Source organism: Nocardia sp. NPDC005998 (assembly GCF_040614395.1).
Taxonomy (GTDB): domain Bacteria; phylum Actinomycetota; class Actinomycetes; order Mycobacteriales; family Mycobacteriaceae; genus Nocardia.
On record NZ_JBEXUI010000031.1, the window covers coordinates 57,672 to 107,126 of the forward strand.

Annotated in this window: 11 protein-coding genes and 1 pseudogene (1 of these 12 cut by a window edge); 8 read left to right on the forward strand and 4 right to left on the reverse strand. The window is 67.2% G+C overall.

Annotation, left to right across the window (positions count from 1 at the left end):
- From ABZ293_RS31185 to ABZ293_RS31210, 6 genes and pseudogenes are all read left to right on the forward strand, one after another.
- A protein-coding gene (locus ABZ293_RS31185; RefSeq protein WP_355186487.1) for a type I polyketide synthase crosses the window boundary here: on the forward strand, positions 1 to 192 show its 3' end. 10,989 nt of this gene lie to the left of the window's left edge; only the last 192 of its 11,181 coding nucleotides appear in the window; its start codon lies beyond the left edge, outside the window; the stop codon is at positions 190 to 192.
- A gap of 136 nt (positions 193 to 328) precedes the next feature.
- Positions 329 to 9,322 (forward strand): annotated as a pseudogene (locus tag ABZ293_RS31190) (type I polyketide synthase); the annotation flags it as partial.
- 297 nt (positions 9,323 to 9,619) lie between these two features.
- Complete coding sequence (locus ABZ293_RS31195; protein WP_355186489.1) at positions 9,620 to 20,203, forward strand: type I polyketide synthase; 10,584 nt, start codon at positions 9,620 to 9,622, stop codon at positions 20,201 to 20,203.
- A complete protein-coding gene (locus ABZ293_RS31200; protein WP_355186491.1) occupies positions 20,203 to 30,105 on the forward strand; it encodes a type I polyketide synthase in 9,903 nt (3,300 codons plus the stop codon). The genes ABZ293_RS31195 and ABZ293_RS31200 overlap by 1 nt, the downstream gene beginning before the upstream one ends.
- Before the next feature lie 17 nt (positions 30,106 to 30,122).
- The gene (locus tag ABZ293_RS31205) at positions 30,123 to 39,932 is read left to right on the forward strand and encodes a type I polyketide synthase (RefSeq protein WP_355186493.1); all 9,810 of its coding nucleotides are present in this window, start codon (positions 30,123 to 30,125) and stop codon (positions 39,930 to 39,932) included.
- A 485-nt stretch (positions 39,933 to 40,417) separates the two neighbouring features.
- On the forward strand, positions 40,418 to 40,975 hold the full coding sequence (locus ABZ293_RS31210) for an SUKH-4 family immunity protein (protein WP_355186495.1): 558 nt from the start codon (positions 40,418 to 40,420) through the stop codon (positions 40,973 to 40,975).
- 854 nt (positions 40,976 to 41,829) lie between these two features.
- Here the strand turns inward: ABZ293_RS31210 and ABZ293_RS31215 are convergent.
- On the reverse strand, positions 41,830 to 42,411 hold the full coding sequence (locus ABZ293_RS31215; protein ID WP_355186497.1) for a CAP family protein: 582 nt from the start codon (positions 42,409 to 42,411) through the stop codon (positions 41,830 to 41,832).
- Between the two features lie 341 nt (positions 42,412 to 42,752).
- The gene (locus tag ABZ293_RS31220; protein ID WP_355186516.1) at positions 42,753 to 43,163 is read right to left on the reverse strand and encodes a hypothetical protein; all 411 of its coding nucleotides are present in this window, start codon (positions 43,161 to 43,163) and stop codon (positions 42,753 to 42,755) included.
- A 994-nt stretch (positions 43,164 to 44,157) separates the two neighbouring features.
- Between ABZ293_RS31220 and ABZ293_RS31225 the strand changes: the two genes are divergently transcribed.
- Positions 44,158 to 47,127 carry a BTAD domain-containing putative transcriptional regulator gene (locus tag ABZ293_RS31225; protein ID WP_355186499.1) on the forward strand — a complete coding sequence of 990 codons (2,970 nt, stop codon included), beginning with the start codon at positions 44,158 to 44,160 and terminating at the stop codon, positions 47,125 to 47,127.
- A gap of 30 nt (positions 47,128 to 47,157) precedes the next feature.
- On the opposite strand, the gene ABZ293_RS31230 is transcribed toward ABZ293_RS31225, so the two are convergent.
- Together ABZ293_RS31230 and ABZ293_RS31235 are read right to left on the reverse strand one after the other, a co-directional pair.
- On the reverse strand, positions 47,158 to 48,174 hold the full coding sequence (locus ABZ293_RS31230) for an ISAs1 family transposase (RefSeq protein ID WP_355186514.1): 1,017 nt from the start codon (positions 48,172 to 48,174) through the stop codon (positions 47,158 to 47,160).
- A gap of 12 nt (positions 48,175 to 48,186) precedes the next feature.
- On the reverse strand, positions 48,187 to 48,852 hold the full coding sequence (locus ABZ293_RS31235; RefSeq protein WP_355186500.1) for a hypothetical protein: 666 nt from the start codon (positions 48,850 to 48,852) through the stop codon (positions 48,187 to 48,189).
- 28 nt (positions 48,853 to 48,880) lie between these two features.
- Between ABZ293_RS31235 and ABZ293_RS31240 the strand changes: the two genes are divergently transcribed.
- Entirely contained in the window at positions 48,881 to 49,294 is a 414-nt protein-coding gene (locus tag ABZ293_RS31240; RefSeq protein WP_355186502.1) for a hypothetical protein, read from the forward strand.
- The last annotated feature ends 161 nt before the right edge of the window (positions 49,295 to 49,455 follow it).

The following is a 49,455-nucleotide window of genomic DNA, read 5'->3' on the forward strand; positions in this document are numbered from 1 at the left end:
GCGGCGATGGTGTCGATAGCGGCCGACCGAAGCCTGCTCGACGAGGTGCGGCGCAGACTCGCGAAACTGGCGAACCCGGTATCGGACGTCCACCCGGACGCGGACCACGACGGCGGCGGACTCTCGGAGCTGATGTCGATGGACGACCACGATGTCTTCGATGTCCTGCGTGACGAATTCGGCATCTCATGAGTGAGCGCAGCGAGCGAGCAATCGACACAGCGGACATCTCGGTCATGACGGAGCCGAGCCACAGCGAGGCGCAGTCATGAGCGGTAGGGAAATCAGCCCCGCGGACCGCGTAGATCTCCGAGAAGGCGATGGCCCCATGACGAATGAGGAAAAGCTCCAGTACCTGCTGCGCCGCGTGACCGCGGATCTGCGGGAGAGCCGTCGCCGGGTGGCCGATCTCGAGGCACGCACGCCCGAGCCGGTGGCGATCGTGGGTGTGGGTTGTCGTTTCCCCGGCGGTGTCGCCTCCGCGTCGGATCTGTGGGATCTGGTAGCCCAGGGCCGGGACGCGGTTTCCGAATTCCCCGGCGACCGCGGCTGGGACGTGGCGGGTCTGTTCGATCCGGATCCGGCAGCGGTGGGCAAGTCGTACGTGCGCGAAGGCGGCTTCGTCGATGCGGCTGCCGAATTCGACGCCGGATTCTTCGGGATCAGTCCGCGCGAGGCCGCGGCCATGGATCCACAGCAGCGGCTGTTGCTCGAAACATGCTGGGAAGCACTCGAAGACGCGCGAATCACGCCGACGTCACTGCGTGGCAGCGATACCGGTGTCTTCGTCGGCGTGGTCGGGTCCGGGTACGGGGTGGGCGTGCAGGTCGGTGACGGTGTCGAGGGGCACCTGATGACCGGGACGGCGTCCAGTGTGGTGTCGGGGCGTGTGTCGTATGTGCTCGGCCTGGAAGGACCGGCGGTGTCGGTGGATACGGCGTGCTCGTCGTCGTTGGTTGCGCTGCATCAGGCGGTGGCCGCACTACGTTCGGATGAGTGCTCGCTGGCCTTGGCCGGTGGTGTGACCGTCATGGCCACACCGGCCGCGTTCGTGGAGTTCTCCCGGCAGCGGGGCCTGGCACCGGATGGGCGATGCAAGCCGTTCGCGGAGTCCGCTGACGGCACGGGATGGTCCGAGGGCGCGGGAGTGCTGGTGCTGGAGCGTCTTTCGGAGGCTCGGCGCAACGGGCATCCGGTGTTGGCGGTAATTCGCGGCAGTGCGGTGAATCAGGATGGTGCGTCGAATGGGTTGACGGCGCCGAATGGTCCGTCGCAACAGCGGGTGATCCGCCGTGCGTTGGCGAACGCCGGAGTGTCGGCCGCCGAAGTCGATGTGGTGGAAGCGCACGGGACCGGAACGACCTTGGGTGACCCGATCGAGGCGCAAGCTCTCTTGGCCACCTATGGGCAGGGCCGGGAATCGGGTGACCCGTTGTGGTTGGGTTCGATCAAGTCGAATATCGGTCACACGCAAGCCGCGGCGGGTGTGGCCGGGGTGATCAAGATGGTGGAGGCACTGCGGCGGGGCGTGCTGCCGCCGACACTGCATGTGGATGCACCATCGTCGCGGGTCGATTGGGACAGCGGGCGGGTGGAACTCCTTGTCGAGCAACGGGAATGGCATGTCGGGGACCGTCCGCGCCGGGCTGCCGTTTCGTCGTTCGGAGTGAGCGGCACCAACGCGCACGTGATCTTGGAGCAGGCCCCTACGGCGGGCTCGGCGATCCCCGGCCCCGCCGATTCCGGAGGTTCCGGTGGCGGCGAGCTCTCGGTGGTGCCATGGGTGCTGTCGGCGCGGAGTCACGAGGCTTTGGCGGCGCAGGCGGCACGGTTGTCGGAGTGGACCTGGCAAAGCTCGGATTCGACGCCCGCGGATGTGGGGTGGTCGCTGGTGAGGACGCGGTCGCGGTTCGCGCACCGTGCGGTGGTGTTGGGAGCCGACCGCGCGCAATTGCTGTCGGGTCTGCGGGCATTGGCGGCGGGGACTCCGTCAGAACGAGTAGTGCACGGCGTGGTGGGCGCGCCGGGCAAGACTGCTCTGGTGTTTCCGGGCCAGGGGGCGCAGTGGCTCGGCATGGGGCAGGGTGTGTATGCGGCGTACCCGGTGTTCGCGACCGCCTTCGATGAGGTTGTCGCACGGTTGGACGTGGAGCTTGATCGTTCGGTGCGAGACGTCATCTGGGGTTCGGATGCGGGGGCGTTGGATGCCACGGTGTTTGCGCAGGCGGGGTTGTTCGCGGTCGGTGTCGCGCTATTTCGACTGCTCGAATCCTGGGACGTGCGACCGGATTTCGTGAGTGGTCATTCAGTGGGTGAGGTGGCGGCGGCGCATGTGGCTGATGTCCTGTCGTTGGACGATGCAGCGTCTTTGGTGGTGGCGCGGGGCCGGTTGATGCAGGCGTTGCCTACGGGTGGGGCGATGGCCGTGGTCGCGGCCACCGAGGCGGAGGTGCTGCCGTTGCTGACCGATCAGGTGGCGGTTGCGGCGGTGAACGGGCCTCGCTCGGTGGTGGTATCCGGCGTCCGGGATGCGGTGTCCGCCATAGTGGATCACTTCGCGCTGGCGGGGAGACGGGTGAGCTGGTTGCGGGTGTCGCACGCGTTCCATTCGCCGCTGATGGAGCCGATGCTGGCGAAGTTCGCCGACGTCGTCGGTGGTTTGTCATTCGGCGACCCGGCCATTCCGGTTGTTTCGAATGTGACTGGTGCGGTGGCGGGTTCGGAGCTGCTGTCACCGGAGTATTGGGTGCGGCACGTGCGGGAGACGGTGCGCTTCGCCGATGGAGTACGTGCGCTGCGGGAGGCGGGCGCGACCAGATACGTAATAGTTGGTCCCGATGGAGGCTTGACCAGCTTTATCGAGCAGTGTGCCGATCATGCGGATGTTGTGGTGGTGCCAGCCCTGCGCAAGGACCGTGTGGAGGCCTTCGCGCCACTGGCCGCGACGGCACGGCTGTTCGTGTCCGGTGACACTGTCGACTGGGACGCCGTATTCGCGGGAACGGCACCGCGCCAAGTGGCCCTGCCGACATATGCCTTCCAGCGGCAGCGGTACTGGCTGGTCCCGAAGGCCCGACCGGTGGACGCGGGGCCCTCGGCCGCCGACCAACTGCATACCGTGCGGTGGATCGAGATACCGGCGCCCACGGACCCGGCGTCGAGGTCGTTCATCGAGTGGACCGAAATCGAATCCGCGACCGAGGAACTCGGCTCGGGCGTGCTGCCGCCGCTGGTCGTGCTCGACTGCCGACGTGGCGAAGCGGCCGATGTCCTCGCCGCCACGCACGTCACGACGCACCGGGTACTGGCTGTGCTACAGGCATTTTCGAGCGAAGAGCGATTCGCGTCGAGCACGTTGCTGGTCCTGACGTGCGGCGCGGCGGATGCCGCTGATGAGAATGTCACGGATCTGGCCGGATCGGCGGTCTGGGGTTTGGTGCGGTCGGCGCAATCGGAGGATCCCGGTCGGATCGTGCTCGCCGACATAGATGAATCAACGGGCCGCGCTGATCTGACGGACATCGTCTCGGCGGTATCGGAATGCGGGGAGTCCCAGGTGGTCCGGCGCAAAGGTGCGCTGTATGCGGCCCGGCTGGTCCGAGCAGACGACCGCGATAGGGAGCCGGAGGCGGTCACGCTTGCCGGAGGGACGGTGTTGATCACCGGTGGCACAGGTGGTTTGGGCGCGGTGGTGGCTCGGCATTTGGTGGTCGAGTGTGGTGTCGAGTCGCTGATGCTGGTGAGTCGTCGGGGGATGGCTGCGGTGGGGACGGAGGAATTGGTCGGGGAGCTGACCGGGCTGGGGGCTCGGGTGGAGGTTGTGGCCTGTGATGTGTCGGATCGCGATGCGGTAGCAGGCTTGTTGACCGAGGTTCCTGCTGAGTCGCCGTTGGTGGGTGTGGTGCATGCGGCGGCTGTGCTCGATGACGGTGTGATCGGGTCGTTGACGCCGGAGCGGATGGACGTGGCGCTGGCCGCGAAGGCAGACGCGGCGTGGTATCTGCACGAGCTGACCCGGGATCTGGATCTGGCGATGTTCGTGATGTTCTCCTCGGTGGCCGGAGTGTTGGGCGCGCCGGGCCAAGGCAACTATGCGGCGGCGAATGCCTTCCTGGACGGCTTGGCCGCGCTCCGTCGGACACATGACTTGGTTGCCACATCCATTGCGTGGGGCCTTTGGTCGTCGAGGATCGGAATGACCGGGCGTCTGGGTGATTCCGATACCGCGCGGATGACTCGTGGCGGTGTGCTGGGATTGTCGATCGGGCAGGGACTGTCGTTGTTCGACGCCGCCCTGAACCAGCCCCGGGCCGCAGTGGTTGCTGCCCGATTCGATCCGGCGGCCCTGACCGCGCGGGCGGGAACAGTCGCGCCGCTACTGCGCGAGTTGGTACCCGAATCGGTACGGACGAACAACACTGAAACAGGCAGTCCTGAATCGGCATGGCGGGCACGGTTTGCCAGGTTGGCCGAGCCCGAACAATTGCGGGTGCTGCTCGAGCTGGTACGGAGCGAGGTCGCAGCGGTCCTGGGCCACACGGGGGCCGATGCGGTGGCAGCAGATCGCAACTTCCAGGAGTTGGGTTTCGATTCGCTCACCGCCGTGGATGCTCGCAACCGGCTCAAAACCGTGACCGGACTCGCACTTCCCACGACTCTCGTCTTCGACTACCCGACCGCCGCGGCCGTCGCAGCCTATCTGAACCGTCAGCTGACCGGACGGCCTGCGGAGGTGACGACGGCGCCGATGGTCGCGGTCTCCACCGAGCCGGTGGCCATCGTGGGGATCGGGTGTCGCTTCCCCGGCGGTGTGACCTCGCCTGATGAACTGTGGCACCTGGTGGCAGAGGGACGGGACGCGGTCTCCGGGTTCCCGGCCGATCGGGGTTGGGATGTGGCAGGACTGTTCGATCCGGATCCGGCGGCGGCCGGCAAGTCGTATGTCCGGGAGGGCGGCTTCCTGCCCGACGCCGGCGAATTCGATGCGGCGTTCTTCGGGATCAGCCCCCGCGAAGCCGTGGCCATGGATCCGCAACAGCGATTGCTTCTCGAAACATGCTGGGAAGCAATCGAACACGCGGGCATCGAACCGGGGTCCCTGCGCGGCAGTAACACCGGCGTATTCGTCGGGGTGTCGGTCCAGGGCTACGGCAATGTGTGGGCAGGCACGGGCAGCGAGACCGGTGCCGAGGGCTACTTGTTGACGGGCACCGCGTCGAGTGTGGTGTCGGGGCGGGTGTCGTATGCGCTCGGCCTGGAAGGGCCCGCGGTGTCGGTGGACACGGCATGCTCGTCGAGTCTGGTTGCCCTGCACCAGGCCATGGCGGCGCTGCGCTCGGGTGAATGCACGCTGGCATTGGCCGGTGGGGTCACCGTGATGGCCACGCCGGAGCCCTTTGTCGAATTCTCCCGCCAGCGTGGCTTGGCCCCGGACGGCCGGTGCAAGCCGTTCGCGGAGGCAGCGGACGGCACCGGATGGTCGGAGGGTGTCGGCGTGCTGGTGGTGGAGCGGCTTTCGGATGCGCGGCGTCTCGGGCATCCGGTGTTGGCGGTGGTTCGGGGCAGCGCGGTGAATCAGGATGGTGCGTCGAATGGTTTGACCGCGCCGAATGGTCCGTCGCAGCAGCGCGTCATCCGTCAGGCCCTCGCGAATGCTGGTGTCGGTGCCGCCGATGTGGATGTGGTCGAGGCACACGGGACAGGGACTCGGTTGGGTGATCCGATCGAGGCCCAGGCGCTGTCGGCGACCTATGGGCGGGACCGTCCGGACGATCGGCCACTGTGGCTGGGATCGATCAAGTCGAATATCGGTCATACGCAGGCCGCGGCCGGCATGGCCGGGATCATCAAGATGGTGCAGGCCATGCGGCACGGCATAGCGCCCGAGACCTTGCATGTGGACGCACCGACACCGCATGTGGACTGGCGCGCGGGCGGGCTCGCGCTGCTGACCGAGCAGCGGCCGTGGCCCGATACCGGGCGACCGCGCCGGGCCGCCGTGTCGTCGTTCGGGATCTCCGGCACCAACGCTCATGTCGTACTGGAACAAGCATCGGTCGATCCGGCGACTCATATTCCGGGCACCATCGAGAAGGACCACCCCGGCGATGAAGCGCACCCATTGCCTGTGGTGCCGTGGGTGGTGTCCGGGCGGAGCCGAGAGGCATTGGTAGCGCAGGCAAAACGGCTGTCTGCCTATCTGCTGGCGTGCCCTGAGCTGGGTTCGGTCGATGTGGGGTGGTCGCTGGCGACGACGCGGTCGCGGTTCGAGCATCGTGCGGTGGTGGTCGGTGTCGATCAGTCGGAATTGCTATCCGGGTTGGCGGAACTGGCCGAAGGCAGGTCGTCGACAGGGGTGGCGCTGGGCGCAGTGGATACCGTGGGGAAGACGGCGCTGGTGTTTCCGGGGCAGGGTGCGCAGTGGCTGGGTATGGGTCGGGGTTTGTATGCGGCGTATCCGGTGTTTGCTGCGGCGTTCGATGAGGTTGTTGGTCGGTTGGATGAACAGTTGGGGTGTTCGTTGACCGAGATTGTTTGGGGATCTGACGAAGAGCTGCTGAGTCGGACGGTGTTTGCGCAGGCGGGTTTGTTTGCGGTTGAGGTGGCGTTGTTCGGGTTGTTGGAGTCGTGGGGGGTTCGGCCGGATTTTGTGGTTGGTCATTCGGTTGGTGAGGTGGCGGCTGCGTATGTGGCTGGTGTGTTGTCGTTGGGGGATGCGGTGGTGTTGGTGGTGGCGCGTGGTCGGTTGATGGAGGGGTTGCCGTCGGGTGGGGTGATGTGTGCGGTGGCGGCGTCGGAGGCGCAGGTGCGTGCGCTGTTGATCGATGGGGTGGCTGTTGCGGCGGTGAACGGTCCGGGTTCGGTGGTGTTGTCCGGTGCTCGGGATGCGGTGTCCGCGGTCGTGGATGGGTTGCAGGGCATGGGGTGTCGGGTGAGTTGGTTGCGGGTGTCGCATGCGTTTCATTCGGCGTTGATGGAGCCGATGCTGGCGGAGTTCGCTGAGGTGGTGGCGGGTCTCGAGTTCCATGAGCCCACGATTGGGGTGGTGTCGAATGTGACTGGTGGGTTGGCTGGTTCGGAGTTGGTGTCGCCGCAGTACTGGGTCCGGCATGTTCGCGAAACGGTGCGCTTCGCCGACGGAATCCGGGCGCTCGAGGCAGCTGGGGCGAGCCGGTTCGTGGTGGCGGGTCCAGACGGTGGACTGACGAGCTTGATAGAGCAGTGCCTGGAGTCCGCGGAGTTCGTGGTCCCAGCCTTGCGCAAGGACCGCACTGAAGCATCGACGGTACTGATGGCGGCAGCATGCGTGGACGTCGTCGACGCGTCGGGTGCACGGTGGCCGGCGGTCTTCGAAGGCTGCACGCCACGGCGGGTGCCGTTGCCCACCTATGCCTTTCAACGGCGCCACTTCTGGCTGGAGCGGGCGGCGGGCTCCGGATCCGACCTGTCGGCCGCCGAGGACGCCATCGACAGCGAGTTCTGGCGTGCCGTCGACGACGCCGACACCGATGTGCTCGGCATCGACCCGGATCGCCGCTTCGGAGAGGTCCTGCCACTGCTGTCGTCCTGGCGCTCGCGGCGCCGAAGCCGGTCGGTGATCGGCTCCTGGCGTTACCGGATCGAATGGGCCCGACTCGCGGAGCGCCCGATCCAGCAGTCGGTCACGTGGCTTGTCGTCGTCTCGGCCGGTGCTGCGCTCGACGGAGATCCGGTTGGGGCGCTTCAGGAGTCGGGCGTCGACGTGCGAAGGATAGAGATCGATGCCGACCGGATGACGCGGCACGAGGTCACCGACCTGCTCCGTCGCGAACATGCGGCGAGCGAATTATCCGGTGTCGTATCGTTCGCCGCGTTGGATGATCGGCCCAGTACCCGGGCTACCGCCTTGACCCGAGGCGTACTGGGGAATCTTCTTCTCCTACAGGCTGCGAGCGATGTGGGTGTCGGTGTCCCGCTATGGTGTGTGACCAGCGGCGCGGTCGCGGTCGGTCCCGCCGAGCGGGTCGACAGCACACGCCAAGCGCCGATGTGGGGCATCGGCCAGGTGGCAGGTCTGGAGCTCCCGGACCGGTGGGGCGGCATGATCGACCTGCCCGCCCAATGGGATTCCGCGCTCCTGCGCCGACTGCCGGGCTTGCTGTCACGCGATGATGGCGAAGATCAGATCGCGCTGCGCCCGTCGGGCAGCTACGGTCGGCGGATGATGCGGGCGCCGCTGCCCGAATCAGGTCTGAACCGATCGTGGACGCCACGGGGAACGGTCCTGGTTACCGGCGGCACCGGCGGTATCGGCGCGCATCTCGCCCGGTGGCTGGTGCGGGGCGGTGCAGCGCATGTCGTGCTGCTGAGCCGACGCGGCCCGCGCGCTCCCGGTGCCGGTGAGCTGGCGGCGGAGCTGACGTCGCTCGGCGGCCGTGTCACGATCCTGGCCTGCGATGTGACCGATCGCGACGAGGTGGCCACGGCACTGACGGCAATCGATGACGGCGACATCCCCTTGACCGCCGTGATCCATGCGGCCGGAGTGGAATCGCAGTGTCGGATCACCGACACCGATCCGGCCGCGCTCGCCGCTGTCGCTGCCCCCAAGATCGCAGGCGCCCAGCACCTCGACGACCTGCTCGGCGAGCGTCCGCTCGATGCCTTCGTGCTGTTCTCCTCCGGCGCCGCGACGTGGGGCAACAGCGGCGGCGCCGGGTACGCCGCGGGCAACGCGTTCCTGAACGGTCTCGCCGAAAACCGGCGTGCCCGCGGACTGGTCGCCACGGCACTGGCCTGGGGCGGCTGGGCGGGCGGCGGGATGGCCGAGACCACCGGCGCGGCCGATTATCTCGAACGCAGGGGCGTGCGGTTGATGGACCCGGATACCGCTCTGCGGGCACTGAGTCAGGCGGTCGGCAACAACGAAACCGTGCTCACCATCGCCGACATGGATTGGACGTTGTTCACCGGGCCCTACACGATGCTGCGCCATCGGCCGCTCATCGCGGACCTCCCCGACGTGCGGGCGGTCTTGCGGAACGAACAGGACGACACCGCGGCCACGGCGGAGTCGGAAGCCGTGTTGCGGCAGCGGCTGACCGGCTTGCCCGCGGCCGAACAACAACGTCTGCTGCTCGACCTGGTGCGCGACCAGGTTGCGATGGTTCTGGGCCACACCGCATCCGATGTGGTCGCACCCGACCGCAATTTCAAGGACCTCGGATTCGATTCGCTGACCGCCGTCGATGCTCGCAACCGATTGAGGTTCGCGACCGGGCTGGCACTTCCGGCGACCCTGATCTTCGACCATCCCACCTCCCGGGCCGTTGCCGCACACCTCCATCGCCAACTAGGCGTCGGCGAGACCGATGCCGCGGAGAAGCGAGTGCTGCGTGCGGTGGACGAGCTGGAAGCCGTGCTGCTCGACACTCGCCCGGATAGCCCCGAACGCCGCGATGCCGCACAGCGTCTCGAACATCTCCTCCTGAAATGCCGTGACACGGTAGGGGTTCCAGGGATTGCGGATACCAAGGACGCCCTGCGGTCCGCATCGGCAGAGGAACTGGCGGACTTCATCCAGACGCAGCTCGGAAAATCCTGACGCGCGCACCGGCTTTCGACAGATAGGTCCAGATCGATGAACGACGACAAGATCCTCGAAAACCTGCGATGGGTCACTTCCGAGCTGTACGAGGCCAAGCAGCAGCTGCATGCGGCACTGTCGGAACCGGTGGCGATCGTCGGGATCGGATGCCGCTATCCGGGAGGTGTGTCCTCGGCGGCGGATCTGTGGGATGTGGTGGCGGCGGGCCGGGATGCGGTGTCGGGGTTTCCGGTCGATCGGGGCTGGAGTGTGGCGGCCTCGCTGGGGGTGCGCGAGGGTGGATTCATCGATGCAGCCGCCGATTTCGATGCCGGGTTCTTCGGAATCAACCCGCGTGAGGCCATGGCGATGGACCCGCAGCAGCGGTTGCTGCTGGAGACCTGCTGGGAGGCACTGGAAGACGCGGGAATCGACCCGGAGACGTTGCGCGGCAGCGATACCGGCGTGTTCGCCGGGGTGACCGACCAGGGTTACGGCCCGCGCCTGGACCAGGTCGCCGACGCCGACAACGTCGCGGGTTATCTCCTGACGGGGACTACCTCGAGCGTGGTGTCGGGCCGGGTGTCGTATGTGCTCGGCCTGGAAGGCCCCGCGGTGTCGGTGGATACGGCATGCTCGTCCTCCCTGGTCGCCCTGCACCAGGCGGTACAAGCCGTGCGTTTGAACGAGTGCACGTTGGCGCTCGTCGGCGGGGTGACGGTGATGGCCACACCTGCGGCATTCCTCGAGTTCTCCCGGCAGGGCGGCCTGTCGGCGGACGGGCGCTGCAGATCATTCGCGGATGCGGCCGACGGTACCGGATGGAGCGAGGGCGTCGGCGTGCTCGTAGTGGAGCGGCTGTCGCAGGCACGACGCCGCGGTCATCGGGTGTTGGCGGTGGTTCGGGGTAGTGCGGTGAATCAGGACGGTGCCTCGAATGGTTTGACCGCGCCGAATGGTCCGTCCCAGCAGCGGGTGATCCGCCGGGCTTTGGCGAACGCGGGCGTCGCCGCATCTGACGTGGACGTGATCGAAGCGCATGGCACCGGCACGACACTGGGTGATCCGATCGAGGCGCAAGCGCTGCTGGCGACCTATGGGCAGGATCGGCCCGCCGACCGGCCGCTGTGGCTGGGCTCGATCAAATCGAATATCGGTCACACGCAGGCGGCAGCCGGGGTGGCCGGGGTGATCAAGATGGTCGAAGCCATGCGGCGCGGCATACTCCCGAAGACGCTGCATGTCGACGGGCCGTCCTCCCATGTCGACTGGACCGCGGGCGCCGTGGAACTGCTGACCGAGGCAAGGGCGTGGCCGGAGACGGACCGGCCGCGCCGGGCCGGAGTGTCGTCGTTCGGGGTCAGCGGCACGAACGCGCACGTGATCGTGGAGCAGGCGCCCGCGGCCGATCCCGAACCCGCCGAGGTCGCCGCGCCCTGCGAGATGGCGGTGGTTCCGTGGGTTTTGGGCGGGCGGAGCCGAGAAGCGTTGCGCGCCCAGGCGAAACGGCTGCACGACTGGATCATTCGGCATCCGGAGTCGTCCCCGGTGGATGTGGGCTGGTCGCTCGCGACGATGCGATCGCGATTCGAGCACCGCGCGGTCGTCGTCGGCGCCGATCGTTCGGAGCTGTTGTCCGGGTTGGCAGCATTGGCGGACGGGACGCCGACCACAGGCGTTACGTCGGGGAGAGCGGACGGCGCGGGGCAGACCGCGCTGGTGTTCCCCGGACAGGGCGCGCAATTCGTGGGCATGGGCCGGGAGCTGTTCGCGGCATTTCCGGTCTTCGCGACGACATTCGACGAGGTCGCGGCTCGGCTGGAGGAGCGGCTGGGCGGTGCGCTGCGCAAGATCCTGTGGGGCTCGGATCAGGAGGCGGCAAACGCCACCGTATTCGCGCAGGCCGGTCTGTTCGCCGTCGCGGTGGCCTCGTACCGACTGCTCGAATCATGGGGTGTTCGACCGGATTTCGTGGCTGGTCATTCGATCGGCGAGGTGGCGGCGGCGCATGTGGCCGGTGTGCTGACGCTCGATGACGCAGCCACGCTGGTGGCCGCGCGCGGACGATTGATGCAGGCGCTGCCGCCGGGCGGGGCGATGTGTGCCGTGACGGCGTCCGAAGCCGACGTATCGGCGATGCTGACCGACGGTGTCGCTGTTGCGGCGGTGAACGGACCGGATGCGGTCGTGCTGTCCGGCGCGCGCGATGCGGTTGCCGAGATCGTGGACCGGTTGCGGCAGCGGGGAATACGCGTCAGCTGGCTACCCGTGTCGCACGCATTCCACTCGCCGCTGACCGAACCCATGCTCGCGGAGTTCGCCGATGTCGTTGCCGGGCTTACGTTCAGCACGCCGTCGATCCCGATCGTGTCGAATATCAGCGGGAAGCTCGCGGGTTCGGAACTGGCGACGCCGCGGTACTGGGTGGACCACGTCCGCGCGACGGTGCGCTTCGGCGAGGGAATGCTCGCTGTGCGGCGAGCAGGAGCCACCAAATTCCTGATCGCGGGACCTGACGGCGGTCTCACCGCATTGATCGGCCGGAGCCTCGAATCCGCCGACGGGGCCGAGGTGGCGGCGGTGCCGCTGCTGCGCAAAGACCGGCCGGAGGTATCGACCGCGCTGACCGCTGTCGCGCAACTGGACGTCGGGGGCGCGGATGTGGATTGGGCTGCGGTGTTCGCGCCGGCCGCGCCCCGGCGGGTCGAGCTGCCGACATATGCGTTTCAACGGCGTCGGTACTGGCTGAACGCGACCACGGCTGCGGGTGAGGTGTCCGCGGCGGGATTGTCGGCCGCCGATCACCCGTTGCTCGGTGCGGTGGTGACTTCCCCGGATTCGGGTGGCGTTGTGCTGACCGGCACACTGTCGCTGAATTCCCACCCGTGGCTCGGCGATCACGCCGCGGGTGGGGTGGTGTTGTTGCCCGGCACGGCATTCGTCGAGTTGGTGCTGCGTGCCGGTGCCGAGATGGGCTGCGCCACGGTGCGGGAGCTGACGTTGGTGACGCCGCTGGTGTTGCCGTCCGCGGGTGGGGTCCGCATCCAGGTGGTCGTGGCGGGCCCCGACGAAACCGGCGCGCGCGCCGTATCGGTGTACTCGTGCATCGAGGACGCGAATACCGACGAGGAGTGGACGGTACACGCGCAAGGTGTGCTGAGTCGGCAGACCGCGGGCCACGGTGCAGCGGATCGGCTGGGTGACTGGCCGCCTTCGGGTGCGGTACCGATCGACGTGAGCGGCGTCTACGACCGGCTGGCGGACGTGGGCTACGGGTACGGGCCGATCTTCCGCGGCCTGAGGTCTGTGTGGCAGCGGGACGCGGACCTGTTCGTACAGGTCGATCTGCCGGAAACCGGCACGGGTACAGAGGGTTTCGGCGTGCATCCGGCGCTCTTGGATGCGGTACTGCATGCGCTGGCGCTCGCCGAACCGGAGAGTGGGGACGGACCGTCCATGGCCATGCCGTTCTCCTGGCAGGACGTGACGCTGCACGCTACCGGAGTGTCGTCATTGCGCGCCCGAATCTCAACAGCACCGAACGGTAACGGCGCGCTGGCGATCGTCGCTGTCGACGAGAACGATCAGCCGGTGCTGACGGTCCGCTCGTTGACCACGCGGCCGGTGGCGGCCGAACAACTGTCCACTGCCGGATCGAATGATCGGTTGCATGCGGTCGAATGGAATCCGCTTGTCCCGCCCGTCGGCACACCGCCGGTTGTTGCGGATCTGATGTCGTTCTCCGACATCGGCTCGTTCCCGACCACGATCCGCCACGCACAGGACAGACCTGATGCCATACCCTCGGTTGTCGTCATCGACGTCCCGGGTAGCTGTGGGAGTGTCGGTGACGTCGTAGCGAGAATTCATACCGCCACCCGCGAGGCGTTGGCGGCGGTGCAGACGTGGCTGGGTGCGTCTCGATTCGGGACGAGCACATTGGTGCTGATCACCCATGGCGCGGTCGGGCCGGCCGGAGAAGATGTGACGGACCTGGCGGGTGCCGCGATGTGGGGGCTGGTGCGTGCGGCGCAGTCGGAGGATCCGGGTCGAATTGTGCTCGTGGACAGTGATAGTGCGCCCGGTGACGTTGGTGTGGTGCCCGCGGTGCTCGCCTCGGGCGAGCCACAGGTCGTCGTGCGCGGCGGTGTGTTGCATGCGGCCCGGCTGAGGCGTGTCCCCGCCACGGGCACCCGTGTGCGGCGAGGTGCCAGGCGAGCGCTGACCGATGGGACGGTATTGATCACCGGCGGTACCGGAGGCCTCGGCGCGGCGATGGCCCGGCATCTCGTGGTAGCGCATGGGGCTGGATCACTGATGCTGGTGAGCCGTCGTGGACCGGCGGCACCCGGCGCAGCCGAATTGCTGCGGGAGCTCACCGATCTAGGGGCTCGAGTTCACGTCGTGGCGTGCGACGTATCCGCGCGCGATGCGGTGGCGGAATTGATTGCCTCCGTGCCGCAGGAGTCTCCCCTGGTCGGGGTGGTGCACGCGGCGGGCGTGCTCGACGACGGTGTGGTCGCATCGCTGACGCCGGAGCGGCTGGATGCGGTGCTGGCGGCAAAAGCCGATGCGGCCTGGTACCTGCACGAGCTGACCGGGAACCTGGATTTGGCGATGTTCGTGCTGTATTCGTCGGTCGCGGGGACATTCGGTGGCGCCGGCCAGGGCAACTATGCGGCCGCGAACACGGTCCTCGACGGGCTGGCCGCACACCGGCGCGCGAACGGGTTGGTGGCGACGTCGATCGCATGGGGCATGTGGGCCTCGGACACCGGGATGCGCGGGCAGCTCGGCGCGGTCGACGCCACGCGATGGAACCGGACCGGGTTCCTGGAACTGTCGAACGAGCAGGGCTTGGCACTGTTCGATGCCGCCGTGGGGCAGGACCTCGCCGAGGTGGTCGCGGTTCGCTGGGACCCGATCGCGCTCGCGGCACAGGCCGGGACCGAAACCCTCGCGCCGCTGCTGCGGGAACTCGCGCCGCGCACGCGTCGCGGTGCCACGGGAGCAACCGGTGCTTCGGCGGCGGATTCGGCGGCGGTGCTGCGTGAGCGGCTGTCCGGCCTCGCCGCGCCCGACCGAGCGCGGCTGGTACTCGCCCTGGTACGTGACCAGATCGCCACAGTGCTGGGCTACGACGGGCCGGCCGCCATCGAGGAGGGGCGCAATTTCGGAGAGTTGGGATTCGATTCGCTGACCGCGGTCGAGGCTCGCAACCGGCTCAGCGCGGTGACCGGCCTGCGGCTGCCTGCGACCCTCGTCTTCGACTATCCGACGCCGGATGCCGTTGCCCGCCTGATCCTCCGGGATCTGCTCGGCGAAGAGCCGGATACGCCATCCGGAAACGCACCTGCCCAGACCGCGGCGGAGCCGGTGGTGATCGTCGGCATGGGATGTCGCTATCCGGGCGGCGTGAGCTCCTCGGCGCAGCTGTGGGATGTGGTCGCCGAAGGCCGGGACACCATCTCGGGATTTCCGGTCGATCGTGGTTGGGATGTGGCGTCGTTGTTCGACCCGGATCCCGCGGCGGTTGGGAAATCGTACGTTAGCAGGGGCGGATTCCTGTACGACGCGGCTGAATTCGACGCGGAGTTCTTCGGCATCAGCCCCCGGGAAGCCGCCGTGATGGATCCGCAGCAGCGGCTGCTGCTGGAAACCAGCTGGGAGGCACTCGAAGACGCGGGTATCGCGCCGGAATCGTTACGCGGCAGCGACACCGGCGTGTTCGTCGGCATGATGTACCACGACTATCCAGGCAGTGCGGTCGCAGGCGCGATCGTGTCCGGGCGGGTGTCGTACGCGCTCGGACTGGAAGGGCCTGCGGTATCGGTGGATACGGCGTGCTCGTCCAGCCTGGTCGCCCTGCATCAGGCAGTGCAGTCGGTGCGTTCGGGTGAGTGCGCACTGGCCTTGGTGGGCGGGGTGACGGTGATGGCGACGCCGGGCACCTTCATCGAGTTCTCCCGGCAGCGTGGGCTCGCCCCGGATGGGCGGTGCAAGTCGTTCGCGGATGCGGCGGACGGCACCGGATGGAGCGAGGGCGTGGGAGTGCTTGTGGTCGAGCGGCTTTCCGACGCGCGCCGCCTCGGCCACGAAGTGCTGGCGGTGGTGCGTGGATCGGCGGTGAATCAGGATGGTGCGTCGAACGGTTTGACCGCGCCGAACGGCCCCGCCCAGCAGCGCGTGATCCGCCGGGCCTTGGCGAACGCGGGACTGGTTGCCGCCGAGGTCGATGTGGTCGAGGCGCACGGCACCGGAACACGATTGGGCGATCCCATCGAAGCGCAGGCGCTGCTGGCCACCTACGGCCGGGATCGGCCGGCGGATCGTCCGCTGTGGCTGGGATCGATCAAATCGAATATCGGTCACACGCAGGCCGCCGCCGGTGTCGCGGGCGTGATCAAGATGGTGGAAGCGATGCGCCGCGGGGTGCTTCCCGCCACCCTGCACGTGAATTCGCCGTCCTCGCACGTGGATTGGACGTCCGGTGCGGTGGCATTGTTGACCGAATCCATGGCGTGGCCGGAGACGAAACGGCTGCGGCGGGCGGGCGTTTCGTCGTTCGGGGTCAGCGGCACCAATGCGCACGTGATTCTGGAGCAGGCCCCGGTCGCCGATCACGAAGCGATCAGCACCGCGACTGTCGACCGGACCGGCGCAAGCGATGGTGCGGTGCCGTGGATTGTCTCGGCGAAACACGAATCGGCGCTGCGCGCACAGGCACAGCGCTTGGTGGAATTCCTGGCCGAGCGACCCCGACTGGGCCCGGTCGATGTGGGGTGGTCGCTGGCGACGACGCGGTCGCGGTTCGAGCATCGTGCGGTGGTGGTCGGTGCGGATCGGACGGAGTTGTTGTCCGGGTTGGCGGAGTTGGCTGGGGGTAGGTCGTCGGCTGCTGTGGTGCGGAGCGTGGCTGGTGTGCCGGGTAAGACGGCGCTGGTGTTTCCGGGGCAGGGTGCGCAGTGGTTGGGTATGGGTCGGGGTTTGTATGCGGCGTATCCGGTGTTTGCCGGGGCGTTCGATGAGGTTGTTGGTCGGTTGGATGAACAGTTGGGGTGTTCGTTGACCGAGATTGTTTGGGGATCTGACGAAGAGCTGTTGAGTCGGACGGTATTTGCGCAGGCGGGTTTGTTTGCGGTTGAGGTGGCGTTGTTCCGGTTGTTGGAGTCGTGGGGGATTCGGCCGGATTTTGTGGTTGGTCATTCGGTTGGTGAGGTGGCGGCTGCGCATGTGGCTGGTGTGTTGTCGTTGCGGGATGCGGTGGTGTTGGTGGTGGCGCGTGGTCGGTTGATGGAGGGGTTGCCGTCGGGTGGGGTGATGTGTGCGGTGGCGGCGTCGGAGGCGGAGGTGCGTGCGCTGTTGGTCGATGGGGTGGCTGTTGCGGCGGTGAACGGTCCGGGTTCGGTGGTGTTGTCCGGTGTTCGGGATGCGGTGTCCGCGGTTGCGGGTCAGTTGCAGGACATGGGGCGTTGGGTGAGTTGGTTGCGGGTGTCGCATGCGTTTCATTCGGCGTTGATGGAGCCGATGTTGGCGGAGTTCGCTGAGGTGGTGGCGGGTCTCGAGTTCCATGAGCCCACGATTGGGGTGGTGTCGAATGTGACTGGTGGGTTGGCTGGTTCGGAGTTGGTGTCGCCGCAGTACTGGGTCCGGCATGTTCGCGAAACGGTGCGCTTCGCCGACGGAATCCGGGCCTTGCACCGCGCGGGTGTCGCCGGATTCCTTGTCGCGGGTCCGGACGGTGGACTGCCTGGACTGATCGAAGCATCCGTGGAATCGCCGGACGCGCGGGTGATCTCGGTGCTGGGAAAGGGACGTTCGGAGCCCTCGTCCGCGCTGGCGGCGGTCGCCCACCTGGATGGAGTGGATTGGGCCGCGGTGTTTTCCGGCCGCGCGGTGCAGCGAGTCGATCTGCCGACGTACGCGTTCCAGCGGCGCCGGTACTGGGCGGATCCAATGGCGGGTTCGGGGGATGCGCTGTCGTTGGGCTTGTCCCCCCTGAGTCATCCTGTGCTGGGTGCCGTCGTGGTCGCGCCGGAGTCGGGCGGTGTGATGCTGACCGGCCGTCTGTCGCAGCAATCCCAGCCGTGGCTGGCCGATCACGCCGTGGCCGGGGTGGTGCTGCTGCCCGGCACGGGTTTCGTGGAGTTGGCGCTGCGCGCCGCTGCCGAGGTGGGCTGTGCGGTGCTGGCGGAATTGACCTTGCAGGCACCGCTGCTGGTGCCGGTCGAGGGCGCCGTTCGGATCCAGGTCGTGGTGAGCGGTCCCGAGCAGACCGGTGATCGTAGTGTGTCGGTGTACTCCACCACCGAGAACGGGAACGGGGAGTGGGAGTTGCACGCACGCGGCACCGTTGGGCCGGCCGCGAAGGTGCCGGAGTTCGACTTCGAGACCTGGCCGCCGTCGGGGGCATTGCCGGTCGACGTGGCGGGCGCCTACGACCGTTTATCCGACCTCGGGTACGGCTACGGTCCCGCTTTCCGTGGTCTGACCGCGATGTGGCAGCGGGCGGAGGAGGTGTTCGCCGAGGTCGTCCTCCCCGGCGTGGCCGATGCGGCAGGGTTCGGCGTGCATCCGGCATTGTTCGATGCTGCGCTGCATGCCGGTGCGGTGCACGGAAGTTCGGGGTCGGATGGGGACGCGACAGCGGTGCCGTTCCTGTGGGAGGGTGTGTCGTTGTTCGCCTCGGGGGCGACAGGGTTGCGGGTGCGGATCTCGCCGGTCGGCACCGACAGCGTCGCGGTGGAAGCGGCGGATCACGCTGGAGCGCCGGTGTTGTCGGTGCGGTCGCTGTCCGTGCGACCGGTGTCGGAAGAGCAGTTGAGGGGACCGGGTCGGGGAGATCTGCTTCGGATCGCGTGGCGGGCGGCTGCGGCTGCGGGGTCGGTGCCGTGGGCGGAGTGGCATGAGGTCGAAACCGGCGGCCAGGTACCGGATGTCGTGGTCTACCGGTGTGCGGCCCGTTCCGATGGGGTGGTGGCCGATCTGCATTCCGTCAGTGTCGACGTGCTGGAGGCACTTCAGCGGTGGCTGGCCGACGAGCGGTTCGCCGACACGACCCTGGCCGTGGTGACCGAACGAGCCGTCGATGTCACCGGCACCGACCTGGCTGCTACCGGCGTCGAGCTGAATGTGGCGCATGCTCCCGTCTGGGGTCTGCTGCGCGCGGCCCAGGCCGAACACCCCGGACGGTTCATCGTGGTGGACGTCGACGGTGATCAGTCCTCGACCGCTGCCTTGTCGGCGGCGTTGGCCTCCGGTGAGCCCGAGGTGGCGATCCGGCTCGGCCGGGTCTGTGTCCCTCGGTTGGCACGCATCGCGCGGGCCGAGATCGGCGAACCAGTCCGACTGGATCCCGATGGCACGGTGTTGATCACCGGTGGCACGGGTGGGATCGGAGCCGAAGTCGCGCGGCACCTCGTTGCGCGGCACGGTGTGAAACGTCTGCTACTGGCTAGCAGGCGGGGTTCGAGTGCTCCGGGCGCGACCGCTGTGCGAGACGAGCTCGAGGCGCTCGGCGCATCCGTCGATATCCTTGCGTGCGATGTGGCCGACCGGGTGGCACTGCAACGGTTGATCGAGGCGATTCCCGAGGCATATCCGCTCACCGGGGTGGTGCATGCCGCAGGGATCGGCGACACCGGCCTCGTCGACGCACTGACCGCAGATCGGATGCACTCGGTGTTGGCTGCCAAGGCGGATTCGGCTTGGTATCTGCACGAGTTGACCGCGGGTATGCCGCTTGGTTTGTTCATGATGTTTTCCTCGGTGGGAGGCTTGGTGTTGGCCGAGGGACAGGGCAACTACGCGGCGGCGAATGTGTTCTTGGATGCGCTGGCCGCGTATCGGCGAAGCAGTGGACTTTCGGCTGTGTCGGTGGCGTGGGGTTTGTGGTCCGGTGCGGGTATGGGCGATCTGCTGGGTGCGGCACGTATTCAGCGCATCGAACGCCAGGGCATCACACCGCTGTCGGTCACCGATGGGTTGGCATTGCTCGATTCGACGCTCGGCGTGGCGGATTCGGTCGTCATGGCCACCCGCATCAGTACCCGAGCACTGGCCGAGCGCACCGACCCGGTGCCCGCTCTGCTACGTGACCTGGTTCCGCCGGCTCGGCGGATGGCCGCGGGCGACACGGGTGATTCCACCAGACTGCGCAAGCGGCTGACGGGTTCGACCCGGACCGAACAGATCCGCATGGTCCTCGAGGTGGTTCGTACTCAAGTGGCGGTTGTTCTCGGACATGACAGCGCAGCCGATATCGATCCGGACCGCAATTTCCAGGAGCTGGGTTTCGACTCGGTGACGGCCATCGAGGTCCGCAATCGGCTCAACACCGCCACCGGGCTGCGCCTGCCTGTCAGCCTCATTTTCGACTACCCGAGCCCGGCCACCCTCACCGAATACCTGGTTCGGAAGCACCTTTTCGCCGACCGACCCGGATCTCTCGATCCCGCGCAGGAACGACTACGGGACATCATCGGCGCGATTCCGCTCGACACGATCCGTCGCGCAGGGTTGCTGCCCGCGCTGCTCGAACTGTCCGGACAGGCGCCCGACACGGACATGGAATCCGACGGCGATGCTATCGACTCGCTCAGCGCCAGCGCGCTCATCGAGATGGCATTGGAGGACTGATGACCGCTTCGGACCAGACCCTGCTGGACGCGCTCAGGGCGTCGTTGAAGAAGTACGAGACGGTGCGCGCGCAGAACCGGCAGCTGGTGGCCGCCACCAGGGAGCCGGTGGCGATCGTCGGGATGGGGTGCCACTACCCGGGCGGGGTCTGCACACCTGAGGACCTGTGGCGGCTGGTGGCCGACGGGCGCGACGTGGTGTCGGAGTTCCCGGCCGACCGCGGCTGGGACGTCGACGGGTTGTTCGACCCGGATCCCGATGCGACCGGGAAAACGTATGCGCGCGAGGGCGGCTTCCTGCATCGTGCAGGCGAATTCGACGCAGGGTTCTTCGGGATCAGCCCCCGCGAGGCCGTCGCCATCGATCCGCAGCAGCGGCTGGTGCTGGAGACGTCGTGGGAGGCACTGGAGCGGGCCGCTATCGACCCGAAGGCGTTGCGGGGCAGTGCAACCGGCGTCTACATGGGCGTGATGCATCACGACTATCCGCGCAATGACAGTGCGGGCTCGATCGTTTCGGGCCGGGTGTCGTATGCGCTCGGGCTGGAAGGGCCCGCAGTATCGGTGGATACGGCTTGCTCGTCGAGCCTGGTCGCGCTGCACCAGGCGGTGGCGGCGCTGCGGTCGGGCGAGTGCACCTTGGCCTTGGCCGGCGGCGTGACGGTGATGGCGACTCCGGGACTGTTCGTGGAATTCTCGCGGCAGCGGGCGTTGTCGGCCGACGGACGGTGCAAGTCGTTCGCGGAGGCCGCGGACGGTACCGGGTGGTCCGAGGGGGTCGGGGTGCTGGTGCTGGAACGGCTTTCGGATGCCCGGCGCCATGGCCGCCGCGTGCTGGCGGTGATTCGCGGTAGTGCGGTGAATCAAGATGGTGCGTCGAATGGTTTGACGGCGCCGAACGGACCATCGCAGGAGCGGGTCATTCGGCTGGCGTTGGCGAATGCTGGGCTGGCCGCGTCCGAGGTGGATGTGGTCGAGGCGCACGGGACCGGTACGGCACTGGGTGATCCGATCGAAGCTCATGCGCTGCTCGCCACTTACGGTCAGGATCGTCCCGTTGACCGCCCGCTGTGGCTCGGATCGATCAAGTCGAACATGGGCCACGCCCAAGCCGCGGCCGGTGTGGCCGGGGTGATCAAGATGGTCGAGGCATTGCGGCGGGGGGTGCTGCCGAAGACACTCCATGTGGATTCACCGTCGTCGCAGGTGGATTGGGACAGCGGCCGAGTGGAACTGCTTGTCGAACACCGGGATTGGGACGAACTGGATCGGCCGCGACGTGCTGCGGTGTCGTCGTTCGGGATCTCCGGAACCAACGCCCACCTCATCCTCGAGCAGGTCGCCGAGCATGATGCCACCGCCGACACGACGGGTTATCGGCCTGCGCTGGTGCCGTGGGTGTTGTCGGCGCGCAGTGCGCAGGCGATGACCGACCAGGCGGGCCGACTGCTGGACTGGGTGTCGTCCCGTCCGGAGTCGGATCCGGCGCATATCGGATGGTCGCTGGCGACGACGCGATCTGTATTCGAGCATCGAGCCGTGGTGCTCGGGCCGGATCGCGACGGCTTGCTGACCGGCACCGCAGCGTTGCACGAGGGTGCCACCGCGGCCGCTGTGATCCGAGGTTCGGTACAGCCCTCGGGCGGCACGGCATTCGTATTCCCCGGGCAGGGGGCGCAATATCTCGCGATGGGCCGCGAACTGCACGGCACGTTTCCGGCATTCGCCGCGGCATTCGACGCGGTGGTGAGTGCCGTCGATGCACACGGTGATCAGTCGATCCGGGACGTGCTGTGGGGGGAGGACCGGAACACGCTGGACCAGACGTCCTGTGCGCAGGCGGGCCTGTTCGCCGTGGGCGTCGCACTATTCCGGCTACTCGAATCATGGGGTGTGCGCGCCGATTTCGTCATCGGGCACTCCGTCGGTGAGATCACCGCCGCACATGTGGCCGGCATGCTGTCGCTCGACGACGCCGCCGCATTGGTGACCGCACGAGGTCGGCTGATGCAGGCGCTGCCCTCCGGCGGCGTGATGTACGCGGTGCAGGCGTCCGAGGCGGAGGTGCTGCCGCTGCTGGTGGACGGAGCGGCGCTGGCGGCTGTCAACGGCCCGGAATCGGTTGTGGTGTCGGGTGCGGCGCAGCCGGTCGCGAAGGTGGTCGACCGCTTGGCCGAAATGGGCCGTCGCACTGGTCGGCTCGCGGTATCACACGCGTTCCATTCGGCATCGATGGAACCGATGCTGGCCGAGTTCGCCGAAGTTCTCGCGGGACTGGACTTCGCCGAGCCCACCATCCCGATCGTGTCGAATGTCAGTGGGAAATCGGCTGGCTCCGAGATGACCGCACCCGAGTACTGGGTGCGGCATGTCCGGGAGACCGTGCGCTTCGCCGACGGGGTGCGCACGCTCGCCGCGGCCGGGGCGCGCCGGTTCGTGGTGGCAGGTCCGGACGGTGGGTCGACGGGACTGATCGGGCAGTGCCTGGAGCCCGCCGATCCGGTGGTGACACCGATGCTGGTGCGGGATCGTCCGGAGGCATGGTCAGTGCTTGCCGGGGTGGCGCGGGTGTTCGTGACCGGAGTAGACGTCGACTGGAGCGCGGTGTTCGGCGGACACGGCCGACACGTAGATCTGCCGACCTACGCATTCGAACGGGAGCGGTTCTGGCTGGAATCGGTGGGGGATTCGGCCGACGTTTCGCGATGGGGACTGGTGGGCGCCGATCATCCGTTGCTGGGTGCGGTTGTGCGACATGCCGAGTCAGGGGACGTGGTGTTCACCGGTCGGTTGTCCGCAGGCACGCAGGCGTGGCTATCCGATCACGCTGTCGGTGGTGTGGCGCTGCTGCCGGGGACCGGTTTCGTCGAGCTGGCGCTGCGGGCGGGGCAGCAGGTGGGTTGCGGCGCCGTGGAACAGTTGACCGTGCAGGCTCCGCTGATCCTGCCAGCGGCGGGCGGGGTGCGGGTCCAGGTGGTCCTCGGTCGTCCCGAGGAGGGCGGCGGGCGTTCGGTCGCGGTGTACTCCTGCGCAGCGGACGAGGATGTCGACGGAACGTGGGTGCTGCACGCGACAGGTCGGGTGCACACAGGGGTTCCAGATACCCTGCCGGACTACGCATTCGAGACATGGCCGCCAACGGGGGCGACGGGCGTGGACATCGCGGGAGCCTATGACCGCCTGTCCGACTTGGGATATGGCTACGGTCCCGCCTTCCGGGGTTTGACGGCGATGTGGCGGCGAGGGGAGGAGGTGTTCGCCGAGGTCGTGCTGCCGGAAGTGGCGGACGCGGCCGGGTTCGGTGTGCACCCTGCCTTGTTCGATGCGGCATTGCACGCGAGCGCGCTGGCAGATTCAGGACCGGACGGACAGGCCACGGCGGTGCCGTTCCTGTGGGAGGGGGTGTCGTTGTTCGCTACCGGGGCGTCCCGGCTGCGGGTGCGGATCGTGCCCATCGGCTCCGCCGCTATGTCGGTGCAAGCAGCTGACGGTGCAGGGGTTCCGGTGGTGTCGGTGCGGTCGCTGTCCGTCCGGCCGTTGCCGCCGAAGCAGCTGGCACAGTCCACACCGGGGGAGCTGTTCCGGGTGCAGTGGCGCGCAGTTCCCAGCGGCGAGCCGGTCTCCGTGGTCGAGTGGGGAGAGGTGGCGCTTTCCGGATCGGTCCCGGAAGTCGTTGTGCTGAAGTGTGATACAGAGGTCGGCGAGGTGGTCGCGGGTCTGCACTCGGCTGCCGTCGCTGTCCTGGCGGTGTTGCAGCGCTGGCTGTCGGATGAGCGGTTCGCCGATGCGACGCTTGCGGTGGTGACCGAGCGGGCGGTCGACATTCCGGGGACGGACGTCCAGGTGGCACACGCCCCCGTGTGGGGCCTGGTGCGTGCGGCTCAGTCCGAGCACCCGGGCCGCTTTGTGCTGGTGGATGTCGATGGGGCCGAATCGTTTTCGGAGCTGCCTGCCGTGCTGATGTCCGGCGAGCCGGAGATCGCGATTCGGCGGCGCGCGGCGTTCGCACCTCGGTTGGCTCGGATCACACAGACCCCACAGCGGGAGCCGGCGCTCGATCCCGATGGCACGGTGCTGGTGACGGGTGGCACGGGTGGGATCGGGGCCGAGGTTGCCCGGCACCTCGTTACGCGGCTCGGTGTGCAGCGTCTGCTGCTGGCAAGCAGGCGGGGTCCGGATGCTCCCGGTGCGACCGCTTTGCGGGAGGAGTTGTCGAGGCTCGGTGCGCATACCGACGTCGTCGCGTGCGATGTCTCCGATCGCGGATCGCTCGCGCGGTTGCTCACGGGAATCCCGGAGTCGTCTCCGCTGACCGGGGTCGTGCATGCGGCGGGGATCGGCGACAGCGGTCTGGTCGAGGCACTGACCGCTGATCGGATGCATTCGGTGCTGGCCGCGAAGGCGGATTCGGCGTGGTATCTGCATGAGCTGACCGCGGGTATGTCGCTGGGTGTGTTCATGTTGTTCTCGTCGGTCGGTGGTCTGGTGCTGGCCGAAGGGCAGGGCAACTATGCGGCGGCGAATGTGTTCCTGGATGCGCTTGCCGCTCATCGCCGAGGTCTCGGTCTCGCGGCTGTGTCGGTGGCGTGGGGTTTGTGGTCGGGTGCGGGTATGGGTGATGTGCTGGGTGCGGCACGTATTCAGCGCATCGAGCGTCAAGGCATCACCCCGCTATCGGTAACCGAGGGCCTTGCCATGTTCGACGCGGCGTTGTCCGCGCCCACCGCGCAGGTCGTAGCGACACGCATCGACCCGCAGGCGCTTTCGCGACGATCGACCGAACTACCAGCTCTGCTCAGGGAATTGGTGACGATCCCGCGGCGCCGAGTGGTTGGCGACTCCGACGACTTCGGCATGCTGCGTCGGCGCCTGGCAGGTGTGAGCGAGGCCGAACAGCGGCGGGCGGTCCTCGACCTAGTGCGCGCCCAGGTGGCCACGGTCCTCGGACACCGCGAGGCCAGCGCTGTCGATCCCGACCGTAACTTCCAGGAACTGGGTTTCGACTCGCTGACCGCCGTCGAGGTCCGCAACCGACTCGCCGCCACCACCGGGCTACGACTACCAGCAGCCCTCGTTTTCGACTATCCGACACCTACGGCACTCGCCGAGTACCTCCACCGGCACATGGTGGGCGAGGCTCCCGGAGAATCCATTCCCGCGGCTGCGTCATCCGGTGCGGTCGCGGAGCCGGTGGCCATTGTCGGGATGGGGTGTCGTTTCCCCGGAGGTGTGTCCTCCCCGGAGGATTTGTGGCGGCTGGTCGCCGAGGGACGGGATGTGGCGTCGGGGTTTCCGTCCGACCGCGGCTGGGATGTCGCCGGATTGCCCGTGCGCGCAGGTGGTTTCCTGTACGACGCTGGTGAATTCGACGCGGGATTCTTCGGGATCAGCCCGCGCGAGGCGATCGCGATGGATCCGCAACAGCGGCTCATGCTGGAAACCTCATGGGAGGCGCTGGAGCGGGCCGGCATCGATCCGACGTCGTTGCGGGGCAGCGACACGGGCGTCTTCGTCGGCGTGATCAGCCAGCCGTACGGTCTCGGCGCTGACGATGCGGCCGCGGGCGAGGGCTACCTGATGACGGGGACGACACCGAGTGTGGTGTCGGGCCGAGTGGCGTATGCCCTCGGTCTGGAAGGGCCTGCCGTGTCGGTGGATACGGCATGCTCATCGAGTCTGGTCGCGCTCCATCAAGCAGTGCAGTCGGTGCGCTCGGGTGAGTGCGCGCTCGCCCTCACCGGCGGTGTGACGGTGCTGGCGACACCGGCGATATTCGCCGAGTTCTCCCGTCATGGCGGGTTGGCGACCGACGGGCGGTGCAAGGCATTCGCGGCGACCGCGGATGGTACCGGCTGGTCGGAGGGTGTGGGAGTGCTGGTGCTCGAGCGGCTCTCCGATGCGCTGCGCCATGGTCACGAAGTGCTGGCGGTGGTTCGCGGGTCGGCGGTGAATCAGGACGGTGCGTCGAATGGTTTGACCGCGCCGAACGGTCCGTCCCAGCAGCGGGTGATCCGGCGGGCGTTGGCGAACGCGGGTGTCGCCGGCACCGATGTGGACTTGGTCGAGGCGCACGGCACCGGAACGACGTTGGGTGATCCGATCGAGGCGCAGGCACTGCTCGCGACATACGGGCAGGACCGGCCTGCCGATCGGCCGCTGTGGCTCGGATCGATCAAATCGAATATCGGCCATACCTTGGCCGCCGCGGGGGTGGCGGGCGTGATCAAGGCGGTGGAGTCCATGCGACGCGGCATCATGCCGCGCACCTTGCATATCGACGCACCGTCGCCGCACGTCGATTGGGACAGCGGTCGGGTGGAACTGCTTGCCGGGCAACGGGAATGGGACACCGTCGGTCGCCCTCGGCGCGCCGGGGTGTCGTCGTTCGGTATCTCCGGTACGAATGCCCACGTCATCATCGAACAAGCCCCCGAACCCGAGACGATCGATCCCCGGAGTACCGAGGAGCCCGGCGCTTCGCGTGCCGTGGTGTGGATGATTTCCGCGAAGAGCGAATCGGCCATACCCGCCCAGGCATCGAAGTTGGTGGAATGGGTATCCGCGCATCCCGAGCTGGATCCGGTCGATGTCGGATGGTCGCTGGCCGGTACTCGGTCTCGGTTCGATCATCGCGCAGTGGTCGTCGGGTTCGAGCGTGCGGAGTTGTTATCCGGATTGACCGCCCTGAGGGCGGGGGAGCCTTCGGGCGCTGTGGTGCGCGGGGTGGCGGACACCTCGGGCAGAACCGCATTCATCTTCCCAGGCCAGGGGGCACAGTATCGCGGCATGGGCCGGGAGTTGCACGACGCGTACCCGGTGTTCGCGGCGGCCTTCGACGCGGCCGCGGATCGGCTGGACGGATATCTGGAGTGCTCGCTGCGCGAGGTCATATGGGGCGACGACACGGACACCGTGAATGCCACGGCGTTCGCGCAAGCGGGATTGTTCGCCGTCGGAGTCGCCCTGTCGCGGCTGCTCGAATCATGGGGTATCCGACCGGATTTCGTTGCGGGTCATTCGATCGGTGAGGTCGCGGCCGCCCATATCGCCGGCGTGTTGTCCCTCGACGACGCGGCCGCGCTAGTGGCGGCACGCGGCCGGTTGATGCAGGTGCTGCCGGACGACGGCGCGATGTGCTCGGTGGCGGCAACGGAGACCGAAATCATGCCGCGGTTGACCGCCGACGTCGCCGTCGCCGCCGTGAACGGCCCGGGTTCGGTCGTGGTGTCCGGTGCTCGAGCGGCCGTACAAGACATGGTGAGCCACTTCCAGGGCATCGGCCGCGCAGCGACGTGGCTGCGGGTGTCGCACGCGTTCCATTCGCCGTTGATGGAACCCATGCTGGCGGAGTTCGCCGATGTGCTCGCGGGGCTGTCGTTCACTGAACCGGTCATCCCGATCGTGTCGAATGTCAGTGGGGAACTGGCCGGTTCGGAGTTGGCCACGCCGGAGTACTGGGTGCGGCATGTCCGTGCGACGGTCCGCTTCGGCGACGGGGTGCGCTCGCTCGAGCTGGCCGGGGCGAGCCGTTTCGTAGTGGTCGGCCCGGATGGCGGATTGACGGATCTGATCGAGCAGTCCGCGGGCGGGACAGCGGTACCGGTGCTGCGCAAGGCTCGCCCTGAGTCGTCGACGGCGGCGGCAGCCGTTGCGCAGCTCCACGTGACCGGAGAAACCGTCCACTGGCGTGCCCTGTTCGGCGAAGGCAGGCGCCGGGTCGGGCTGCCGACGTATGCGTTCCAGCGCCAACGATATTGGCTCGGCGGCACAGCCACGGCACAGCGGCCCGGTCGCGACCGGATCGACGGTGAGTTCTGGGCCGCGGTCGAACGCGGCGACGTGAGCGCGTTGGGCGTTGATCCCGGTCGGCGGTTCGACGAGGTGCTGCCGGTGCTGTCATCCTGGCGGCAGCGGCGCCGGGACGAGTCGGTGATCGACTCATGGCGGTATCGGATCGAATGGACGTTGCTGGCGGACAGCGCGACACAGCCGTCCGGGAACTGGCTGGTTGTCGCCCCATCCCACAGCATGATCGCCGATGAGGTTGTCGAGACGTTCATCGAATCGGGTGTATCGGCGCAGTCGGTGTCCGTCGATGTCGACGGGATGGACCGCGCCGCGATCGCCGATCTGATCCGGGCAACCCGAGTGGATGAGCTGCACGGTGTCGTATCGCTGCTCGCCATCGACGATCGAGCCGGTGCGGTCTCTTCGGTATCGCGCGGCGTGCTGGGGAATCTCGCGCTGCTCCAAGCACTGAGCGATCTGGCACCGGGCGACCCGGCGCATGGCGTTGCCATCTGGTGCGTGACCAGCGGCGCAATGGCAGCCGTTCCGTCCGATCGCATCGCCGACCCCAGACGTGCCCAACTGTGGGGGATGGGGCAGGTAGCAGGCTTGGAATTCCCCGACTGGTGGGGCGGAATGATCGACCTGCCACCGGAATCGGATCGGACCTCGCTGCGGCGGCTCCTGTCCGTGTTGTCCCGTGACGATGGCGAGGATCAGCTCGCGATCCGCGAAACCGGTGTCTACGGGCGGCGAATGATGCGCGCCCCCGCGCCCCGCGCAGCTCGGACCTGGACACCGCGCGGGACCGTGCTCATCACCGGTGGAACCGGTGGAATCGGCGGGCACCTCGCGCGCTGGTTGGTGAAAGCTGGTGCCGAACATATCGTTCTGCTCAGTCGGCGAGGCCGCCACGCTCCCGGTGTGGCGGAACTCGAAACCGATGTCGGCGTCTTGGGCGGCCGTATCACGATCCTGGCGGCTGATGTGACCGACCGCGGCGCTGTGGCCGGGGCCCTGGCGCTGGTCGACCGCGACGCCGGCGCGTTGACCGCGGTGATCCATGCCGCGGGCGTCGCTGCGCACCATCCGCTCACCGAGATCGTGCCCTCGTCTATGGACTCCGTCCTCGCCGCCAAGGTGCTCGGGGCCGAACACCTCGACGACGTGCTCGGCGACCGTACCCTGGACGCGTTCGTGCTGTTCTCCTCCGGTGCCGCGACCTGGGGCAGCGCCGGCGCCGCCGAATATGCAGCCGCGAACGCCTTTCTCGACGGCCTCGCCGAGCAGCGGCGGGGCCGCGGCCTGGTCGCCACCACGCTGGCCTGGGGCGGCTGGGCCGGTGACGGTATGGCCGGCACCGGGGACGCCGGGCAGTACATGACCCGGATGGGTGTCCGACTGATGCGACCCGAACTGGCGATGACCGCGCTCGCCAACGCCATCGGTGGCGACGACATCCGGACCACCATCGCCGACATCGACTGGGACCTGTTCACTGCCGTCTACACGATGGCGCGGACACGCCCGCTGATCGCCGATATTCCGGACGTGCGAGCGATTCGGGAGGCGGATCGACATGACACGGCGGGCGCGGCGTCATCGGCGTTAGGGCAGACACTGGCCGCGATGCGGGAATCCGAACAGCGACAAGCCATTCTCGAGATTGTCTGTACGCAGATCGCCGCGGTACTCGGCCACGACGGCCCCGAGGACGTCGAGCCAGGCCGCAACTTCCGTGATCTCGGTGTGGACTCGCTGACCGCCGTCGAAACCCGCAACCGGTTGAAGGCGGCCACCGGGCTCACGCTGCCCGCGACCCTGCTCTTCGACTACCCGACACCACAAGCCGTCGCCGAGCACATACACCGGCAGCTGGACCTCGGCGCAGGCTCGGACGGCGATATCGATCCGGACGAGCGCGAAATCCGGCGCCGCCTGGCCACCGTGCCGCTGGCGCATTTGCGTGAGATGGGCATCCTGGACGCCTTGCTCCGCCCGGCCGACACCGACCATCCCGCGCCGCTCGCCGACCGGACCGGCGCGCCGGAGTCGATCGATGCGATGGACTCGGAGAGTCTGGTCGCCCACATCATGAGCAACCGGCTCAGCTGAGAGTGAGGAAACAGCCGATGGCTCTGTCTATCGACGAACTTGTTGCAGCGCTGCGTGTTTCGGCCAAGGACAATGCCGTGCTGCGGCAAGCGAACGACAAGCTGGTGGCGACGATGTCGGAGCCGGTGGCGATCGTCGGGATGGGCTGCCGCTTCCCCGGCGGGGTGTCCTCGGCGGCGGATCTGTGGGACGTGGTGGCCGAGGGCAGAGACGTGATGTCCGGCTTTCCGGCCGATCGAGGTTGGCAGGTCGCCGCGTCGCTCGAGGTGCGCACGGGCGGATTCGTCCATGACGCGGACCGGTTCGACGCGGGATTCTTCGGGATCAGCCCGCGCGAGGCACTGGCGATGGATCCGCAGCAGCGGGTACTGCTGGAAACCTGTTGGGAGGCACTCGAACACGCGGGCATCGACCCGAACTCGTTGCGCGGCAGTGACACCGGCGTGTTCATGGGAGTGGCGGGATCCGGCTACGGGCTGGGGGCGACCGAGGACGACGGCGTCGAGGGCTACCTGCTGACCGGGACCGCGTCGAGCGTGGTGTCGGGCCGGGTGTCCTACGTGCTCGGTCTGGAAGGTCCCGCGGTGTCTGTGGACACGGCGTGCTCATCGAGTCTTGTCGCGCTGCATCAGGCGGTGCAGTCGGTGCGCTCCGGTGAGAGCTCGCTGGCGCTGGTGGGCGGTGTGACGGTGATGGCCACCCCGGCGGTGTTCACCGAGTTTTCGCGGCAGGGTGGCCTGTCGGCCGACGCGCGGTGCAAGGCCTTCGCCGACGCGGCGGACGGCACCGGATGGTCGGAGGGTGCCGGGGTCCTGGTCGTCGAACGGTTGTCGCAGGCGCGGCGACGCGGCCACCGGGTGCTCGCCGTGGTGCGCGGGTCGGCGGTGAACCAGGACGGTGCGTCGAACGGTTTGACGGCGCCGAATGGTCCGGCACAGCAGCGGGTGATCCTGCGGGCACTGGCGAACGCCGGTGTGCCCGCGTCCGAGGTGGATGTGGTCGAGGCGCACGGGACCGGCACCAGATTGGGTGACCCGATCGAGGCGCAGGCGTTGCTGGCCACCTACGGCCAGGATCGGCCCGCGGATCAGCCACTGTGGCTGGGCGCAGTGAAATCGAACATCGGCCACACCGTATCCGCGGCGGGAGTCGCCGGAGTGATCAAAATGGTGGAGGCGCTGCGCCGTGGCGTGCTGCCAGCCACCCTGCACGTGGATGCGCCATCGACACAGGTGGATTGGTCCGCCGGTGCGGTGGAGTTGCTTGTCGAACAACGGGAATGGCGCGTCGACGGTCGGCCTCGGCGGGCCGGGGTGTCGTCGTTCGGGATCTCCGGCACCAATGCCCACGTCATTCTCGAGCAGGCCCCCCACAACGAAATCACCGACGACACCGTGACATCCGAGGTGAGGCTCGCCGGGGTGCCATGGGTCCTGTCGGCACGCAGCCGGCAGGCATTGGCGGACCAGGCGTCGCGGTTGTCGGCGTGGGTGCGCGAGCGCCCGGACTCGAACCCGGTGGATATCGGCTGGTCGTTGGCGACCACCCGGGCGCGATTCGAGCACCGGGCAGTCATCGTGGGTGCGGATCGCGCGCAGCTGCTGTCCGGCCTGGCGGCGCTGGCCGACGGCGAGCCGTCGCCGGACGTGGCCAACGGCGTCGCCGGTGTCACCGGAAAGACCGCGCTGGTGTTCCCGGGCCAGGGCTCCCAGTGGGTCGGAATGGGTGTCGAGCTGATGGATTCGGCACCGGAGTTCGCGCGGATGATGACGGAGTGCGCCGAAGCGCTTGCGCCACTGGTCGACTGGTCGCTGCTCGAGGTGCTGCGCGGAGCGCCGGGTGCGCCGTCGCTGGACCGCACCGATGTGGTGCAGCCGGTGCTGTTCGCGGTGATGGTGTCGCTAGCGGAATTGTGGCGCTCGCTCGGGGTGGTGCCGGATGCGGTGGTCGGCCACTCACAAGGCGAGATCGCGGCCGCGTATGTGGCGGGAGCGCTGTCGCTGGGGGACGCCACACGGCTGGTGGTCGTCCGTTCCAAGGCCTTGACCGAATTGTCCGGTGCCGGTGCGATGGCCTCGATTGCCTTGCCCGCCACCGCTATCGGCGCGCGATTGGCCGGGCGGGACGGGCTGGCGGTGGCCGCGGCGAACGGGCCGACCACGACGGTCGTGTCCGGCGCACCAGAGCAACTGGAGGAGTTTCTGGCCGAGTGCATCGCGGATGGCATCTACGTGGGCCGGATCGCGGTGGACTACGCGTCGCACTCGCCCCAGGTCGACTCGTTGCGCGCGGAGCTGCTGGACGCCGCGCGCACCGTCACGGCGCGGTCGTCGCAGGTGTCGTTCTATTCCACGGTGACCGCCGCGGCACTGGACACGGCCGAATTGGATGCGGCGTACTGGTTTCGGAATCTCCGCGAGACCGTGCGGTTCGAGGAGGCTGTGCAAGCCTTGCTTGCCAACGGATACCGCACATTCGTCGAGGCCAGCCCACATCCGTTGCTGACCTTGGGAATCGAGCAGTGCCGCGAGGCGGCGGCCGCGGACGAGAAGACCACGATTGTCGGATCCCTTCGGCGCGGCGAGGGCGGGCTGACCCGGTTCCTTGCGTCGGTGGCGCAGGTGGATGTGGTCGGTGCGGCGAAGGTGCGGTGGGACGCGGTCTTCGAAGGGCACGCGCCGGAGCCGGTGACGTTGCCGACGTATGCATTTCAGCGGCAGCGCTTCTGGCTGTCGCCGACTCCTGCCGATATCGCCGACGGTCTGCATGTCGTGCAGTGGCGTGCGATACCGGCACCGCGACGACCGCACCATGTCTCCTTCGCGGACTGGACCTCCATCGATGGCGATGCGGTGCCACCGGTGCTGGTTCTCGATTGCCGGGTCGATCGTGGTAGCGATGTGCCCGCCGAGACGCGGCGGACCGTGCACGAGACGCTAGAGGTGTTGCAGGCGTTTTCGCGCGAGCCGCGATGGGCATCGAGCACGCTGCTCATGGTTACTCGCGGCACCGTAAAGCTTGCCGGAGAGGACGTTCCGGATCCGGCGGGATCGGCGGTCTGGGGGCTGGTGCGTTCGGCACAATCGGAGGATCCGGGCCGGATCGTGCTCGTGGACAACGACACCGAGGGCGCCCTACCATCGGAGACCGTTGCCGCGGTGCTGGCATCCGGGGAACCACAGCTTGCCATTCGTCATGGTGTGCTGCATGCGCCGCGGCTGATGCCAGCCGGGGCAAGCGAGGGCACAACCAGAGCGGGTATCAAGGCAGCTCTGGCCGCAGGGACGGTCATGATCACCGGTGGCACAGGTGGTTTGGGCGCGGCGGTGGCTCGGCATCTGGTCGCCGAGTGGGGTGCCGCGTCGCTGATGTTGGTGAGTCGGCGCGGGATGGCTGCGGTGGGGGCAGCGCAGCTGGCCGGGGACCTGACCGATTCAGGGGCTCGGGTACGGGTGGTGGCATGTGACGTGTCGGATCGCGACGCGGTGACAGCGGCGATCGCCGCGGTGCCCGACGAGTTCCCGCTGGTTGGTGTGGTGCATGCGGCGGGTGTGCTCGATGACGGTGTGCTCGGGTCACTGACCCCGGAGCGGATCGATTCCGTGCTGGCGGCGAAGGCGGATGCGGCGTGGTATCTGCACGAGCTGACGCGGGACCTGGATCTGGCGATGTTCGTGCTGTTCTCGGCGGCCGCCGGAATTCTGGGAGCGCCCGGGCAAGCCAATTACGCTGCGGCGAATACGTTTCTGGACGGGCTGGCCGCGCATCGTCGCAGCACCGGCTCGGTCGCGACGTCCATTGCGTGGGGTCTGTGGGAATCGAGTACCGGAATGACCGGGCACCTGGGGAGTTCCGATGCCACGCGACTGAGTCGTGCTGGTGTGCTGGGGTTGTCGACCACGCAAGGATTGGCGTTGTTCGATGCAGCCGTGGATCAGGCCCGCGCGGGAGTTGTCGCGGTTCGCCTGGATCAGCGGTCGCTGGCGGCGCAAGCTCGGGCCGGGATGGTCCCCCCGTTACTGCGCGAACTGGTGCCGGATTCACCGCCCGCGGCGGGCGTCACCGTCGGTCCCGCGAAGCTCGCACTGCGGCAGCGGCTCTCGAGCCTGACCAGCACTGATCGGATTCCGGTCGTGCTCGACCTGGTGCGCGCCCAGGTTGCCGGAGTACTCGGTCACACGAGCGCAGCCGACATCGACCCGGACCGCAATTTCCGCGAGCTGGGATTCGACTCGCTCACCGCGGTCGACGCCCGCAACCGGCTCGGTGCCGCAACCGGGCTCAGGCTGCCCGTGACCGTCGTTTTCGACTATCCGACGCCGCATGCCGTCGCGCGATTCATCCTCGGTGAGTTGTTCGGCGACCAGTCGGATGGCGAGACCGGATCGGTTGCTCCGGCCACCACGGCGGGACCAGCAGAACCGGTGGCGATCGTGGGGATAGGCTGCCGCTTCCCGGGCGGCGTTTCCTCGCCGGAGGACTTGTGGCGCCTGGTGGCCGAGGGACGAGACGTAGTGTCCGGAATTCCCGCCGACCGGGGCTGGGATATCGCGGGATTCGCGGTACGGGAGGGTGGATTCGTCCGCGACGCGGGCGATTTCGATGCCGGATTCTTCGGGATCAGTCCGCGCGAAGCCCTGGCGATGGACCCGCAGCAGCGGATGCTGCTCGAAACATGCTGGGAAGCTGTGGAACACGCCCGGATCGACCCACGTTCGCTGCGGGGGAGCGACACCGGTGTGTTCATCGGTGTCGCGGGATCCGGATATGGCACAGGGGCAACCGAGGAAGACGGCGTCGCAGGCTACCTGCTGACCGGGACCGCGTCGAGCGTGGTGTCGGGCCGGGTGTCCTACGTGCTCGGTCTGGAAGGCCCTGCGGTATCGGTGGACACAGCGTGCTCATCGTCATTGGTGGCGCTGCACCAGGCAGTGCAAGCCGTGCGTTCGGGCGAGTGCCGACTGGCGTTGGCCGGCGGAGTGACCGTGATGGCGTCGCCGGGGGTGTTCGTGGAGTTCTCGCGGCAGGGCGGGCTGGCCCCGGATGGTCGGTGCAAGGCATTCGCCGATGCCGCGGACGGCACCGGATGGAGTGAAGGCGCCGGGGTACTGGTGGTCGAGCGGCTGTCCGACGCGCGGCGTCGCGGCCATCACGTGCTTGCGGTCGTACGGGGCAGTGCGGTGAATCAGGATGGTGCGTCGAATGGTTTGACCGCGCCGAATGGACCGTCCCAGCAGCGGGTGATCCGCCGGGCCCTGGCGAATGCGGGGATCGCCGCAGCCGAGGTCGATGTGGTGGAGGCGCACGGCACCGGCACCACCTTGGGAGATCCGATCGAGGCACAGGCGTTGCTGGCCACCTACGGGCGGGACCGGCCGAGGGACCGTCCGCTGTGGCTGGGCTCGATCAAATCGAATATCGGTCACACGCAGGCCGCGGCCGGAGTGGCCGGGGTGATCAAGATGATCGAGGCGATGCGGCACGGGTCACTGCCCGCGACCTTGCACGTGGATGCGCCGTCCGCGCATGTGAATTGGTCCGGCGGTGCGGTGGAGTTGCTTGTCGAGCAACGGGAATGGGACGCGGTGGATCACCCGCGTCGCGCCGCGGTGTCCGCGTTCGGGGTGAGCGGCACCAACGCGCACGTGATCCTGGAACAGGCTCCGGTCGGTGAGTTCGGCGCTTCCGATAATGCAGGCGGTGTCACCGCCATCGCCGAAAGGAACCTTTCGGTGGTGCCCTGGGTGGTGACGGCGCGCAGCCGCGCAGCATTGACCCAGCAGGCAGGTCGATTGCTGGAATGGGCACGGCAGCAGCCGAATCTGGATCCCGCGAACGTTGGCTGGTCGCTGGCAACCACGAGATCGCGATTCGAGCATCGCGCGGTGGTGCTGGGTACCGACCACGCCGAGTTGCTGTCGGGATTGCGGGCGCTGGCCGCGGATGAGCCATCGGTCGGCGTTGTGCGAGGCGCACCGGGCTTCTCGGGTAAGACGGCGTTGGTGTTTCCGGGTCAGGGTGCGCAGTGGTTGGGGATGGGTCGGGGTCTTTATGCGGCGTTTCCGGTGTTCGCGACCGCTTTCGATGAGGTTGTCGCGCGGTTGGACGTGGAGCTTGGTTGTTCGGTGCGTGACGTCGTCTGGGGTTCGGATGCGGGGGCGTTGGATGCCACGGTGTTTGCGCAGGCGGGGTTGTTCGCGGTGGGTGTGGCGTTGTTTCGGTTGTTGGAGTCTTGGGGTGTGCGTCCGGATTTTGTGTGTGGTCATTCGGTGGGTGAGGTGGCGGCCGCCCATGTCGCGGGGGTGTTGTCGTTGGACGATGCGGTGGTGTTGGTGGTGGCGCGGGGGCGGTTGATGCAGGCGTTGCCTGTGGGTGGGGCGATGGCCGTGGTCGCGGCTGCCGAGGCGGAGGTGTTGCCGTTGCTGACCGATGGGGTGGCGGTTGCGGCGGTGAATGGGCCGGGTTCGGTGGTGGTGTCCGGTGTTCGGGATGCGGTGTCGGCGATAGTGGATCGTTTTGCTGTGGTGGGGAGGCGGGTGAGTTGGTTGCGGGTGTCGCATGCGTTCCATTCGCCGTTGATGGAGCCGATGCTGGCGAAGTTCGCCGAGGTGGTGGCGGGTCTCGACTTCCATGAGCCCACGATTGGGGTGGTGTCGAATGTGACTGGTGCGGTGGCTGGTTCGGAATTGTCCTCACCGCAGTATTGGGTCCGGCATGTTCGCGAAACGGTGCGCTTCGCCGACGGAATCCGGACCCTACAGCAGGAGGGAATCACCACATTCTTGATCGCGGGCCCGGACGGCGGCTTGGCCGCATTGATCGTCCAGTCCCTGGAACCGGCGGATGCTGTAACGGTTCCGGTGCTGCGCAAAGACCATTCGGAGCCGTGGACGGCGTTGCAGGCAGTGGCCCGCGTATTCGTCGCTGGATCGAACGTCAGGTGGGAGGCGCCCTTCGGGACAGGTAGGCAGCGAATCGCGCTGCCTACCTATGCCTTCCAGCGCCAGCGGTACTGGCTGGACGGTGACGGTGGTCGCGCGGACCGTGCCGGCGACCTGATCGATGACCAGTTCTGGACAGCTGTCGACCGCGGCGATACCACCCTGCTGGGAATCGATCCGGAACTGCAATTCCGCGAGGTCCTACCGCAGCTGTCGCGATGGCGCCGTGATCGCAAGGACCGTTCGGCGCTAGACCTGTGGCGCTACCGGATCGAATGGAAACCCTTGGCCGACAGCCACGGAATGTTGTCGGGGACGTGGCTGCTCATCGATTCGCCCGCCGACCCGCTGCCCCAGGACCTTGTGCTGGCCCTCACCGAATCAGGTGCCCGGACACGAACCGCGACGATTGACGCCGACCGAACAACACGCCTCGAACTCGCTGCGCTGATCCGATCGGAAAGCGCGTCCGGCGAACTGTCCGGCGTGCTGTCGTTCCTCGCCTCGGATGATCTGCCCAGCTCCGCTGTCCCGGCGATGTCCCGCGGCGTCCTGGGGAATCTCCTTCTGCTACAAGGGCTGATCGATGCCGGAGCCGCGGTGCCCTTCTGGTGTGTGACCACCGGCGCGGTTGCGGTGCACCCGTCCGAGCACGTCGGCAGCACCAGACAGGCCCAGATGTGGGGGATCGGCCAGGTGGCGGGTTTGGAATTGCCGGATTCGTGGGGCGGTCTGGTCGACCTTGCGCCCGACCGGGACCACACGCTGACTCGCCGACTGGTGAGCGCGCTGTCCCGCACCGACGGCGAAGATCAGCTCGCGGTCCGGGCATCGGGCGTGTTCGGCAGGCGAATGATCCGAGCGTCATCGCCGAACTCCGGTTCGACGGAACCTTGGATCCCCAGCGGCACCGTGTTGATCACCGGTGGCACCGGCGGAATCGGTGCACAGCTCGCACGCAGGCTGGCACACGGCGGCGCGGAACACGTGGTACTGGTGAGCCGCCGCGGACGGCATGCACCCGGCGCAGCGGAGCTCGAGCGGGAGCTCGCGAGTCTGGGCGCCCGAGTGACGATCCGCGCGGCCGATGTCACCGAACGTAGCGATATGGCAGCGATTTTGGCCGCGATAGATGCCGGGGACACACCGTTGACCGCGGTCGTCCACGCGGCCGGGGTCGGAGCGCAGTGCCCGATCACCGAAATCGAGCCATCGTCACTGACGGCGGTGTTGGCCCCCAAGGTCATCGGCGCCGAGCACTTGGACGAATTGCTCGGCTCTCGTCGGCTGGACACGTTCGTCTTGTTCTCCTCCGGCGCCGCCACCTGGGGCAGCGCGGGCGGGGCCGGATATGCCGCTGCCAACGCGTTTATGAACAGCCTCGCCGAGCGCCGACGCGCGCGCGGTCTGGTCGCCACCGCGCTCGCCTGGGGCGCCTGGTCGGGCGCGGGCATGGCGCAAGCCGCAGACGCGCGACAATACATGAGCCGCAGCGGCCTGCGATTGATGGCGCCGGAGCAGGCGATGCGAGCGCTGGAGATGGCAGTCGGCGCCGACGAAACACTGCTCACCATCGCCGATATCGACTGGGAACTGTTCAGCTCCGTCTACACCATGTCCCGGCGCCGCCCCCTCATCGCCGACATCCCCGACGCAGGCCGCGAAACCGCCGAGCATCGCACAGCCGATGTCACGGAACCCGCACTGCGGCAGCGCCTCACCGGACTGACCGAGCCCGACCAGGTGCGGTTGATCCTGGACGTGGTGCGCACCCAACTCGCACTGGTGCTCGGCCACGACGGGCCGGACGCGATCGATGCCGACCGCAGTTTCCAGGATCTGGGTTTCGACTCCCTGGCCGCGGTCGAGACCCGCAACCGGCTCGGTGAGACCACGGGGATCCGGATGACACTCGCGGCGCTGTTCGATCACGGCACCCCGGCAGCTGTGGCCGGACACATTATGAAAGAGCTTGTGGCAAACGACTCTTCCCGTATCCGCGGGTCATCTCGCGCGGCCGCCGACAAGCCGCCCGTGGCAGGCGAAACGCTCGTCGATCTGTTCAAAGGCGCGGTGGCGTCGAACCGGGTGAACGCCGGATATGGCCTGCTGCACGCAGCGGCGCGGCTGCGCCCCGTCTTCGAATCGGACCAGGCGGCGACGGCAACCGCTGCGGTCCGGCTCAGCGAGGGGCCGGGCCCGCATCTCGTCTTCCTCTGCGCACCGACATTTACCGGAGGAATCCACCAACACCTGCGCATCGCCGCCGCGTTCAGCGGCCGCAGGCGAGTATCCAGCGTCCCCCTGCCAGGGTTCGACTCGGCCGACCCCCTGCCGTCCGGCCCGGCAGCCGCGGTCGCCGCACTCGCCGGGGCGGTACTGGAGATCACCGATGACAATCCCATCGTGCTGGTCGGCCACTCGGCCGCCGGATACCTCGCCCAGGCCACCGCGGCCCACCTATGCACGGTGCCGGGCATCGAACTGGGCGGCCTCGTCCTGCTGGACACCTTCGATATGGGCACCGAGGTGCCACGCGCGCAACAGGTCGAAGCCCTGCTCGAGATGGACGTCGCATGGGGCGAACTAACCGGCGCCGGCCTCACCGCAATGGTCGCATGGTCGGAACTGTTACCCGCCCTGAACTGCCACCCCCCGACCAGCCCGACCCTGCTCGTTACGTGCACCAAACCCTATTTCTGGCGCACATCGCCTACCGGCGACCGCGAACCCTTGCTGGCCCGCCCGTGGTCGAGTTCGCAGACGCTCCGCATGCTCGACACCGACCATTTCGCCATGGTCGCGGACGATTCGCACCTGACCGCGCGCGCCATGGACGACTGGCTGGACCGACTCCGGAACGAGAGGCCAGGTCAGGCCATGTGAGCCGACCACCGATCTGGGTCGAATTCGCTACGAAAAGCGCCCGGAGGGCGACACTCGAGGTAACCATGTGCCGAGTCGTTGGTCGTAGTCGGATGTGGCACGCAGACCACTCCCGTTTGTGGGATGAAGCATCCCAGTTCGAGAAACCGCTTGGTGATCGCGGCCGGGAGAGCTCCGGCCAAAGGGCTGGCTCAGCGTCGGCATGCTCGCCAACGGCAAGCACTCCGAATAGGCCCGGCGTCATGGGGTCAGACCTGCACTGGCCCAGGGCATCCCGTCGTGACGGTGGAATGGGTAATCCTGATCGAGTGGCGCATTCGTCAGGCAGGCCGAATGCGGAGGAGCAGGCTCGCCTGATCGCTCCGCAGCACACCCGGGTGCTGGCTCGACTGTGCGAGCGACGCATTCCATGCGGTCCTGGCGCCGTCACTGCCCCGCTGACTATGTTCGTACGCGGCTACGAGTGCATGGGGCAGGAGATCGGGATGCTGGTGAATGTGGAGTGGCGTCGAGTGGTGGAATCAGCGTCGGCCGGGACACTCTTGAGGTTTCGTCGGGAATTCGCCGAGCGGGTGTGGTCGGATCCTGATGATATTGCGTTCGCAACCGGGGTAGGCGTGACCAGGGGACCGTTCCAGCCATTCCGCTCGGTCATCGAACCCGACCCCGACACACCCGAGCATGTACTGGAAGATCAAGACAACGTGCCCGAGCCCGTCGAGACGCCGCACGGACGCATGCAGCAGCTGGGTGTGCTCTTCGGCGGCGACCTGGGCCTCTATGTCTCGCTCGAAGACGGCGAGATCTGGGCCGACGACTGGGAATACGAGGAACTACGGCGCATCAACGGCGACCTCTCCTCCCTGGCATACGTGCTGTATAAGCTCGAGGCCGAGGCCCCCACCGACGAAGAATCCGACGATCCGTACGCGCACGTCGATGCGGCCGCCATCATTCGGCAGGACACCCGCCGCTTCGACCGACTACCGTTCCGCATGTCGTTCTGGGAACAAGTGCTCGACGAATATCAGTTGTACTACTGAGCTGTTCGATCTCGAGGGTGGGAACCACCCGTGCTCGTCCCTGTCACCGGGCAGCGCAGCGGACCTGTCCCCGGCCGAGGACGGCCATCGCATGAGCAATCTCCCTCCGCCCAAAGGGATTCATGGAGGGCCCGGTGGCTGGTAACAGGCATGCCGGGTTCGGGAGGCGGTCCGGAGAAACCACCGATGGCAATATCGGCAGGGCGCTCCGGACCGACCTCACCTCGCCGAAAGGAAGACCCCGCAGGAGGCGAAGCGCTGTCTCGAACGCTGCTTGGCCGATCTGTGCTGGAGACTCGGGACGAACGATGCACCGTACCAACCGAATCCAGCCATCACGCTGACGCAGCTTGCCAGACACAGAGGTATCGCGAGTTGTCCAAGGAGTCCAGCCGCTGGGTGACCGGAACCGAGGTGCGGTGACGTAGCGATGCCAAGTTGCGGCGGCCTTGGCGGCGAGTTTCGTTGTGGTGACGTAGTGATAGCCGAGTGCGGCCGCGACGACGGGAGCGGACATCTGCTGGCGGCCAACACCGCAACGGCTTGCTGCTCATCTCCTCGACCAAGTACTCGATGAGCCATGCGACCGACCATTCGGTCTCGACGGAGGGTTCGATGACGATTGGCACGCGCGCCGCCGAAGCTGACATAGTCACCGCTCGGGTGTTGCTCGAGCGCTTGGGCGTCCGTGTCGATGACCTCATGACAACGAGCCACCAAGGACGACACCGACGTTCGCTGATTTCGTCCCTGCCGCAGACGCGATGTGCCCGGGCCGCACGCGCGACAACTACCACACCTACTGGAACAAGCTCGAACACGGCTGAAGTCTTCGCCGCATGCGCGTGGTGCTGTCAGGACGCACGAAGCACGTTCTGGGGGAATTCTCCGTCGTAATTACCAGGCGGATTGTAATTCGCCACAACATAGGTCGTCGAGCCCTTACACGCAACCCCGACGCCGATTTGATTGCTGCTCTTCCAAACCACCTGAGTGAAGTGTCCAGTCTTCTCGTCGAACCCTGGTTTGCTGAAATTGTAGTCCTTGATCTCCGCATACCAGTCGTCGACCGCCGTCGCGCCCGCTACCTCCATCCCCTCGGCCATATAGAGATTCTCGCCGTACGGGCCACCTGAATGCTTGAAAGTATTTGAGCTGGCAAGCTTGTTCGCGTAGTCCTGCGCAAAACCGCTAACCCTGTCATCCAGTACTAGTGGAGGCGAACCGTGACTGGTTCGGAACTTGTTGTGCGCATCGACCATGTTCTGCGCGAAAGCGACGCCACCACAGCGTTCGTCGGCCTGTGCGGACGCAGTGCCCACACCGGGCGCAACAGCGCCGAGCATCAGTGCCACGCCGAACGAAAGGAACCGAACAGAATGCATAGCGATCTCCCGGAAAAAGCTAACGAAACGGATCGACTCGAACGGTGACATCCTCTGCATCCCGCGCATCAGATGGCGAAAACCATGAAATGTAATCAGATGTCGGACAAAAGCTTAACACGCCCGCCCGTCATGCATTCCCACTCCTGGGGGTAGATTTCGACGCAAAATCCGGACGACCACAATAGTCGGATATGATTATATGCTACTGGACCTCATGAGCTGCAACGATGCGGTGTATCTTCCCGGTGCTGCTTCTGCCAATTAACGAGCGTATCTGGAGGTGAGCTTCGATCCGTCTGTGTGATACTGAACCTCATATATAACGCCCGGTGGACTTGCCTGGGGCGAGAACGCATTTGCTGCTGGCGATTCTGCCAACGGTATGTGGGTCAGGCCGTGTGCAAGGTTCTGTTGGGAGCCGCAGCCCGTCCCACCCTACGTAAAGTAATTCGCGCTTGCTGCTGCGCTTCGACCTTGGCTGCGCATTCCCGGCAGTCGGAAAGATGCTGGGCGGCACGCAGATAGGCGTTCATCCGCAACTCGCCGTCCACGTACGCCTCGATTGTCTCACTGTTCAAATGCTGGAGAGCCATCTGGCGGTTGCTGCTCGAGGAAGCCCCGACGCCGGTAGAAGCGTCTGCCTGCTGCGAAGCGACGGCGCTCAGACCAGCCAATCCAGCCTCCACGTTATACCGGTACGTTTCGTCGTTCCCGGCGAGGTAGTCGTCCAGTTCCTCGAACGCGCTGCCGATGGAGACCACGGCGGGCTTGACGGCACCGCAGTGCTTCTCGTTGCTCACGAGAGCGCACCTCCTCCGCCGAAGAATTCGTTGTGCGGGCCTTCGCCTTTCGATCCCGGCGACCGACGCTCCGGACTGCGCCGCCGTCTGTCCCAGTCCGATCAGTCACGCCGCCTTCCCATCATGTCTGGCGAGTCCAGCGTGCGGAAGGTGTGCGCTCCGTACGGGGTTTGGCATGTAACGGCTGACTTGGGGAGACAGATTCTCCTGCTGCACTGCTCGGTCTGTATCCGCGTAACCGGAGGATGGAAGACGCTGTCGGTGAAACCGAATGAGAATTGACACTTCTGGCAAGATCACCGCTGGTCAACAAGTGTGTTCCCCGCGCACGCGGGGATGATCCGGCGATGCCGCATGAGCACCACGAACGGACAGTGTGCTCCTCCGATAGGCCCACAGGCGGCGGCGTTTGCGGTCTTGCTGAAACAGATTCCCCTGCTGGATCTTTACTGGATAGTAGTAGGCGGCGATACGTCGGGTCTTGCCGAACATGCGTCGGCTGCAAAGGTCGCAGTAGATATGGGAGCGGTATCGGTAGGAGCGTTTGGTTTGGGGATGGGAGTTCGGCGCGGCCCCGCGCCGTGACTGGTCGCCCGGCCGATGGCACCGAACGGCTCCGCGGGCGGGCGGTTGATCGTCTATCCATCGGCGGGCGAGAGCATTTCGGCGCGGCGCGGCGGCGTGCTCCGGATCCGATCTAGAGCGCTGTCGTCCGCGGTCGACGACACCGTCATCGTCTCAACTGCCGTAACCCTCAGACGCACAGGCAACTCCTAACCTTCTGGCGCAAATGTTCTATCCAGATGGCGCTTCGGTTCACGTGCGGGTGCTGCGGATTCCATATGCTTCGGTGTGAAAGTTCCATTGGAGCGCTGCGGTGAGGCCATGTGAGCGTCAACCTCATCGGAGTCTTCGAGGAGATGACCAGGTGAAGCTGGAGAGCAGCGACTTCCAGGCTGATCCCGACCTCGGTCGGGTCGAATGTGAGGGTTAGTTGGCAGCGCGGCAGGTTTCGGGTATCGATGAGGCGAAGCCCGGGGTACTTCGGTTGAATATGTTGGGGCCGGTCGAGGTGCGGCTGGGGGAGCGCCGCCTGGATATCACGGCGCCGCAGACGCTGGCCATGCTGGCCATCCTCGCGGCCGAGCCGGGGCGCACCTTGTCGACAACGCAGCTGGCCGCGCATATGTGGGCGGATCGTCCGCCTACCTCCGCTTCCAGTGTCCTGCGCAATCACGTGCACGGGCTGCGCCGGCAGTTCGATCGCCACAGCCGGGCCGGTGCCGGGGCGGAGTGGCTCGGCTCGACCCTGGGCGGCTATCGGCTCGGCCTGACGGTGGAATCCGATGTCGCCGCGGTCGAATCCCTGCTCACCGCCGCCGAATCCGACCGCAGCTCGGGCGCGGCGGAGGCCGCGAACGAGAAACTGACTGCGGCGCAGCAACTCTGGCGTGGCAACCCGCTGGTCGGGCTGACCGGACCGTGGGCGGAGAAGCAACGGACCCGGCTGCGCCGGCTGCGTTCGGCCCTGGACGAGGCCGCGATAGCCGTGGCGCTCGATCTCGGCCGCTACTCCGCCGCGGTGGCGGAGCTGGAGGCGCTGGTCGTCGCCGAACCGCACAGTGAGCGGTGGTACGAGCTGCTGATGATGGCGCTGTATCGCGCCGGGCGGCGGGTCGAGGCGCTGGAGGTGTATCGGAACGCGCGCCGGGTGCTGTCGGAGGATCTGGGCCTGGAGCCCGGTCCGCGGCTGGCCGAATTGCATCAGGAGATCCTGTCGGCCGACTCGCCGCAGCCCGGCTCCACGCTCGTTACCTCGGGCGAACTGCCCCCCGCCGAACCGGATTTCGGCTTCCCGACGCTGGCCCCGGTGCAATTGCCACTGGACATCGCCGATTTCGTCGGACGCGAAGAGCTGGTGGATGAGCTGGCCGAAGTGCTGAGCGCGGACTCCGGACAGCGCCCGGTGGTCGCGATTACCGGGATGGGCGGCATCGGAAAGACCACCCTCGCAGTGCATCTCGCACATCGCTTCCGGGACGGGTATCCGGACGGCGTGCTGTATCTCGACCTCGGCGGCATGGACGAGCAGCCGCGCTCGATCGATATGCTGCTCGCGGTGGCGTTCCGGTCGATCGGCGTCGAGCCCGGTGAGCTGCCGGGGGATCCGGAGGAGCGAACGAGCCTGTGGCGCAACCTGGTAGCGAGCAAGCGCATGCTGCTGGTGTTCGACAACGCGCGTGACATCGAGCAGCTCACGCCGTTGCTGCCGGGTCCGGGCGCGCCCGCCGTACTGGTCACCAGCCGTTCGAGTCTGACCGAACTGTTCGACGCGCGGTTGGTCCCGCTGGATGTCCTCACTCCGGACGAGGCATGGAAGTTGCTGGAGCGCATGGTATCTGGGCGGCGGCTCTCGGAGGAATCCGAGGCCGCGCACGAAATCCTGTGCGAGTGCGGGTATTTGCCGCTCTCGCTGCGCATCGTCGGGGCGCGGCTCGCCAGCCGGCCCAGCTGGCAGCTGGCGTCGTTGGCCGAACGCCTGGCCGACGATCGCGACCGGCTCTCCGAACTCGCGATCGGCAATACCAGTGTGGAACTGGTATTCCTGTCCAGTTACCGGCGCCTCGCGCCCGAACTGTCGCGCGCGTTCGTGCTCATCGCGTTCTCCGATGCGCCGCACCTGTCCGTCGCCGCCATCGCCGCCCTGCTCGACCGGGATAAGCCCGAGGCCGAACGGCTCTGCGAAACCCTCGTGGATCTGGGCATGATGCAAACTCCAGACCTCGGCCGCTACCGATATCACGATCTGCTGCGGCTGTTCGCCCGCCGGGTCGCGGATCCGGAGCAGCAGGCGGAATGGTCGCAGGCCCTGCACCGGCTGGTCGACTTCTATCTAGCCAGCGCGAAAAACATTGTGGAACTGCGTGATTCCAGCGCTGGCACGCACTACTACGCCGAGACCAGCACGGCCGGGCAGCAATTCACCACCCAGCGCCAGTGCACCGCGTGGGCGATGGCCGAGCGATTCGGGCTGGTGGCACTGTATCGGCAGGTGGCCGTCAGCCCCGAGGCCCGAACACGCACGCTCGCAGTGGATCTCGCGCTGTCGCTGGCGGTGGGCGGAGACGCAGGAGAGCACCTGCCAAGGGTGGCGCAGGCGCTCGACGTGCTGAGCCGGGCCGCCGAGCGCGACGGCGATCGTCAGACCATGGCCCGGGCGCAGCTGGCCGCCGCCAGCGCACGCCTGATCGGCATGGGTGATCTGGGCGCCGGGCGGGCGCTGCGGCAGGCCGGTACAGTCCTGCACGATGCGGGCGATCTGGCCGGCGCCATCCTCGCCGAGCAGATGCTGGGCACGGTGATGGACTATCGCGGGAAAGTCGATCTCGCCGTGGAGCATTACCGGCGTGCGATCGAACTGGTCAGCCAGGACGGCAACAAATTCGTCGAGGGAATGAGCTGGGCGACGATCGCGCGCACCTGCTGCGATGCCGGGCGCTGGCCGGAGGCCGTCGAAGCCGCCGAGCGGTCCCTGGTCGTGGCGCGCGAGGTCGGCAGCCTGCGGGTCGAATCGATGGCGTTGCACGAGTTGGGATTCGCCACGCTGCAGCGCGGGAATCCGGTGACCGCCCGGGAACTGTGCGAGCAGGCGCTCGGCGTGGCCCGCCGCGACGGTCGCCGGCATCAGGAGGGGTGGGCCCTAGCTCGGCTGGCCGAGGTGGCCCTCCGCAGCGGTGACGCCGAGGAAGCGGTGCCGATCGCCGAGGAGGCCGTGCGCGCGCTCACCGAGGTTTCGGCCGCGGTACGTCGCCTGCGGGCGATGCAGGTGTACGGCTGCGCGCTGACCGCCGTCGGCCGTGTCGAGGACGCCGAACCGGTCCTGGAAAAGGTCGCGCAGGCGAGCCGGCGTATCGGTTTGCCCGTCCCGGACGTGTCTTGGCACGGGCATCCGGTGATCGGCTAGACAGCGGCAGGGCCTCGGCATTGTCAGGTTTCAGCTGGTGAGCAGTAGTTCGACGGGCCTGTTGAAGTCGCGGGCGTGATGTCGCAGCCCGGCGGCGATGTTGGTGGTGCCGGTGAGTCGGAGCAGGCTGATCGCGGTGTTGCGGATGGTGGCCAGGACCTGTGGTCCGCTGCCTGTGCGGTTCTGGTGGCGGTCCTCGTCGAAGGTGACGTCGCGGACGTGGTGGACGGCGTTCTCGATTGCCCAGTGTCCGCGCAACCATTCGGCTATCAGCTGATAGGAGGCGTCGGTGGCCGACAAGCTGGTCACGACGTACACGGTCTCGCGAGTCTGTTTACGGGAGCGCCGATGGCCGGAAACAACAGTTCGGGTCCGCCGTACACGCAGAACCTGTGTGCCGCCGGGGAATCCGATCCCGGTGCCGATCTCGGTGGCCTGCAGGGTGCGGGTCTCGATCCGGCCGTGCGCGGGTTTGCCGGTAGCTCGGTTCAGTACAGGGATATCTTTCCAGGGCAACGCTTTACACCGCTTCCGCAGGTTCTTCTGATTGCCTTTGACACAGAGGATGTAGTGGGCGCCGGCATCGATGATCAGCTGGGCGGTCTCGCGGCAGGTGTGGGCGGCGTCGGCAGTGATTACGCAACCGGCAATATTGAGCCGTTGCAGCAGTTTCCGCAGCATCGGTGTCTCATTGGTCTTGCCGTCGACGGCGATCTGGGCCACGACGATGCCGGTGGCCTGGCAGATCCCGGCCAGCAGATGCACCAACTGCCCGGCCGCGTCACGGGCACCCCGGATCGTCTTGCCGTCGAACGACAACACTCGCATCCCGCCGATGGTCCTGCTGCGCAACCACATCCACGCTCCCAGCGCGGCGTCGAGCCCGTCGCCGTCCAAGCGTTGCAGCAGCCGCCGGATCGTGGACTCGCTCGGCGGGCGGCCAGTAACACCGAGGCGGGCCAGCACCGTCATCGGCGCATCAGCCACCCATTCTCCGATCGCGGCGAACGAGCGCGCTCCCGCCAGCGTCGCGGCGACCGCCAGCAGGGGCCCGGATCATTATGGGACAACCAACGACGACACTACCGGCGCCGACCCGATGGACTGGCATCGACCTGCCAGTTTCCGAAATTCTGACTGCCTTTCTCTTTGGTGACGATCACGAATCGGCACACGGCCCGTGGCGGCGATTGGCGGCGCAGGAGAGTGGGTATAGATGGCATGAAAAAGATCCGGACGAGGTGGTTGTCCGGGCATATTCGCGATTTGCGTGATCTCGGCGCCGCCGCAGATTTCCCGGCGCTCACGAACAACCCCGCGCAGAATGCGAACCTGCACGAATGGTTTATGCCGGTCGCCCGCACACTGGCCATCATCGCCGGAATTCACTACAACCTGTTTCTCGGGAGCCTCGCCGACCACGGTATGGCCGCGCCCGAGGGCGCCGTCGGAACGTTCATGATCACCGAGCTGGCGCACGGCAACGACGTGTCGGCGCTGGAGACGGTCGCGGTGTACGACCGCGCCCGCGCGGGATTCCTGCTGCACACCCCGAGCATCGGCGCGCAGAAGTTCATGCCGAATACCAGTCCCGTCGGCGGTCCGAAGGTTGCGGTGGTGGCCGCGCGGCTGCTCGTAGACGCTTCGGATCAGGGCGTGTTCCTGTTCCGCGTCCCGTTGACCACCGCCTCCGAATGCGCTGGCCTGCGTCGAACTGCCGATCACCGCCGAAGGCGACAACCTGGCCATCTGGGTGAAAGCCGCGGCACAGATGGTCCGCAGGCATCACTTCGCGCCCGATTCGCAACCCGATCCCGCCATCGAGTACACGATCACCGATCCGGTTCATCTCGGCCGGTTACTTGCTGCCGCGGAAAGCATTTGGCTGGAACGAGCCCGCGCCAAGGTGCGACATGTATCCGCCGGTGACCCGCTGGCGGGCCAGAACGCAGTCATCGACCCCGCGCTGCAGGCCGTTCGCGCCTATGCCACGCGCATGTCCGCGCAGGCGATCCTGCGCCGGTTGCGGCTCCTGCCCGAGGGCAGCCCGGCCCGTGCTCTGCTCACCGATGTCCACCGGCTCCATACTCTGCGCGGTCTGCTGCCCTATGTTGCCGACCTGGTGCGATACGGATATCTATCCGCTGACCTAGGGCGTGTTTCATAAGTGCTGAGGGGTGATCGCCGCCGTCAGGATTGCGGCTGAAAGTCGTTGCCGGAGCGGGTGTGTCGATGCCGTGAGATGGGTGAGGTCTCCGGTAGATGGGTTCAGCGACCAAGCAGAACCTGAATACCGGAGACCTCGTGGCCAGCGTAGCGGTGGCGGGG

Bases quoted from the DNA above. Each gene is read 5' to 3' on its own strand.
- ABZ293_RS31195 (WP_355186489.1), top strand. From the start codon at position 9,620: ATGAACGACGACAAGATCCTCGAAAACCTGCGATGGGTCACTTCCGAG.
- ABZ293_RS31210 (WP_355186495.1), top strand. From the start codon at position 40,418: ATGCTGGTGAATGTGGAGTGGCGTCGAGTGGTGGAATCAGCGTCGGCC.
- ABZ293_RS31200 (WP_355186491.1), top strand. From the start codon at position 20,203: ATGACCGCTTCGGACCAGACCCTGCTGGACGCGCTCAGGGCGTCGTTG.
- ABZ293_RS31215 (WP_355186497.1), bottom strand. From the start codon at position 42,411: ATGTCACCGTTCGAGTCGATCCGTTTCGTTAGCTTTTTCCGGGAGATC.
- ABZ293_RS31205 (WP_355186493.1), top strand. From the start codon at position 30,123: ATGGCTCTGTCTATCGACGAACTTGTTGCAGCGCTGCGTGTTTCGGCC.